Origin of the sequence: Escherichia sp. MOD1-EC6475, from assembly GCF_003046645.1 — a bacterium.
GTDB lineage: Bacteria > Pseudomonadota > Gammaproteobacteria > Enterobacterales > Enterobacteriaceae > Escherichia > Escherichia ruysiae.
The window spans coordinates 1-53,694 of record NZ_PZKQ01000054.1 but is presented as its reverse complement, the minus strand read 5'-3'; the positions used below and the strand labels follow the sequence as shown (position 1 = coordinate 53,694).

Annotated in this window: 46 protein-coding genes, 1 tRNA gene and 2 pseudogenes; 31 read left to right on the top strand and 18 right to left on the bottom strand. The window is 50.8% G+C overall.

Annotated features, from left to right (window positions below; all coding sequences use genetic code 11):
- A pseudogene (locus A7589_RS17935) lies at window positions 1–173 on the top strand (electron transporter); the annotation flags it as partial.
- A gap of 150 nt (window positions 174–323) precedes the next feature.
- On the opposite strand, the gene avtA reads toward A7589_RS17935, so the two are convergent.
- Window positions 324–1,577 carry a valine--pyruvate transaminase gene (gene avtA / locus A7589_RS17930; RefSeq protein ID WP_000144334.1) on the bottom strand — a complete coding sequence of 418 codons (1,254 nt, stop codon included), beginning with the start codon at window positions 1,575–1,577 and terminating at the stop codon, window positions 324–326.
- A 176-nt stretch (window positions 1,578–1,753) separates the two neighbouring features.
- Window positions 1,754–3,784 carry an alpha-amylase gene (gene malS / locus A7589_RS17925; RefSeq protein ID WP_000761195.1) on the bottom strand — a complete coding sequence of 677 codons (2,031 nt, stop codon included), beginning with the start codon at window positions 3,782–3,784 and terminating at the stop codon, window positions 1,754–1,756.
- A gap of 320 nt (window positions 3,785–4,104) precedes the next feature.
- Between malS and A7589_RS17915 the strand changes: the two genes are divergently transcribed.
- Window positions 4,105–4,929 (top strand): protein bax, encoded by an 825-nt coding sequence (locus A7589_RS17915; RefSeq protein ID WP_032337158.1) that lies wholly within the window; start codon window positions 4,105–4,107, stop codon window positions 4,927–4,929.
- Window positions 4,930–5,046: 117 nt separating this feature from the next.
- Here A7589_RS17915 and xylR read toward each other — a convergent pair whose 3' ends face one another.
- From xylR to xylF, 4 genes are all read right to left on the bottom strand, one after another.
- Window positions 5,047–6,225, bottom strand: coding sequence for a D-xylose utilization transcriptional activator XylR (gene xylR / locus A7589_RS17910; protein WP_000494492.1), 1,179 nt, complete (start codon window positions 6,223–6,225; stop codon window positions 5,047–5,049).
- A gap of 77 nt (window positions 6,226–6,302) precedes the next feature.
- Window positions 6,303–7,484, bottom strand: coding sequence for a xylose ABC transporter permease XylH (xylH, locus tag A7589_RS17905; protein ID WP_000045978.1), 1,182 nt, complete (start codon window positions 7,482–7,484; stop codon window positions 6,303–6,305).
- A complete protein-coding gene (xylG, locus tag A7589_RS17900; protein ID WP_108188943.1) occupies window positions 7,462–9,003 on the bottom strand; it encodes a D-xylose ABC transporter ATP-binding protein in 1,542 nt (513 codons plus the stop codon). The genes xylH and xylG overlap by 23 nt, the downstream gene beginning before the upstream one ends.
- Before the next feature lie 76 nt (window positions 9,004–9,079).
- Entirely contained in the window at window positions 9,080–10,072 is a 993-nt protein-coding gene (xylF, locus tag A7589_RS17895; RefSeq protein WP_000694881.1) for a D-xylose ABC transporter substrate-binding protein, read from the bottom strand.
- Window positions 10,073–10,439: 367 nt separating this feature from the next.
- On the opposite strand from xylF, the gene xylA reads away from it, so the two are divergent.
- The 4 genes from xylA to yiaA all read left to right on the top strand — a co-directional run bounded on the left by xylA (window position 10,440) and on the right by yiaA (window position 14,276).
- Window positions 10,440–11,762 (top strand): xylose isomerase, encoded by a 1,323-nt coding sequence (gene xylA, locus A7589_RS17890; RefSeq protein ID WP_001149551.1) that lies wholly within the window; start codon window positions 10,440–10,442, stop codon window positions 11,760–11,762.
- A 71-nt stretch (window positions 11,763–11,833) separates the two neighbouring features.
- Window positions 11,834–13,288: a xylulokinase gene (gene xylB / locus A7589_RS17885; RefSeq protein WP_000275355.1), complete on the top strand. Its 1,455-nt coding sequence runs from the start codon at window positions 11,834–11,836 to the stop codon at window positions 13,286–13,288.
- Between the two features lie 163 nt (window positions 13,289–13,451).
- Window positions 13,452–13,793, top strand: a complete 342-nt coding sequence (gene yiaB, locus A7589_RS17880; protein ID WP_010355159.1) for an inner membrane protein YiaB — start codon at window positions 13,452–13,454, stop codon at window positions 13,791–13,793.
- Window positions 13,794–13,838: 45 nt separating this feature from the next.
- Complete coding sequence (yiaA, locus tag A7589_RS17875; protein ID WP_010349690.1) at window positions 13,839–14,276, top strand: inner membrane protein YiaA; 438 nt, start codon at window positions 13,839–13,841, stop codon at window positions 14,274–14,276.
- 41 nt (window positions 14,277–14,317) lie between these two features.
- On the opposite strand, the gene A7589_RS17870 is transcribed toward yiaA, so the two are convergent.
- Window positions 14,318–15,313: an acyltransferase gene (locus A7589_RS17870; RefSeq protein ID WP_001182629.1), complete on the bottom strand. Its 996-nt coding sequence runs from the start codon at window positions 15,311–15,313 to the stop codon at window positions 14,318–14,320.
- Window positions 15,314–15,486: 173 nt separating this feature from the next.
- On the opposite strand from A7589_RS17870, the gene A7589_RS17865 reads away from it, so the two are divergent.
- From A7589_RS17865 to hokA, 4 genes are all read left to right on the top strand, one after another.
- Window positions 15,487–15,786 (top strand): YsaB family lipoprotein, encoded by a 300-nt coding sequence (locus A7589_RS17865; RefSeq protein WP_000980219.1) that lies wholly within the window; start codon window positions 15,487–15,489, stop codon window positions 15,784–15,786.
- Window positions 15,787–15,880: 94 nt separating this feature from the next.
- Window positions 15,881–16,792, top strand: coding sequence for a glycine--tRNA ligase subunit alpha (glyQ, locus tag A7589_RS17860; protein ID WP_001168544.1), 912 nt, complete (start codon window positions 15,881–15,883; stop codon window positions 16,790–16,792).
- Window positions 16,793–16,801: 9 nt separating this feature from the next.
- A complete protein-coding gene (glyS, locus tag A7589_RS17855; RefSeq protein ID WP_001291757.1) occupies window positions 16,802–18,871 on the top strand; it encodes a glycine--tRNA ligase subunit beta in 2,070 nt (689 codons plus the stop codon).
- Window positions 18,872–19,193: 322 nt separating this feature from the next.
- Window positions 19,194–19,346 carry a type I toxin-antitoxin system toxin HokA gene (gene hokA / locus A7589_RS17850; protein WP_001135745.1) on the top strand — a complete coding sequence of 51 codons (153 nt, stop codon included), beginning with the start codon at window positions 19,194–19,196 and terminating at the stop codon, window positions 19,344–19,346.
- Here hokA and A7589_RS23345 read toward each other — a convergent pair.
- Window positions 19,323–19,394: a hypothetical protein gene (locus tag A7589_RS23345; RefSeq protein WP_212735822.1), complete on the bottom strand. Its 72-nt coding sequence runs from the start codon at window positions 19,392–19,394 to the stop codon at window positions 19,323–19,325. The genes hokA and A7589_RS23345 overlap by 24 nt on opposite strands.
- A 112-nt stretch (window positions 19,395–19,506) precedes the next feature.
- Here A7589_RS23345 and yidD point away from each other — a divergent pair, with 112 nt between their 5' ends.
- Window positions 19,507–19,899, top strand: a complete 393-nt coding sequence (yidD, locus tag A7589_RS17845; RefSeq protein WP_016160038.1) for a membrane protein insertion efficiency factor YidD — start codon at window positions 19,507–19,509, stop codon at window positions 19,897–19,899.
- Between the two features lie 53 nt (window positions 19,900–19,952).
- On the opposite strand, the gene cspE is transcribed toward yidD, so the two are convergent.
- Both cspE and A7589_RS17835 read right to left on the bottom strand, forming a co-directional pair.
- A complete protein-coding gene (gene cspE / locus A7589_RS17840) occupies window positions 19,953–20,165 on the bottom strand; it encodes a transcription antiterminator/RNA stability regulator CspE (protein ID WP_000014594.1) in 213 nt (70 codons plus the stop codon).
- A 280-nt stretch (window positions 20,166–20,445) separates the two neighbouring features.
- On the bottom strand, window positions 20,446–20,736 hold the full coding sequence (locus A7589_RS17835; protein WP_010344962.1) for an HTH-type transcriptional regulator: 291 nt from the start codon (window positions 20,734–20,736) through the stop codon (window positions 20,446–20,448).
- A 432-nt stretch (window positions 20,737–21,168) separates the two neighbouring features.
- Between A7589_RS17835 and A7589_RS17830 the strand changes: the two genes are divergently transcribed.
- The gene (locus A7589_RS17830) at window positions 21,169–21,879 is read left to right on the top strand and encodes a DUF3053 domain-containing protein (RefSeq protein ID WP_000190517.1); all 711 of its coding nucleotides are present in this window, start codon (window positions 21,169–21,171) and stop codon (window positions 21,877–21,879) included.
- A gap of 49 nt (window positions 21,880–21,928) precedes the next feature.
- Here A7589_RS17830 and ghrB read toward each other — a convergent pair whose 3' ends face one another.
- Both ghrB and A7589_RS17820 read right to left on the bottom strand, forming a co-directional pair.
- The gene (gene ghrB, locus A7589_RS17825; RefSeq protein ID WP_000805000.1) at window positions 21,929–22,903 is read right to left on the bottom strand and encodes a glyoxylate/hydroxypyruvate reductase GhrB; all 975 of its coding nucleotides are present in this window, start codon (window positions 22,901–22,903) and stop codon (window positions 21,929–21,931) included.
- Window positions 22,904–23,006: 103 nt separating this feature from the next.
- Window positions 23,007–23,666, bottom strand: coding sequence for an OmpA family lipoprotein (locus A7589_RS17820; protein WP_000747625.1), 660 nt, complete (start codon window positions 23,664–23,666; stop codon window positions 23,007–23,009).
- A 152-nt stretch (window positions 23,667–23,818) separates the two neighbouring features.
- On the opposite strand from A7589_RS17820, the gene bisC reads away from it, so the two are divergent.
- Window positions 23,819–26,152, top strand: coding sequence for a biotin sulfoxide reductase (gene bisC, locus A7589_RS17815; RefSeq protein WP_010355970.1), 2,334 nt, complete (start codon window positions 23,819–23,821; stop codon window positions 26,150–26,152).
- Here the strand turns inward: bisC and A7589_RS17810 are convergent.
- Both A7589_RS17810 and tag read right to left on the bottom strand, forming a co-directional pair.
- Window positions 26,121–26,561, bottom strand: a complete 441-nt coding sequence (locus A7589_RS17810) for an N-acetyltransferase (protein WP_000617463.1) — start codon at window positions 26,559–26,561, stop codon at window positions 26,121–26,123. The genes bisC and A7589_RS17810 overlap by 32 nt on opposite strands.
- On the bottom strand, window positions 26,558–27,121 hold the full coding sequence (gene tag, locus A7589_RS17805) for a DNA-3-methyladenine glycosylase I (RefSeq protein ID WP_016160034.1): 564 nt from the start codon (window positions 27,119–27,121) through the stop codon (window positions 26,558–26,560). Before tag ends, A7589_RS17810 begins: the two co-directional genes overlap by 4 nt.
- A 157-nt stretch (window positions 27,122–27,278) precedes the next feature.
- Here tag and A7589_RS17800 point away from each other — a divergent pair, with 157 nt between their 5' ends.
- From A7589_RS17800 to dppF, 9 genes are all read left to right on the top strand, one after another.
- The gene (locus A7589_RS17800) at window positions 27,279–27,977 is read left to right on the top strand and encodes an autotransporter outer membrane beta-barrel domain-containing protein (protein ID WP_000584408.1); all 699 of its coding nucleotides are present in this window, start codon (window positions 27,279–27,281) and stop codon (window positions 27,975–27,977) included.
- Between the two features lie 228 nt (window positions 27,978–28,205).
- On the top strand, window positions 28,206–29,408 hold the full coding sequence (locus tag A7589_RS17790) for an L-lactate MFS transporter (RefSeq protein ID WP_000189032.1): 1,203 nt from the start codon (window positions 28,206–28,208) through the stop codon (window positions 29,406–29,408).
- Between the two features lie 341 nt (window positions 29,409–29,749).
- Window positions 29,750–31,441, top strand: a complete 1,692-nt coding sequence (eptB, locus tag A7589_RS17785) for a kdo(2)-lipid A phosphoethanolamine 7''-transferase (RefSeq protein ID WP_001269272.1) — start codon at window positions 29,750–29,752, stop codon at window positions 31,439–31,441.
- 91 nt (window positions 31,442–31,532) lie between these two features.
- A tRNA-Pro gene (locus A7589_RS17780) sits at window positions 31,533–31,609 on the top strand.
- 740 nt (window positions 31,610–32,349) lie between these two features.
- Window positions 32,350–33,957: a dipeptide ABC transporter substrate-binding protein DppA gene (gene dppA, locus A7589_RS17775; protein ID WP_001222867.1), complete on the top strand. Its 1,608-nt coding sequence runs from the start codon at window positions 32,350–32,352 to the stop codon at window positions 33,955–33,957.
- Window positions 33,958–34,107: 150 nt separating this feature from the next.
- Window positions 34,108–35,127, top strand: a complete 1,020-nt coding sequence (gene dppB / locus A7589_RS17765) for a dipeptide ABC transporter permease DppB (RefSeq protein ID WP_000938857.1) — start codon at window positions 34,108–34,110, stop codon at window positions 35,125–35,127.
- Window positions 35,128–35,136: 9 nt separating this feature from the next.
- Window positions 35,137–36,039 (top strand): dipeptide ABC transporter permease DppC, encoded by a 903-nt coding sequence (gene dppC, locus A7589_RS17760; RefSeq protein WP_000084683.1) that lies wholly within the window; start codon window positions 35,137–35,139, stop codon window positions 36,037–36,039.
- A 10-nt stretch (window positions 36,040–36,049) separates the two neighbouring features.
- Window positions 36,050–37,033: a dipeptide ABC transporter ATP-binding protein gene (gene dppD, locus A7589_RS17755; RefSeq protein WP_108188942.1), complete on the top strand. Its 984-nt coding sequence runs from the start codon at window positions 36,050–36,052 to the stop codon at window positions 37,031–37,033.
- On the top strand, window positions 37,030–38,034 hold the full coding sequence (gene dppF, locus A7589_RS17750; RefSeq protein WP_000107034.1) for a dipeptide ABC transporter ATP-binding subunit DppF: 1,005 nt from the start codon (window positions 37,030–37,032) through the stop codon (window positions 38,032–38,034). The genes dppD and dppF overlap by 4 nt, the downstream gene beginning before the upstream one ends.
- A gap of 29 nt (window positions 38,035–38,063) precedes the next feature.
- Here the strand turns inward: dppF and A7589_RS17745 are convergent, their stop codons facing one another.
- Window positions 38,064–39,335, bottom strand: coding sequence for an SLC5/6 family protein (locus tag A7589_RS17745; protein ID WP_001153785.1), 1,272 nt, complete (start codon window positions 39,333–39,335; stop codon window positions 38,064–38,066).
- A 475-nt stretch (window positions 39,336–39,810) separates the two neighbouring features.
- Here A7589_RS17745 and A7589_RS17730 point away from each other — a divergent pair, with 475 nt between their 5' ends.
- The 3 genes from A7589_RS17730 to A7589_RS17715 all read left to right on the top strand — a co-directional run bounded on the left by A7589_RS17730 (window position 39,811) and on the right by A7589_RS17715 (window position 40,881).
- Complete coding sequence (locus A7589_RS17730; RefSeq protein ID WP_001295224.1) at window positions 39,811–39,918, top strand: type I toxin-antitoxin system toxin Ldr family protein; 108 nt, start codon at window positions 39,811–39,813, stop codon at window positions 39,916–39,918.
- Between the two features lie 374 nt (window positions 39,919–40,292).
- Window positions 40,293–40,400 carry a type I toxin-antitoxin system toxin Ldr family protein gene (locus A7589_RS17720; RefSeq protein WP_000170974.1) on the top strand — a complete coding sequence of 36 codons (108 nt, stop codon included), beginning with the start codon at window positions 40,293–40,295 and terminating at the stop codon, window positions 40,398–40,400.
- A gap of 373 nt (window positions 40,401–40,773) precedes the next feature.
- Window positions 40,774–40,881, top strand: coding sequence for a type I toxin-antitoxin system toxin Ldr family protein (locus tag A7589_RS17715; RefSeq protein WP_108188939.1), 108 nt, complete (start codon window positions 40,774–40,776; stop codon window positions 40,879–40,881).
- Between the two features lie 85 nt (window positions 40,882–40,966).
- Here A7589_RS17715 and bcsG read toward each other — a convergent pair whose 3' ends face one another.
- From bcsG to bcsE, 3 genes and pseudogenes are all read right to left on the bottom strand, one after another.
- A complete protein-coding gene (gene bcsG / locus A7589_RS17710) occupies window positions 40,967–42,646 on the bottom strand; it encodes a cellulose biosynthesis protein BcsG (RefSeq protein ID WP_000191631.1) in 1,680 nt (559 codons plus the stop codon).
- Window positions 42,643–42,834, bottom strand: a complete 192-nt coding sequence (gene bcsF / locus A7589_RS17705; protein ID WP_000988317.1) for a cellulose biosynthesis protein BcsF — start codon at window positions 42,832–42,834, stop codon at window positions 42,643–42,645. Before bcsF ends, bcsG begins: the two co-directional genes overlap by 4 nt.
- Window positions 42,831–44,389: pseudogene (gene bcsE, locus A7589_RS17700) on the bottom strand (cellulose biosynthesis c-di-GMP-binding protein BcsE). Before bcsE ends, bcsF begins: the two are co-directional and overlap by 4 nt.
- Window positions 44,390–44,647: 258 nt before the next feature.
- Here bcsE and bcsR point away from each other — a divergent pair.
- The 6 genes from bcsR to bcsC form a co-directional block, all read left to right on the top strand.
- Entirely contained in the window at window positions 44,648–44,836 is a 189-nt protein-coding gene (gene bcsR, locus A7589_RS17695; RefSeq protein WP_001063311.1) for a cellulose biosynthesis protein BcsR, read from the top strand.
- 11 nt (window positions 44,837–44,847) lie between these two features.
- On the top strand, window positions 44,848–45,600 hold the full coding sequence (gene bcsQ / locus A7589_RS17690) for a cellulose biosynthesis protein BcsQ (protein ID WP_000279494.1): 753 nt from the start codon (window positions 44,848–44,850) through the stop codon (window positions 45,598–45,600).
- On the top strand, window positions 45,597–48,215 hold the full coding sequence (bcsA, locus tag A7589_RS17685) for a UDP-forming cellulose synthase catalytic subunit (protein WP_108188938.1): 2,619 nt from the start codon (window positions 45,597–45,599) through the stop codon (window positions 48,213–48,215). Before bcsQ ends, bcsA begins: the two co-directional genes overlap by 4 nt.
- A 10-nt stretch (window positions 48,216–48,225) precedes the next feature.
- The gene (gene bcsB / locus A7589_RS17680; RefSeq protein ID WP_108188937.1) at window positions 48,226–50,565 is read left to right on the top strand and encodes a cellulose biosynthesis cyclic di-GMP-binding regulatory protein BcsB; all 2,340 of its coding nucleotides are present in this window, start codon (window positions 48,226–48,228) and stop codon (window positions 50,563–50,565) included.
- A 6-nt stretch (window positions 50,566–50,571) separates the two neighbouring features.
- The gene (gene bcsZ, locus A7589_RS17675) at window positions 50,572–51,678 is read left to right on the top strand and encodes a cellulose synthase complex periplasmic endoglucanase BcsZ (protein WP_024192198.1); all 1,107 of its coding nucleotides are present in this window, start codon (window positions 50,572–50,574) and stop codon (window positions 51,676–51,678) included.
- Window positions 51,660–53,694: cellulose synthase complex outer membrane protein BcsC (gene bcsC, locus A7589_RS17670; protein ID WP_108188936.1), on the top strand; the 2,035-nt coding region annotated here is incomplete at its 3' end. The genes bcsZ and bcsC, both read left to right, overlap by 19 nt.

The window sequence follows — 53,694 nt, the reverse complement described above, 5'->3', positions numbered from 1 at the left end:
TAAGTTGGCAGCATCACCTTTCTTCGCGCACAAAGGCGAGAGCGATTAAGTGTGACCTGTGCTGGCATCGGGCAACGGGACCAGCCTGTGTTGAAGCCTGCCCGACAAAGGCGTTGCAGTGTATGGATGTCGAGAAAGTGCAGCGGAATCGGCTACTACAGCAACAGGTTTGAGACATTATTCCGGCGGTTCTCAACGCCGGAATAGTGCGTTTTGTTTATGCCGGATGCGGCGTGAACGTCTTATCTGGCCTACAAAATCTTACAAATTCAATGTATTGCGGAAATTATGTGGCCTGATAAGCGCAGCGCATCAGGCAATTTTTAATGACTCTCAGCCCAGGCGCGTTCGATCTCTTCTGCCAGAATCTTCACGCCTGCCTCGATTTTCTCCGGCTCCGGCACATAGTTCATGCGCATACATTGATGCGTATGCGGCCACGGTTTATCCAGCCCCGGGAAGAAGTTGTGTCCTGGCACCATCAGCACGCCGCGCGCTTTCAGGCGCTGGTAAAGCTGCTCGGTGGTAATCGGCAAATCCTTAAACCATAGCCAGAGGAAAATAGCGCCTTCGGGTTTATGAATCAGGCAGCGATCTTCTGGTAAATAGCGGCGAATGATGGCGATAGTTTCCTGAACACGCTGGTAGTAGAACGGCTTGATGACCGTTTCTGACAGGCGCAGCAGATCGTTACGCTTAATCATTTCACACATCATCGCCGGACCAATACCACCAGGTGCCAGGCTGATAATGCCGTTCATATTCGTGATGGCGGTGATGATTTTTTCATTGGCGATGATAATGCCGCAGCGTGAACCAGGCAGCCCCAGTTTGGAAAGGCTCATGCACAGCACGATATTTGGATTCCACAGTGGGCGCGCTTCGCTGAAGATAATGCCCGGGAATGGGACTCCATAAGCGTTATCAATCACCAGCGGAATACCGTGCTGATTTGCCAATGCATCTAGCTTCAGCAACTCTTCGTCAGTAATCACATTGCCTGTTGGGTTCGTCGGTCGGGAGACGCAAATCATCCCGGTCTCTTCGCCAATATGCAGATGTTCAAAATCGACGTGGTATTTAAACTGGCCTTCTGGCAGCAGTTCAATATTTGGACGCGCAGAGACGAAAAGATCTTCTTCCAGTCCGGCGTCAGCGTAGCCAATGTATTCCGGTGCCAGCGGGAACAGCACTTTTTTGACCCGACCATCGGCGCGGCGTCCGGCAAACAGATTAAATAAGTAGAAAAATGCGCTCTGGCTGCCGTTTGTTAGTGCAATATTCTGTGGTTCGATATCCCAACCCAGCTTCTCGCGTAGCATTTCGGCAAGTAGTGTGAGTAGCTCCGTTTTCCCCTGCGGGCCGTCGTAATTACACAGCGCATCAGTGGCTTTGCCGCTTTCCAGCATGTCGGTAAGCAGCGTCTGGAAGTAGTCCTGCATTTCTGGGATCTGCGCCGGATTGCCGCCGCCGAGCATAATCGCGCCGGGCGTGCGTAAGCCGTCGTTCAGATCTTCCATCAGCAGCGTAATGCCGGAGTGGCGGGTAAATTTGTCACCAAAAAGGGAGAATGTCATAGCGGGATATCTGTCGAACTCTGTAGCAAGGAAAGTAACAATAACGCTACATTTGCTGGGGTGCAAATCGGGTTGCTGCAAGAGGATTGGCGTATCATGCTAAGGTTTATGATATGTCTGGTCTTTTATACTGGAATACGGCTTCCCGACATACTGCAAGTGGGAAGCCGGAAAAGTTACTGTTGCCCCGCCCAGACAACCATCACTTTATCGTCGCCATGTTCACGGACAAATCCATAACCTTGTTTCAGTGACAATGTGGTCTGCTTACCCGCGCCAATCGCTGGATGGCGGGCGCGGAACTGACCGAGGCGTTGCCAGTGCGCAACGCTGGCAGCAGATTTACCGCTAACATCCTGCCAGTTCATATCCGAGCGTGTGCCTTGCAGCGGATCAGAACCGGTAGCTCCGAACGGACGCGAGGATTCATCACCATAAAAGATTTGCACCGCACCTGGCGCTAATAGCAATAACTCTGCTGCTTTGTCGCCCCCTTCGCGGAACAGGCGGGTATCATGCGACGAGAGGTAGCTCAACACGTTGAAATTCTGCAATTTATCTGCCATTTGCTGCCAGGTGGTATCCATCTGTGCCAGACAATCGACGGCTTTCGCGGCCTGTTCCTGATAATCGAAATTGATCATCGCATCGAAGCCGTGGCGATAGTAGTCACTTTGCATTATGCCATGACCCCAGGCTTCGCCGGTCATCCAGAAAGGTTTGTCATCTAACGCTTTATCGGGGTTAGCTTTTTTCCATTCGCGAAGTGCGGCGCTGGCTTCGGTTTTCAGTTGCTGCCAGGCGGGCAACTCAACATGTTTGGCGGTATCGACCCGAAAACCATCAATCCCGTAGTCGCGAACCCACTGGCTTAACCAATGCGTTAAATAATCGCGGGGAGTAAAACTATCGATGTCTTTAGCGTGGGTATCCGGTTTGTTTTTATAGAACACTGGCAGACCTGAAGCGGTGGTAGATTCGGTCTTTATATCCGGCAAAAAGGCCAGCGACATGGTGAGATCGTCGAATCCAGGATTGTCGTAATCGCCAATATCCGTTCTGATCCAGTTTTTTCCCCACCATTTATCCCAGCCTGTTTTGTCGCTGAAATTAATGTAATCGTTAAAGCTATGCCAGGTTTGCCCGGCGGCGGGTTTCCAGTCGCTCCAGCGGTCACCCAGTGTTTTTTTCAGCTCATCACCGGAAAGGTATAACGCGCCAAACTGATACTCCTGCATATCCGCCAGCGTGGCATAACCGGTATGGTTCATCACCACATCAAAGAGAATACGAATACCGCGCTGGTGCGCGCTATCAACCAGCGCCTGTAGATCGGCTTCGTTGCCCATATTTGCATCAAGATTCGTCCAGTCCTGTGTGTAATAACCGTGGTAGGCATAGTGCGGGAAATCGCCTTTTGTACCACCGCCCACCCAGCCGTGAATTTGCTCAAACGGGGCGCTGATCCACAGGGCATTGACGCCCAGCTGCTGGAGATAATCCAGTTTGTTGGTCAGGCCGCGTAAATCGCCGCCGTGAAAAGTGCCAATTTCCGCCATACCGTCTTTATGACGACCGTAGCTCTGATCATTGCTGGGATCGCCGTTTTCGAAACGGTCTGTCAGCACAAAGTAAACGGTGGCGTTATGCCAGTCGAAAGAGGCAGAGGTGTCAGTTTCTGCCCGTTCCAGTAGTAGTAAGCCGTTACTGGTGGCGGCAGGTTGTAATGTAATTTGGCCGTTTTTCACTGTCGCGATTTGTTGGCTGTAATAATCACGGACAGGCGCACCTTCCGGGAAGGTGGCACTGACATCAAGCGTAAGTGGGCGACCATCCCATTTCGGGCATTCACGGATTGGGGTTGCTATTGGTTCGGCGGTGTTTGGGATCGATATCATCAACGTCGGCGTGCCGGAGCGGGTGTCGATTTGCAGCGTATATTCACCGTTCCTGAACAATCGCCACTGAGGGGGCGTGCTGTCGCAAGGTTTGAGAGAAAGCATCTGATTGAGTTTTATCGTATCCGCAGGCTGCCAGCATTGTTGGTTAAAATTTAGCGTCAGCGGTCGCGTACCTTTGGTCAGCTGGACATGACTAACAAATGTTCCTGCACTTTGTTCAGCAAAGGTGGGAAATCCCTGAGATGTCCAGTCGGCGGCAATGGCAACACTGGGCAGGAGTATCAGAAAACAGGCGGCAAGTTTCATAACGGATGAGTCCTTGTTGCTGCGAATTTCACCAGTTTGCCAGTGATAATACTGGTAAAACTCCTCCCTGATGAGGATTGCGCCAGGATGAGACGAAAGGGGGAGTATTTCACCTGAGATTTAAGCTTATTTTTTGCGATAAACCCCACATTTTCTGCGATTTAGCGCCAATCTGAACGGTTAACACGTGACATAGTTTCAGATTTGGACTATTCCTTGGGGTGCTCTTGACAGCTATTTTTGATATGATTTGAGATTCAACTCTCAAATTTGTGAAAAATATAAGGTGTTGGAATGATTAAATCCGACCAGGAGAACTGATGATTTTGACTCCCATACGACGATATGGGGCGATGATTCTTATGTTACTCACTCTGATGTTTTCGAGTGAGGTGTTAGCGAAAACGCACACGACAACAGCGAGTCAAAAGTCCCACATAACCAAAGCTAGTAATAAACAGGTAAGCAGTAAACAAGAGTATTCTCGCAATAGTGCAAAGAGCAGTTCACTTCCTGATTTGCGAAAATACCCTTCCGGAACACCAAGGAAAAAAGCGTTTCTCCGGACCGTAATGCCTTACATTACCAGCCAAAATGCTGCCATTACGGCGGAACGTAACTGGCTGATTTCAAAACAGTACCAGGGCCAATGGTCACCTGCAGAGCGTGCGCGTCTGAAAGACATCGCCAAACGCTATAAGGTGAAGTGGTCTGGTAATACACGAAAAATCCCGTGGAATACGCTGCTTGAACGCGTAGACATTATCCCGACCAGTATGGTGGCGACGATGGCTGCGGCAGAAAGTGGTTGGGGGACGTCGAAGCTGGCGCGTAACAACAACAACCTGTTTGGCATGAAGTGCATGAAAGGGCGTTGTACCAATGCGCCGGGTAAAGTGAAGGGCTACTCACAGTTCAGTTCTGTCAAAGAATCGGTGAGCGCCTATGTCACTAACCTGAATACGCATCCGGCTTACGCTTCTTTCCGCAAATCACGCGCACAATTGCGTAAAGCGGATCAGGAAGTTACCGCCACAGCGATGATTCATAAGCTGAAAGGTTATTCCACGAAAGGGCAGAGCTATAACAACTACCTGTTCGCGATGTACCAGGATAACCAGCGGTTAATCGCTGCGCATATGTAATTGCATTCCCTCGAGCCTTATCCGACTTGTTGGTCGGATAAGGCTTTTGCTCGCATCAGGTGGTTGTGCTGCGTTACCTGATGCGACGCTGGCGCGTCTTATCATGCCTGGCGGCTGCTACAGCAGGACCTCGCTGTTTACATCGCGATACTCTTTCGGCGTTGTGTCATATGCTTTTTTAAATACAGAGTAGAAATATTGCAACGATGGATAACCGCACATTTGCGATATTTCGTTGATTGATAAGGTTGTTGAAATTAGCAGGCTGCGCGCTTTCTCCAGCTTCTCGGCATGAATCATTGCGTGTATGGTTTCGCCCACCTCTTCTTTAAAACGCTTCTCAAGATTGGATCGCGATATGCCCACCGCATCCAGAACCTGATCCACTTTAATTCCTTTGCAGGCATGATTGCGGATGTAATGCATGGCCTGAATAACGGCGGGATCGGTCAACGAACGGTAATCAGTAGAACGCCGTTCGATGACACGGACTGGCGGAACCAAAATCCGCTGCAACGGCATTTCTTCTTTATCTAATAAGCGATGCAAAAGTTTTGCCGCCTGATAGCCCATTTGTCGGGCACCCTGCGCAACAGAAGAGAGGGCGACACGCGAAAGATAGCGGGTCAATTCTTCGTTATCTATGCCAATCACGCATAATTTTTCCGGTACGGGGATGTGCAGATGCTCGCATACTTGCAGAATATGCCGCGCCCGGGCGTCAGTGACGGCAATAATCCCTGTTTGCGGTGGCAGTGTTTGCAGCCAGTCTGCCAGCCGATTCTGCGCGTGTTGCCAGTTCTCTGGTGCGGTTTCCAGCCCCTGATAAACCACACCTCGGTACTTCTCTTCAGCCACAAGCTGACGAAAGGCATACTCGCGTTCGGCGGCCCAGCGTTTGCCGCTCGACTCTGGCAGACCATAAAAAGCAAAGCGGTTAACGCCTTTCTCTTTTAAATGCAAAAATGCGCTTTCAACCAGCGCATAGTTATCGGTGGCAATGTAATGTACGGGCGGATAGCTTTCTGCCAGGTGATACGAGCCACCAACCCCAACAATAGGAACGTTGACATCAGCCAATGCTTGCTCGATTTGTTTATCGTCAAAGTCGGCGATGACGCCATCTCCTAACCAGTCCTTGATTTTATCAATGCGGGCGCGGAAATCTTCTTCAATGAAAATATCCCATTCCGATTGCGACGCCTGTAAATATTCCCCTACACCTTCTACTACTTGACGGTCATAGGCTTTATTAGCATTGAACAGCAACGTGATGCGATGACGTTTAGTAAACATGGTTCTTTTCCTGCTGAATCATGCAAAAACTCAAAACCGGTAATACGTTACCGGCTTTGAGAAAATTTTTATCAAAATCAGGAACGGCGTTTGGTTGCGGAGTCCATCCATACTGCCAGCAACAGAATCGCACCTTTGACGATATACTGCCAGAAGGTCGGTACATCCATCATACTCATACCGTTATCCAACGAAGCCATGATGAATGCCCCCATTACTGCACCGGCAACACTCCCCACACCGCCTGCCAGACTAGTACCGCCAATCACACATGCTGCAATCGCGTCCAGCTCGGCGATATTCCCCGCAGAAGGTGAACCAGCGCCAAGTCGAGAACTAAGAATTAACCCGGCGATGGCTACCATCAAACCGTTGATAGCAAACACGGCAAGTTTTGTTCGTTCAACGTTAATCCCGGATAGCCGCGCCGCTTCCAGATTACCGCCAATAGCGTAAATACGTCGCCCAAAGGCTGTCCGTGTTGCCATAAACATTCCACCGAGTAACAGCAACGTCAGCAGCAGAACAGGAGTGGGAACGCCACGGTAATCATTTAGCAGCCAGATTGCGCCTAAAACGATGATAGCCGTTAATGCCTGGCGACCGACCACCGCCGTAGATGCCGGAGACTGCAAACCCAAAGCCTGACGGCGCATTCTTCCGCGCCATTGCCAGCCGACAAAAGCCATTAAACCAAGCGCGCCGATGATGAAACCGGTACTGGCTGGTAGATAGCTTTGCCCAATTTGTGACATCGCGGCGCTGGTGGGGGAAACGGTCGTGCCGTTGGTGATACCAATCAGGATGCCGCGAAATGCCAACATACCTGCCAGGGTGACAATAAATGACGGGACTTTGCGGTACGCGACCCACCACCCATTCCACGCTCCGAGAAGCAGTCCCAGAACCAATGTCACAATGATAGTGAGTGGCAGCGGCCAACCCAACCAAACGTCACAGATAGCGGCGACCCCGCCTAGTAGCCCCATCATGGAGCCGACCGAGAGGTCGATTTCAGCAGAAATGATGACGAACACCATACCTACCGCGAGAATGCCGGTAATTGCGGTCTGGCGCAGCAGGTTGGAAACGTTACGGGCGCTTAAGTAGGCACCATCGGTGGTCCAGGTAAAGAACAGCATAATTGCGATGATCGCTGCAATCATCACGAAGACCTGTAAATTCAGTGATTTCAGCCCAGAAAAGCCACCGGATGTCGGTACGGCTAATTTCACTTCAGACGGATTGCTTTTCGACATGATGTTCGCTCCTCAATGCGGCTTCCATCACCTGCTCCTGAGTCAGGTTATGATTTATCAGGTTGGCTTTTAGTTTTCCTTCATGCATCACCAGCACACGATCGCTAAGGCCGAGTACTTCAGGTAATTCAGAAGAGATGACAATAACGGCAATACCTTGCTGGACGAGTTGGTTAATTAATTTGTAGATCTCGTATTTAGCGCCAATATCAATACCCCTGGTGGGTTCATCAAGAATGAGAATGCGTGGATTTAATAGCAGGCAGCGTGCGAGGATCGCTTTTTGCTGATTGCCACCGCTTAAACGTCCAATAGCAAGGTCGGGGGAGGATGTTTTAACTTTGAGTTGCTGGATGGATTCCAGAATACATTTTTGCTCTGCGGCATCATCAAGCTGGCTGATCCCTCCGGTAAATTTATTGAGTGCGGCGAGAGTAATATTTTTACCAACCGCCATTACCGGAACGATACCATCGCGCTTTCTGTCTTCTGGCACCATCGCAATACCCTGGGCGATCGCTTGCTGGCAGTTGTGAATATCCACCTGTTTGCCGTCAATATAGATTTTCCCTTCCCACTGTCCGGGCCAAACGCCAAACAGGCATTGAATGGTTTCGGTGCGTCCGGCACCGAGCAGTCCGGCAATACCCAGTATTTCACCGCGTTTCAGAGAAAAAGAGACATCGTTGACCCGTTTAATATGACGATTAACCGGATGCCACGCCGTCAAGTGCTCAATACGTAATATTTCATCACCAGTGATATGCGGTTCGTTAGGGTAAAGTGCCGTTAATTCTCGCCCTACCATCATAGTGATAATATCGTCTTCGCTCATTCCGGCTGCATCACGTGTTCCTATATGCTGACCGTCGCGAATAACGCAAATCGTATCGGAAATTGCTTTAACTTCGTTGAGTTTGTGCGAAATATAAATACAGGCGATACCGTGTTGTTGCAGATCGCGAATAATATCCAGTAAAACCGTGGTTTCCAACTCGGTTAATGAGGCTGTCGGTTCATCAAGAATTAATAAACGCACCTGCTTATTTAGCGCCTTGGCAATTTCAACCAGTTGTTGTTGCCCAAGCCCTAAATCGCCAACGCGGGCATCTGGTGAAATGGATAAACTGACCTGCGCTAATAGCTTCTGGCAGCGTAACGTCATCTGGTCATAATCCATAATCCCATTGTGGGTTATTTCGTTACCCAGGAAGATATTTTCCAGCACGGTCAATTCTTTCACCAGGGCCAATTCCTGGTGAATGATGGCGATACCTTTGCGTTCGGTATCGCAGATGTGACTTGCCTGAATCTCTTCGCCAGCAAAAATAATTTCGCCTTCGTAGGAACCATGAGGATAAATTCCACACAGCACTTTCATCAGCGTTGATTTACCAGACCCATTTTCCCCACAGAGTGAGACGATTTCGCCAGCGTTTAGCCGCAAGCTGACGTTATCTATCGCCTTCACGGTGCCGAAGGTTTTGGTAATGTTCTTCATTTCAAGTAGATAAGACATAACGACTCCACCTAAGCCAATCAGTTCATGCGGCATGGAGAGAAATCACGCCCCGGTCAGCGCCGGGGCGTGACGCTTAAAGCTCGCTCTCTTTGTGGAATCCGTCTTTAATTACCGTATCTTTGATGTTGTTTTTATTAACATCGATTGGTGTCAGCAGGCGGGATGGAACATCTTTCAGACCATTATTCAGAGTGGTATCTGCTTTTGGTTCCTGACCATTGCCCAACTCAACGGCAATTTCTGCGGCAGTATTTGCCAACAACGTAATGGGTTTATACACCGTCATAGTTTGCGTACCGGCAGCAATACGTTTTATGCCCGCGAGATCCGCATCCTGACCGGAAATTGCCACTTTGCCTGATAAACCTTGAGCACTTAATGCCTGAATCGCCCCGCCAGCGGTAGCATCGTTTGAGGCAACAACCGCATCAATTTTGTTATTGTTGGCAGTTAGCGCATTTTCCATAATTTTCAGCGCATTTTCTGGTAACCAACCATCAACCCATTGGTCGCCAACGACTTTAATTTTTCCTGAGTCAACATAAGGTTTTAATACTTTCATTTGCCCGGCGCGAAATAGCTTGGCGTTGTTATCGACCGGGGAGCCACCCATCAGGAAATAATTGCCCTGTGGGACGATATCAACCAGGGCTTTTGCTTGCAGTTCGCCGACTTTTTCATTATCGAAAGAAATATAAAAATCTATATCTGCATCATTAATCATGCGGTCGTAAGCTAATACTTTTATACCTTCTTGTTTGGCTTCTTTTACAACGTTACTTAATACCTGACCGTTATATGGAATAATGACAAGAACGTCGACGCCCCGGTTAATCATGTTTTCAATCTGCGACATTTGGGTTTCTTCATTGCCATTCGCAGATTGCACAAATACTTTCGCACCGAGAGATTCTGCTTTTTTAACAAAGATATCCCGATCTTTTTGCCAGCGTTCAAGACGAAGATCGTCAATCGCCATTCCTATTTTTACTTCTTTGGCGTGCGCTGCGACGTTAGTAAGCAGGAGTGAGGTGCAAAGGGTGAGTAAGATGTTCTTTATTTTCATGATTCAGAGGCCTTCTGTTGTTAGAGGTCAGCTTAAAAAAGTAACAATCACCGCGATAAACGTAACCAATTTTTAGCAACTAAACAGGGGAAAACAATTACAGATTTTTATCTTTCGATTACGATTTTTGGTTTATTTCTTGATTTATGACAGAGATCTTACTTTTATTGATTAATTGTACTTGTTGCATTTTTCTATTCGAGAAATCACCCAATTTCATCATTCCATATTATTTTTGCGAGCGAGCGCACACTTGTGAATTATCTCAATAGCAGTGTGAAATAACATAATTGAGCAACTGAAAGGGAGTGCCCAATATTACGACATCATCCATCACACGCGGCATTACCTGATTATGGAGTTCATTATGCAAGCCTATTTTGACCAGCTCGATCGCGTTCGTTATGAAGGTCCGAAATCCTCTAACCCGTTAGCATTCCGTCATTACAATCCCGACGAACTGGTGTTGGGCAAGCGTATGGAAGACCACTTGCGTTTTGCCGCCTGCTACTGGCACACCTTCTGCTGGAACGGGGCGGACATGTTTGGTGTGGGCGCTTTTAATCGTCCGTGGCAGCAGCCTGGCGAAGCTCTGGCGCTGGCGAAGCGTAAAGCCGATGTCGCATTCGAGTTTTTCCACAAATTACATGTGCCGTTTTATTGCTTCCATGACGTGGATGTTTCCCCGGAAGGCACATCGTTAAAAGAGTACATCAATAACTTTGCGCAAATGGTCGATGTGCTGGCTGGCAAGCAAGAAGAGAGCGGCGTGAAACTGTTGTGGGGAACCGCTAACTGCTTTACTAACCCTCGCTATGGCGCGGGCGCGGCGACGAACCCAGATCCCGAGGTCTTTAGCTGGGCAGCTACACAAGTTGTTACCGCGATGGAAGCAACGCATAAACTGGGTGGTGAAAACTATGTGCTGTGGGGCGGTCGTGAAGGTTACGAAACTCTGTTGAATACCGATCTTCGTCAGGAGCGTGAACAGCTTGGTCGCTTTATGCAGATGGTGGTTGAGCATAAACATAAAATCGGTTTCCAGGGCACGCTGCTTATCGAACCGAAACCGCAAGAACCGACCAAACATCAATATGATTACGATGCCGCAACGGTTTACGGTTTCCTGAAACAGTTTGGCCTGGAAAAAGAGATTAAACTGAATATTGAAGCGAACCACGCGACGCTTGCGGGTCACTCTTTCCACCATGAAATTGCCACAGCCATTGCGCTTGGTCTGTTCGGTTCTGTCGATGCTAACCGTGGCGACGCGCAATTGGGCTGGGATACTGACCAGTTCCCGAACAGCGTGGAAGAGAACGCGCTGGTAATGTATGAAATCCTCAAAGCAGGTGGTTTCACGACCGGTGGTCTGAATTTTGATGCCAAAGTACGTCGTCAGAGCACTGATAAATATGATCTGTTCTACGGCCATATTGGGGCGATGGATACGATGGCGCTGTCACTGAAAATTGCAGCACGCATGATTGAAGACGGCGAACTGGATAAACGCGTAGCGCAGCGTTATTCCGGCTGGAATAGCGAACTGGGTCAGCAAATCCTGAAAGGCCAAATGTCATTGGCTGATTTAGCAAAATATGCTCAGGACAACAATCTGGCGCCGGTGCATCAGAGTGGACGCCAGGAGCAACTGGAAAATCTGGTAAATCATTATCTGTTCGACAAATAACGGCTAATTGTGCAGTCCGCAAGCCCGGTTATCGGTAGCGATACCGGGCATTTTTTTAAGGAACAATCGCTATGTATATCGGGATAGATCTTGGCACATCGGGCGTAAAAGTTATTTTGCTCAACGAGCAAGGTGAAGTGGTCGCTTCGCAAACGGAAAAACTAACCGTTTCGCGTCCGCATCCACTCTGGTCGGAGCAAGATCCGGAACAGTGGTGGCTGGCGACTGGTCGCGCGATGAAAACCCTGGGTGAACAGCATTCTCTGCGAGACGTTAAAGCATTGGGTATTGCCGGGCAAATGCATGGTGCAACTTTACTTGATGCTCAGCAGCGGGTGCTACGTCCCGCCATTTTGTGGAACGACGGGCGCTGCGCGGAGGAGTGTGCTTTGCTGGAAGCGCGAGTTCCGCAGTCGCGGGATATTACAGGCAACCTGATGATGCCCGGATTTACCGCGCCTAAATTGCTGTGGATTCAGCGAAATGAGCCAGAGATATTCCTTCAGGTAGACAAAGTATTATTGCCGAAAGATTATTTGCGTCTGCGGATGACGGGAGAATTCGCCAGTGATATGTCTGATGCAGCTGGCACCATGTGGCTGGATGTCGCAAAGCGTGACTGGAGTGATGTTATGCTGGAGGCTTGCCAGTTATCTCGAGATCAGATGCCAGCATTATACGAAGGCAGCGAAATTACCGGCACTTTGCTACCTGAGGTTGCAAAAGCGTGGGGAATGAATGCAGTGCCGGTTGTTGCGGGCGGCGGCGATAATGCGGCTGGCGCGGTTGGTGTGGGTATGGTTGATGCCAACCAGGCAATGTTATCGCTGGGGACTTCAGGCGTTTATTTTGCGGTGAGCGAAGGTTTCCTAAGTAAGCCGGAAAGTGCCGTACATAGCTTTTGTCATGCATTGCCGCAGCGTTGGCATTTAATGTCTGTGATGTTGAGTGCGGCGTCGTGTCTGGACTGGGCGACGAAATTAACCGGTCTGAGTGATGTCCCTGTTTTAATTGCCGCAGCCCAGCAGGCCGATGAGAGCGTCGATCCTGTCTGGTTTTTGCCTTATCTTTCTGGCGAGCGTACGCCGCACAATAATCCACAGGCAAAGGGCGTTTTCTTCGGCCTCACCCATCAACACGGCCCCGCAGAACTGGCACGCGCGGTACTGGAAGGCGTGGGGTATGCGTTGGCGGATGGCATGGATGTCGTACATGCCTGTGGCATTCAACCGCAAAGCATTACACTGATTGGTGGCGGAGCGCGTAGCGAGTACTGGCGTCAGATGCTGGCGGATATTAGCGGTCAGCAACTGGATTACCGCACGGGGGGGGATGTGGGGCCAGCATTAGGCGCAGCAAGGCTGGCACAGATTGCGGTAAATCCAGATAAATCTCTCATTGAGTTGTTGCCGCAACTTCCTTTAGAACAGTCGCATCTGCCGAACGCGCAGCGTTATGCTGCTTATCAGCCACGGCGTGAAACGTTCCGTCGTCTCTATCAGCAACTTCTGCCGCTAATGGCATAATATTTCCCCCTGCCTTATGTGGCGGGGGATAATCTCCATATATATTTAGAATATATTAATTTTTTATATGGATTTATTCTGAAAATCATTTGTTAATGGTGTTTTTCAGTTTTGTCTTTCGTTGGTTACTCGTAATGTATCACCGGTAGATACGGAGATCGTTATGAAAACCTCAAAGACTGTGGCAAAACTATTATTTGTGGTCGGGGCGCTGGTTTATCTGATTGGATTATGGATCTCATGTCCATTGTTAAGTGGCAAAGGCTATTTTCTTGGCGTGTTAATGACGGGGACTTTTGGCAACTATGCCTATCTGCGCGCAGAGAAACTCGGGCAACTGGATGATTTCTTTATTCGCATTTGCCAGTTAGTTGCGTTAATCACTATCGGCCTTTTGTTTATCGGCGTTTTAAACGCACCCATTAACGCTTATGAAATGGTGATCTACCCGATTGCCTTTTTTGTTTGCTTGTTTGGTCAAATGCGCTTGTTTCGCTCGGCATGATCGCCATAAAGCTCTTAATAGTTCAGGAATGAAAGGAAATCTGTGATGGAAAACAAAATATCAACCTATTCTCCGGCATTCAGTATTGTGTCATGGGTAGCTCTTGCTGGTGGTATCGTTACCTATCTGTTGGGGCTATGGAATGCAGAGATGCAGTTAAATGAAAAGGGATATTATTTTGCCGTATTGGTGTTAGGGCTGTTTTCGGCAGCTTCCTATCAAAAGACCGTTCGGGATAAGTATGAAGGTATTCCTACCACATCTATTTATTATATGACCTGCCTGGTGGTATTTATCATCTCTGTCGCGTTACTGATGGTAGGTCTGTGGAATGCAACGTTATTACTCAGTGAAAAAGGCTTTTATGGTCTGGCCTTCTTTTTAAGCTTGTTTGGTGCAGTAGCGGTGCAGAAAAATATCCGTGATGCCGGAATCAACGCCCCAAAAGAAACGATGGCTGCGCAGGAAGAATATAGCGAATAATCCAGGTAAGCCCGGTCAGCCCAGTGTGACCGGGTTTTTACTTAACTCACTAATCTGTTTTTATCGATTCGTTGCACCAGCACAGAAAGTAACAAGCTTGCTGCCAGCGTCGCGCAAAAGATCCAAATAATATCCAGTATTGGCCAGCTTTTAAGCTCAATACCACTGGTGCGCAGCGCATGGATAATCAACGCGTGAAACCCGTATATACCCAGAGAATGACGGGATATCAGTCCAAGCCCGCTAACAGTACGCGTATCCAGTGTATTTTTTACCAGAGTCAGTAACGCAATTGCGCAGATAAAAACCATCGGCCCACAGTAAAGATACCAGGTATCGGCAAAATTTCCGCGCCACCGTAATTCATATAATGTCCCACGAGAGATAATAAATACCCCGGCTATAAACAGTGCGGCGCTCATCCACGACAGTGGCTTATGTTGCGTGTCCATCATCCCAATGGCGCGGCCCAACATGCCATACAGGATGTAGTAAAAGGTATCGCCATTGATATATAAGTTAATTGGTAGCCATTCAAAACCGTCGATCTTCTGTGGCACTGTGTTTGGGTTGGCGATGATGCCAATCACCACCATTAGCACCAACAACATTTTACCGCCGACGTGCTTTACCTGAATCAGCGGCGAAACCAGATAAATCACCGCAATCGCGAAGAAAAACCATAAGTGATAAAACACCGGCTTTTGCAGCAGATTTTTCAGCGATAACTCCACATTGATGGAAGTAAACAGTGCAATGTAGAGCAGTGCGACAGTGCTATAAAACAGCAGGCATAAGCCGATACGTAAGAAATGACGCAGCTGGGCGCTACGTTCGCCAAAAAAGAGATAGCCGGAAATCATGAAAAATAGCGGTACGCTGACACGAGAGGCAGAATTTAGAATATTCGCGATATCCCAAGTGATGGGGTTAACACTATGGGCATTGGTCACATACCAGGTAGTGGTGTGAATCATCACCACCATTAAACACGCTATCCCTCGCAGGTTATCAATCCAGTAAATTTTGGGCTGCATCTGTGTCTCTGTATCTGGTTAAAAAAGTCTGACCGATAAATCATTCGGTTGGCGCACTGGAATAATCTGAGTTTTATCACTACAGCTTATAGAGGCTTGAGGAAATTCGTAAGATATTAGCCACTATACCGATATAAATAATAAGACTCACCTGCAAACCAGACGGTAATTTAATGATGATGAACTATTTCTTTCCGGCAATGGTGCTTATGGTGTTAGTGGGATGCTCGACACCGCCACCCGTACAGAAAGCACAACGGGTAAAAGTTGATCCTCTGCGTTCGTTGAATATGGAAGCCTTGTGCAAGGATCAGGCAGCAAAACGTTATAACACCGGCGAGCAAAAAATCGACGTCACCGCATTTGAACAGTTCCAGGGGAGTTACGAAATGCGCGGCTATACCTTTCGGAAAGAGCACTTTGTCTGTTCTTTTGACGCAGATGGCCATTTTTTGCATCTTTCCATGCGTTAAGCCCTGCTTTTTCCCGTTTCGTACTGTATATCTTCCATCCAGCGGGTATACTGATCCCTTCCTTTAAATCCACACGTATCCAGCACGAAATAATATGCAAAAGTTTGATACCAGGACCTTCCAGGGCTTGATCCTGACCTTACAGGATTACTGGGCTCGCCAGGGCTGCACCATTGTTCAACCATTGGACATGGAAGTCGGCGCGGGAACCTCTCACCCAATGACCTGTCTGCGCGCGCTGGGGCCAGAACCGATGGCGGCTGCTTATGTCCAGCCTTCTCGTCGCCCGACCGATGGTCGCTACGGCGAAAACCCCAACCGCTTACAGCATTACTATCAGTTCCAGGTGGTGATTAAGCCATCGCCGGACAATATCCAGGAGCTGTACCTCGGTTCTCTGAAAGAGCTGGGCATGGATCCGACTATCCACGATATTCGTTTCGTGGAAGATAACTGGGAAAACCCGACGCTGGGTGCCTGGGGTCTGGGCTGGGAAGTGTGGCTGAACGGCATGGAAGTGACTCAGTTCACTTACTTCCAGCAGGTTGGTGGTCTGGAGTGTAAACCGGTTACCGGCGAGATCACCTATGGTCTGGAACGTCTGGCGATGTACATTCAGGGCGTAGACAGCGTTTACGACCTGGTCTGGAGCGACGGCCCGCTGGGTAAAACCACTTATGGCGACGTGTTCCATCAGAACGAAGTGGAGCAGTCCACTTATAACTTCGAATACGCGGACGTGGACTTCCTGTTCACCTGCTTCGAGCAGTACGAGAAAGAAGCGCAGCAGCTACTGGCACTGGAAAATCCGCTGCCGCTGCCTGCCTACGAGCGTATTCTGAAAGCCGCCCACAGCTTCAACCTGCTGGATGCGCGTAAAGCCATCTCCGTCACCGAGCGTCAGCGTTATATTTTGCGCATTCGCACCCTGACCAAAGCAGTGGCAGAAGCATACTACGCTTCCCGTGAAGCCCTCGGCTTCCCGATGTGCAACAAAGATAAGTAAGAGGCGGCTATGTCTGAGAAAACTTTTCTGGTGGAAATCGGCACTGAAGAGCTGCCACCAAAAGCACTGCGCAGCCTGGCTGAGTCCTTTGCTGCGAACTTTACTGCGGAGCTGGATAACGCTGGCCTCGCTCATGGCACCGTTCAATGGTTTGCTGCTCCGCGTCGTCTGGCGCTGAAAGTAGCTAACCTGGCGGAAGCGCAACCGGATCGTGAAATCGAAAAACGCGGCCCGGCGATTGCCCAGGCTTTCGACGCCGAAGGCAAACCGAGTAAAGCAGCAGAAGGCTGGGCGCGTGGCTGCGGGATCTCCGTTGACCAGGCCGAGCGTCTGACTACTGACAAAGGTGAATGGTTGCTGTATCGCGCTCACGTGAAGGGCGAAAGCACCGAGGTGCTTGTACCGAACATGGTAGCCACTTCGCTGGCGAAACTACCGATCCCGAAACTGATGCGCTGGGGCGCGTCTGACGTGCACTTTGTGCGTCCGGTGCACACCGTAACTTTGCTGCTGGGCGATAAAGTCATTCCGGCAACTATTCTGGGTATTCAGTCCGATCGCGTAATTCGCGGACATCGCTTTATGGGTGAGCCGGAAATTACCATCGACAATGCCGATCAGTATCCGGAAATTCTGCGTGAGCGCGGTAAAGTCATTGCCGATTACGAAGAGCGTAAAGCGAAGATTAAAGCCGATGCTGAAGAAGCGGCGCGTAAGATTGGTGGTAATGCTGACTTAAGCGAAAGCCTGCTGGAAGAAGTGGCTTCGCTGGTTGAATGGCCGGTTGTTCTGACCGCGAAATTCGAAGAAAAATTCCTCGCTGTACCGTCTGAAGCACTGGTTTATACCATGAAAGGTGACCAGAAATACTTCCCGGTGTATGCGAATGACGGCAAACTGCTGCCGAACTTTATCTTCGTTGCCAACATTGAGTCGAAAGATCCGCAGCAGATCATTTCCGGTAACGAGAAAGTCGTTCGTCCGCGTCTGGCGGATGCCGAGTTCTTCTTCAACACCGACCGTAAAAAACGTCTGGAAGATAACCTGCCGCGCCTGCAAACCGTACTGTTCCAGCAACAGTTGGGGACACTGCGCGATAAAACTGACCGCATTCAGGCTCTGGCTGGCTGGATCGCTGAACAGATTGACGCTGACGTTAACCACGCAACTCGTGCGGGGCTGCTGTCCAAGTGTGACCTGATGACCAACATGGTCTTTGAGTTCACCGACACCCAGGGCGTTATGGGTATGCACTACGCGCGTCATGATGGTGAAGCGGAAGATGTCGCGGTGGCGCTGAACGAGCAGTATCAACCGCGCTTTGCTGGTGATTCCCTGCCGTCTAACCCGGTAGCCTGTGCGCTGGCGATTGCTGACAAGATGGATACCCTGGCGGGCATCTTCGGTATTGGTCAGCATCCGAAAGGTGATAAAGACCCGTTTGCGCTGCGTCGTGCGGCGCTGGGCGTGCTGCGTATTATCGTTGAGAAGAACCTCAATCTTGATCTGCAAACGCTGACCGAAGAAGCGGTGCGCTTGTACGGTGATAAGCTGACTAACGCCAATGTGGTTGATGACGTTATCGACTTTATGCTCGGTCGCTTCCGCGCCTGGTATCAGGACGAAGGTTACACCGTCGACACCATCCAGGCGGTACTGGCGCGTCGTCCGACTCGTCCGGCTGATTTCGATGCGCGTATGAAAGCAGTATCGCACTTCCGTACCCTGGAAGCAGCGGCAGCACTGGCGGCGGCGAACAAGCGTGTATCTAACATTCTGGCGAAATCAGACGAAGTGCTGAGCGATCGCGTGAATGCCTCCACCCTGAAAGAGCCGGAAGAAATTAAACTGGCGATGCAGGTGGTCGTATTGCGCGACAAGCTGGAGCCGTACTTCGCTGAAGGTCGTTACCAGGATGCGTTGGTCGAGCTGGCTGAGCTGCGTGAACCGGTTGATGCCTTCTTCGATAAAGTAATGGTTATGGTTGATGATAAAGATCTGCGTATCAACCGCCTGACCATGCTGGAAAAACTGCGCGAATTATTCCTGCGCGTTGCGGATATTTCTTTACTGCAGTAATAACTCCTTTATTAAAAAGTCTGCCAGATGGCAGACTTTTTTTATCACTAAATAATACAGCTACCTGTAATAATCTTCTGCTGAATAAAAATTATCTCATATATTAATTTCATGAGATTTTTTTTCGGAATTTATTAAGGAGAGGAAAAGAGTTATTACGCTAAAATAAGTCTGGGTGCTTGAGACTGTTTGTCTCAGGTATTCACCAAAAGGCAGACAGAGAAAAGCCCCACCTGACTATAAATCAAAGTGAGGCCCCTCTATGCATAGACACCATAAGGTTAGCCTCTTACTCGTTGGAAATCAACACAGGAGGCTGGGAATGCCGCAGAAATATAGATTACTTTCTTTAATAGTGATTTGTTTCACGCTTTTATTATTCACCTGGATGATAAGAGATTCACTGTGTGAATTGCATATTAAACAGGGGAGTTATGAGCTGGCGGCATTTTTAGCCTGCAATTTGAAAAAGTAAGAGTCTCTGGCGGGAAATTATTCCCGCCTTTCTTACGGCGTTGCGCATTCTCATTGCACCCAAATTTATCTGTTTAATGAATGTTATTTAAAATAAAAGCGAATGGATTTGGCTATTAGATCAGTTTTTACATCGGGAACAGGAATGGCTCGGAGTATTCATGAATAAGCTGCTTTTACTATTGATAATGTTTTATCAACGACATCTTTCTCCTCGTAAAGGATATCGCTGTGCTTACAGTGTGTTGTACCAAACGCAGGGATGTTCTGGTGCCGTCAAAAATATTATTCAACAGAAAGGTGTTCTTGCTGGGTGGAGCGAGATACGTCAGCGTTTTGCAGATTGCCGACTTGCAGCACAGACAATCAGGCAGAAACAACGCCTGGGTGAGAGTATACGTAAAAAGAAGAATAATGATTGTGATTGTACCGGCTGTGATGGTGCGGTCTGTCGTGATTGCCACATGCCGGACTTTTGTCCGAATATTCCTGTGCCAGATCTGGATTGCTCCTGCGACTGCTCTTCTCTACATTTAAAGCGTTTTTTCAAATAAAAAAATCCCCGCCAATTGGCAGGGATCTTAGATTCTGTGCTTTTAAGCAGAGATTACAGGCTGGTTACGTTACCAGCTGCCGGGCCTTTAGCGCCGCTTTCGATGGTGAAGGACACTTTCTGACCTTCGTCCAGAGATTTGTAACCATCGTTCTGGATAGCAGAGAAGTGTACGAACACGTCTTTAGAGCCATCGTCAGGAGTGATGAAGCCGAAGCCTTTGTCAGCGTTGAACCATTTTACGATACCAGTCATTTTACCGGACATAGTGTATTACCTTTAATAATTAAGTGTGCCTTTCGGCGATATGGCGTGCTTTACAGATTTTGAAGCGTTAAAGGAATGTGCACTACGAGGGGTATCAACGATAACTCTTGAAGGGACTTGCCTTACTACACTGCTTTAATGGTCTGTACGTCAAACCGTTGATGTGTATTAAGCCACGCATTGAATGGTGATGCAACAATTATTTTCCATATTTATGATTAATTGGTCGGAAAACGGTCCTGTCATCAGGACCGTAAACATCAATACAGTGGATAAAAGTCTATTCCATCAACTGTTTACTTAATGCTGGGTTGGCCTGGATCAGGCGCATCAATTTTAGTTCGGCACTGGAAGGCTTTACGCGTCTGGACTCCCATTCTTTCACCATGGCTACTGATACGCCCAAAACTCGGGCGAAATCATCAATTTTTAACCCTGTCCCTTTACGTAATTGCTCAATTTCGGTACAAGGCGTTGTTCTGTGCGTCAGGGTAATCTTTTGCGTTTCATCTTTAAAAACAATTTGTTCCAGGCTACTCAACAGCTCATGCATTGGATCTTTATATTCCATTGAAAACTCCTCAAATCACACTGCGGGATCGTGAATTTCATCGAAGCTCATTAAGAATAGTCGGGAAAAGCAGACACAGCGGGGAGAAACCCGTGAGTGATTTAAGTATGATTCGATTCAGCTGCTAAGTTGCCGTGACTTATAGTCACCTAACAATATGATTAATGCCGATATATTTCGTTGCGTCCTGGGATTGTAAAGATTCCGAAAATCTGGCCTACCAAGAGGAGGGAGAGGCTGGCCACAAAAACGCAATAATAATGCCTGTTTTTAACAATAAAACAACAAATTAACTCTTCTTCATTTTCTACATCATTTTCCCAGGAAGATTATGCATAAAGGGTATCCTGTAAGCCTGTCCTGGACTATCCTTGTCAGCGTCAGACACGCGTGTGTCGTTGTGCGCTTTTTTTGGGTGAAAGGAGTAAGAAAATGGCGACAGGAAAGTCCTGCTCTCGCTGGTTTGCGCCTCTTGCGGCGTTATTAATGGTAGTTAGCCTGAGTGGGTGTTTTGATAAAGAAGGCGATCAGCGTAAAGCGTTTATCGACTTCCTGCAGAATACAGTGATGCGTAGCGGTGAACGTCTACCAACCCTGACTGCCGATCAGAAAAAACAGTTTGGTCCTTTTGTCTCTGATTACGCGATCCTGTATGGCTATTCCCAACAGGTTAATCAGGCGATGGATTCCGGTCTGCGTCCGGTTGTAGACAGCGTTAACGCGATTCGCGTACCACAGGATTACGTCACGCAAAGTGGTCCACTGCGTGAAATGAACGGATCTCTGGGCGTACTGGCGCAACAATTGCAAAATGCGAAGTTGCAGGCCGATGCCGCACACTCTGCGCTAAAACAGACCGATGACCTGAAACCGGTCTTTGATCAGGCATTCACTAAAGTAGTGACGACCCCAGCTGATGCGTTGCAACCGCTGATTCCGGCGGCTCAAACGTTCACGCAGCAACTGGTGATGGTGGGGGACTACATCGCTCAACAAGGTACTCAGGTGAGCTTTGTCGCGAATGGCATCCAGTTCCCGACTTCACAGCAGGCGAGTGAATATAACAAACTGATTGCGCCATTACCGGCACAGCATCAGGCGTTTAATCAGGCCTGGACTACGGCAGTTACTGCAACCCAATAAAGAGTAAAAGCCCGAGCGGTTATCGGGCTTTTCTCCACGCAGTCGCGGCTTAGTCCGCGACGTGCGGATTCACACAGTTCTTCTCAACCTTCCCCTGCAACGCATTAATCAAATTATCCACAGCACAGGCAGCCATGCCATAACGCGTCTCATAAGTGGCTGAACCAATATGCGGTACTGCAACGACATTTGCCATTGAGAGCAACGGCGAATCTACTGGCAATGGCTCTTGTTCGAAGACATCCAGACCAGCGGCGTGAATTTCCCCTTTCTGCAACGCTGCAATCAGCGCATTTTCGTCAACTACCGGCCCACGCCCTGCATTAATGAAAATAGCGGAGGATTTCATTTTGGCGAATTGTTCCGCGCCAAACAGGTGATAAGTTTCTTCAGTTAGCGGCAGGATCAGGCAAACGAAATCTGATTCTTGTAACAGCGTATCCAGATCGCAGTAGCGGGCGTTAAAGCGTTCTTCTGCTTCTTTATGGTGGCGGCGAGCGTTATAGAGAATTGGCATGTTGAAGCCAAAATGCGCGCGCTGTGCCAGCGCCATGCCGATCCGTCCCATCCCGACAATGCCCAGTGTTTTATGGTGAACATCAATGCCGTACCAGTCCGGGCCGATATTGGCGGTCCATTCGCCTGCTTTTACGCGTTCTGCTACCTCCACAACCCGGCGAGCGGTAGATAATACCAGCGCCATCAGCGTATCGGCGACGGTTTCCGTTAATACGGTTGGCGTATGCATCAGCAGGATTTTTCGAGCGTTAAGCGCATCGACATCGAAATTGTCATAGCCGACGGAGATAGTTGATGTGGCACGCAGTTTTGGCATCTTTTCCAGCAATGCGGCATCAACATTCTCGTTTGAACCCAGTAAACCTTCAGCTTCGGCAAAAATCGCCGCGTTTTGTTCGATGGTTTGTGGATTGAGGTCTGCTACCTGGTGAACGGTGAAATGCTCTTGCAGGCGTTGCAGTAGATCATCAGGTAAGGCTTTGTAGAGGATAACGGACGGCTTCATTCTTCTCTCCATTCACTGATAAGGCAATCACCTTAGCCTGAAATATGATGAAGGAAAACTGAAGAATGCCAGGTGATTTCTGCATCACCCGGCATGAAAGGGATTAGAGCGGGCTTAAAGTGATTTCTACACGGCGGTTTTGCGCCTTACCTTCTGCGGTGCTGTTGCTGGCGATCGGATTAGCCGGGCCAAGACCCTGAGTACGGATGCGGCTGGCGTCCACGCCCTGGGTGATCAACGCGCTGGCAACGGAATCCGCACGCTGCTGGGAGAGACGCATGTTCAGGTCGTGACCACCCGTGCTGTCGGTGTAACCAATCACGTTAACCGCTGTTTTCGGATACTCTTTCAGCACCATTGCCACGCCAGTCAGCGTGTTAGCACCAGCCGGTTTCAGAGTTGCGCTGCTGCTGTCAAAGGTCACATTGTTCGGCATGTTAAGGATAATGTTGTCCCCGCTGCGGGTTACGCTAACGCCGGTGCCGCGCATTTTGTCACGCAGCTTCGCTTCCTGCACATCCATGTAATAACCAACGCCGCCGCCCAGTGCCGCGCCAGCGGCTGCGCCAATAAGCGCACCTTTACCGCGATCTTTCTTCGAAGAAGAGAGTGCGCCAATACCCGCGCCAACGAGAGAGCCCAGACCTGCACCGATAGCAGATTTACCTGCTTCACGTTCGCCGGTGTAAGGGTTAGTTGTACAGCCAGATACCGCCAGAGCGCCGCTCACGACGGCAGCAATAAGATAAACACGTTTCTTCATTGTTAATCCTTAATAACCTTTTTATTCTTGTTCACGGGTGCCGTGGCGGGAGATTATGCCGTGTGAACATGAAGATTATTCCTGGGAATACTCGGAAATTTGTAAGTAATATTTAACTGCTCAATACATCTAACCTTTCAGGAGCCTTCGGTTTGGCCAATTCATCCTCACGTTATTCCGTTCTTACTGCCGCCCACTGGGGACCCATGCTGGTTGAAACCGACGGCGAAACCGTGTTTAGCTCGCGTGGCGTGTTAGCAACAGAGCTGGAAAACTCCTTGCAGAGCGCGGTTCGCGACCAGGTTCACAGCAATACGCGGGTGCGATTTCCAATGGTGCGCAAAGGCTTTCTCGCGTCTCCAGAAACCCCGCAAGGCATTCGTGGGCAGGATGAATTTGTTCGCGTGAGTTGGGATGAGGCACTGGAGCTCATCCACCATCAACATAAACGTATTCGTGATGCTTATGGACCGGCGTCGATTTTTGCTGGTTCCTACGGCTGGCGTTCAAACGGTGTATTGCATAAAGCGTCAACTTTATTACAACGCTATATGGCGCTGGCAGGTGGTTATACCGGGCATTTGGGGGATTATTCGACCGGCGCGGCACAGGCGATCATGCCGTATGTCGTGGGGGGTAGCGAAGTCTATCAGCAGCAGACCAGCTGGCCGCTGGTGCTGCAACATAGCGATGTGGTGGTGCTGTGGAGTGCTAACCCTCTAAATACGCTGAAAATTGCGTGGAATGCGTCTGATGAGCAGGGACTTTCTTATTTTTCCGCATTGCGTGATAGCGGGAAAAAGCTGATCTGCATTGATCCAATGCGATCGGAAACCGTCGATTTCTTTGGCGATAAAATGGAGTGGATAGCGCCACATATGGGCACCGATGTGGCGCTAATGCTGGGGATCGCCCATACGCTGGTGGAAAATGGTTGGCACGACGAGGCGTTTCTGGCGCGTTGCACCACGGGTTATGACATCTTCGCTTCTTATTTGCTGGGTGAGAACGACGGAATAGCGAAAACCGCCGAATGGGCGGCGGAGATTTGCGGCATTTCAGCGGAGAAAATTCGCGAGCTGGCGGCTATTTTCCACCAAAACACTACGATGCTGATGGCGGGATGGGGAATGCAGCGCCAGCAGTTTGGTGAGCAAAAACACTGGATGATCGTCACGCTGGCGGCAATGTTGGGGCAAATCGGCACACCCGGTGGCGGTTTTGGCCTTTCTTACCATTTTGCTAATGGCGGCAATCCGACCCGCCGCGCTGCGGTGCTCTCTTCCATGCAGAGTAGTTTGCCTGGCGGCACCGATGCAGTAGATAAAATCCCCGTTGCCCGTATCGTTGAAGCATTAGAAAACCCCGGTGGCGCATATCAACACAACGGCATGAACCGACATTTTCCGGATATTCGTTTTATCTGGTGGGCGGGTGGTGCCAACTTTACTCATCATCAGGATACTAACCGCTTGATCCGCGCCTGGCAAAAACCAGAGCTGGTGGTGATATCTGAATGCTTCTGGACGGCGGCGGCGAAACACGCCGATATTGTCCTCCCTGCAACCACCTCGTTTGAGCGTAATGATCTCACTATGACCGGAGATTACAGCAATCAGCATCTGGTGCCGATGAAACAAGTGGTGCCACCGCGTGATGAAGCACGTAATGATTTTGATGTTTTTGCTGAATTAAGCGAACGGTGGGAAAAGGGCGGTTATGCGCGATTTACGGAAGGAAAAAGTGAGCTGCAATGGCTGGAAACGTTTTATAACGTCGCCCGGCAGCGTGGGGCAAGTCAGCAGGTACAATTGCCGCCATTTGATGAATTTTGGGAAGCCAACCAATTAATTGAGATGCCGGAAAACTCAGACAGTGAGCGGTTTATTCGCTTCGCTGATTTCTGCCGCGATCCGCAGGCTCATCCGTTAAAAACCGCCAGCGGTAAGATTGAAATATTCTCGCAGCGCATTGCGGATTATGGTTACCGGGATTGTCCGGGACATCCAACGTGGCTGGAGCCGGATGAGTGGCAGGGCAATGCCGAACCGGAACAGTTGCAGGTGCTTTCTGCTCACCCGGCACATCGTCTGCACAGTCAGCTGAATTACAGTTCTCTACGCGAATTGTATGCGGTGGCAAATCGTGAACCTGTCACCATTCACCCAGAGGATGCGCGGGCGCGCGGCATACAAGATGGCGATACAGTTCGGGTGTGGAACTCGCGCGGGCAAATCCTTGCCGGAGCAGTCATTAGCGAAGGTATTAAGCCAGGCGTGATTTGTATTCACGAAGGTGCATGGCCAGATCTGGATTTATCTGCTGGCGGCATTTGTAAAAATGGTGCGGTTAACGTGCTAACTAAAGACCTTCCCAGCTCGCGGCTGGGGAATGGCTGTGCGGGTAACACGGCGCTGGCGTGGCTAGAAAAATATAATGGCCCGAAGCTGTCGCTTACGGCGTTTGATCCGCCTGCCAATCCATAATCCAGGTAGGGAGTTGGGTTTCCTCCTGCCATGCGCAGTCGACAATATGAAACCCCTGCGCATGGTAAAAATCTAGCGCCGGTTGGTTTTTTTGATAAACCTCCAGCAACAAATGGGGATGGCGCTGCTGTACATATTGCATCAGCGCCTTACCGATACCGCGCCTGATGGCCTTCGGTGCAACGAACATTGCTGCCAGAAATCGTCCCTCCATAATGCTGACAAAACCGAGAAATTCACCATCGTCTTCCCACACCCAGTTTTGCGCGTTGGCAAGATATGCATCACGTACCAGCGGAATGCAGTCACGCCAATAGCTTGTTTCTATAAAGGGATGTCCCCAGCTTGTGCTTTCCAGCCATAACTCCAGAATCGCGGGCAGTTCCGAACGTTGCGCTTCCCGAATCATGTTTTGTTCTCCGGATGGCAACAGCAGCTAACCACATGATCATTCACCAGCCCACATGCCTGCATAAAGGAGTAACAAATCGTCGAGCCAACAAACTTAAAGCCGCGTTTTTTCAGAGCCTTGGAGAGCGCGTCGGAGGCGGGCGTTGAAGTAGGGATTTCGCTCAATGTTCTGGCTTGTGTCACTTGTGGCTGGTGGTTTACGAACGACCAGACAAAGTCGGCAAACGGTTCGCCGTTTTGCTCCATTTGCAGGTAAGCGCGCGCATTGCCGATAATGGCCTGGATTTTTCCACGATGGCGAATAATCCCGGCATCCTGTACCAGTCTTTCGATATCGTCTTCCTCCATTGCCGCAACCTTGACGGGATCAAACTGATGAAAACAAGCGCGATAATTTTCACGTTTTTTGAGGACGGTAATCCAGGATAACCCAGCCTGTTGTCCTTCAAGGCAGATCATTTCGAACAGTTTTTTACTGTCGGTTTCAGGCACGCCCCACTCATTATCGTGGTAGGCAATATAAAGTGGATCCTGACTCACCCAGCCGCAACGTTCCATACTTTCCCTCGTTATATACCCGGTCGTAAAAATTTCACCTGCTTTTCTTGACGCATCGGTGAAAAAGTCAATATTTAATACAGGGCTAATATGCCCGATATCCTTCATACAATGACAATAATATCGCCGAATTCGGCTCTTTCCTGGAGTCGTGTTAATGATCATAAAAAAATGCGGTGGCCACTGGACGTTAAGTTTGCTGGCGAGCGTTGTAACCAGTTCTCTTTTTCTCAACACAGCTTATGCCTGGCAACAAGAATATATCGTTGATACGCAGCCTGGACATACTACGGAGCGTTATACCTGGGATAGCGATCACCAACCTGATTACAATGATATTTTGTCGCAACGTATTCAAAGTAGCCAAAGGGCGCTGGGACTGGAAGTCAATCTGGCGGAGGATACGCCTGTGGATGTGACCAGCAGTATGAGTATGGGCTGGAATTTCCATTTATATGAACATGTTACAACAGGCCCAGTCGCCGCATTGCATTATGATGGTACGACTAATTCGATGTATAACGAGTTTGGCGACAGCACTGCAACGTTGACCGATCCGTTATGGCATGCCAGCGTCAGCACATTAGGCTGGCGTGTTGATTCCCGGCTTGGCGATTTTCGTCCCTGGGCGCAAATCAGCTATAACCAGCAATTTGGCGAGAATATCTGGAAGGCTCAATCAGGCCTGAGCCGCATGACGGCGACAAATCAGAACGGCAACTGGCTTGATGTGACGGTGGGAGCCGATATGTTGCTTAACCCACATATTGCCGCTTATGCCGCGTTATCTCAGGCAGAAAACAGCAACAATAATAATGATTATTTGTATAGCATGGGCGTTAGCGCCAGATTTTAACTTGTCATTTACAATTCAAGGCCGCGTATAACAATCATTGTGCTGATAGTGGGTACTAACTGACATAATTATTATTGCGGTGAATATTTGTCACGTCATTCATTCCTGAACTAAGGCATTTCATTCCGTTCTGATGGCATTTCATGCCGTTTTTCCCCTGGCATAAAGTGCACTTCGATATGGTTGTCGGCAGAGACCTTTCCTTTTTATTAATGCAGGAACACTGCCATGACACCTTCCAACTATCAACGTACGCGCTGGCTGACGCTTATCGGTACTATTATTACCCAGTTTGCCCTGGGGTCGGTTTATACCTGGAGCCTGTTTAACGGTGCACTTTCCGCCAAACTGGATGCACCGGTAAGCCAGGTGGCATTTTCTTTTGGCCTGTTGAGTCTGGGGCTGGCAATTTCTTCTTCTGTCGCGGGAAAGTTACAGGAACGTTTTGGCGTTAAACGCGTCACTATGGCTTCCGGTATTTTGCTGGGATTAGGCTTCTTCCTGACCGCGCATTCCAACAACCTGATGATGCTGTGGCTGAGTGCCGGTGTGCTGGTCGGTCTGGCAGATGGAGCGGGTTACTTGCTGACGCTCTCTAACTGCGTGAAGTGGTTCCCGGAACGTAAAGGTTTGATCTCCGCATTCGCCATTGGTTCCTATGGCCTGGGTAGCCTGGGGTTCAAATTTATCGACACGCAACTGCTGGAAACGGTCGGTCTGGAAAAAACCTTTATAATTTGGGGTGCGATTGCGCTGGTGATGATTGTTTTTGGTGCGACCTTAATGAAAGATGCGCCGAAACAGGAAGTCAAAACCCATAATGGTGTGGTGGAAAATGATTTCACTCTGGCAGAGTCGATGCGAAAACCACAATACTGGATGCTGGCGGTAATGTTCCTGACTGCCTGCATGAGCGGTCTGTATGTAATTGGGGTGGCGAAAGATATCGCCCAGAGTCTGGCGCATCTTGATGCAATTTCTGCAGCCAACGCAGTGACAGTTATTTCTATTGCTAACCTTTCTGGTCGTCTGGTGTTGGGTATTCTGTCTGACAAAATTGCCCGTATTCGGGTCATCACCATTGGACAGGTAGTTTCGCTGGTGGGCATGGCGGCACTGCTGTTCGCTCCACTCAATGCGTTAACGTTCTTCGCAGCGATTGCCTGCGTGGCCTTTAACTTCGGCGGTACAATCACGGTGTTCCCGTCACTGGTCAGTGAGTTCTTCGGCCTCAATAACCTGGCGAAAAACTACGGTGTGATTTATCTCGGTTTCGGTATTGGTAGTATTTGCGGCTCGATTATTGCCTCACTGTTTGGTGGTTTCTATGTGACCTTCTACGTGATTTTCGCCCTGCTGATTCTGTCTCTGGCACTTTCTACGACCATTCGCCAACCAGGACTCAGAGCGTTTCGTGAGGTGCATGGTTAAGTTTGGCGACTGGTTTCAGTCTCGTCCTGAGATAGAGTGGCACATTTTTCACCGTGAATGAGCCAATGTATCAAAACAATTCAGGATGAGTCATTGATAAAGTCGGGGCCAGTTAGCTGGCCCTTTTAAGTGTTCAATTAATGAAAGTCTCCTTTCATACTTGTATTTTTGTAAATTTGTGCTTCACGCACACTCTTTCCCCACACTTTTTCCCTTTGCTGTGGTCTACTTATCAGCGTGTGCAGATTTTCCTTATCTGACGACCTTCGCACTTTTCCCTTGCCTGGCTTGAAAGGCCATTATGCAGGGTGTTATCACCTGTTTTTCCAGGGTTTGTTTGCATGAGATATATCAAAACGATAACGCAGCAAAAGCTAAGCTTTTTGCTCGCTGTCTATATTGGTTTGTTTATGAATTGCGCAGTCTATTTCCGTCGGTTTGATGGTTACGCGCATAACTTCACTTTTCTTAATGGTGTCTCGGCGGTTATCGAACTGGCAGGGACGGTTCTGGCAACCTTCTTCTTTTTACGCTTAATTTCACTCTTTGGCAGAACAGCCTGGAAAGTGCTGGCTTCATTGCTGGTGCTGATTTCTGCCGGAGCCAGTTACTACATGACATTTATGAACGTCATGATTGGCTACGGGATTGTCGCTTCGGTGATGACCACCGACATCGACCTGTCGAAAGAAGTGGTTGGCTGGACACTTATCGCATGGGTTGTACTGGTGAGTATTATCCCGTTGCTCTTTATCTGGATGAACCGCTCACAAGACACCTTCTGGCGTCAGCTCTGTACCCCGAAAACACGCTGGCGTAGCGCGCTTACTGTGCTGTTAGCAGGCTTGCTGGTATGGGGCCCAATCCGTCTTATGGATGTAGCACAAAAGCGTGCAGACCGCATGGCTGGGGTGGATATGCCAAGTTATGGCGGGGTGCTGGCGAACTCTTATTTACCCTCGAACTGGCTTTCTGCGCTGGGGCTGTATGCCTGGGCGCAAGTGGATGAATCTTCAGACAATCGTTCGTTGATGAATCCGGCGAAAAAATTCACCTATACCCCGACGCAAAATCTCGACGACACCTATGTGATTTTCATTATTGGTGAAACCACGCGTTGGGATCATATGGGGATGCTGGGTTACGAGCGTGATACCACGCCGAAGCTGGCGAAAGAGAAAAATCTGGTGATGTACCGTGGTTATTCTTGCGATACCGCGACTAAATTATCACTACGCTGTATGTTTGTTCGTGAGGGCGGAACGGAAGATAACCCTCAACGTACGCTCAAAGAGCAGAACGTATTTGCGGTTCTCAAGCAGTTGGGTTTTAGCTCTGATTTGTACGCCATGCAGAGCGAGATGTGGTTCTACAGCAATACCATGGCTGACAACATTGCCTACCGTGAGCAAATCGCGGCTGAGCCACGTAACCGTGGGAAAGCGGTAGATGACATGTTGCTGGTTAATGAAATTGAACGTTCTCTGGAGAAAAAACCAGAAGGTAAGCATCTGATTGTGCTGCATACCAAAGGGTCGCACTACAACTATACTCAGCGTTATCCACGTGAGTTTGCCCAGTGGAAGCCAGAGTGTTATGCAATTGATCGCAAATGTCCAAGAGCGCCGATGATTAACTCATACGATAACTCCATTACCTACGTAGATCATTTTATCGACTCGGTGATCGACAGATTCCGCGATAAGAAAGCGATTGTGTTCTACGCGGCGGATCACGGTGAGTCGATTAACGAGCGTGAGCACTTGCATGGTACACCACGCGAATATGCACCACCGGAGCAGTTCCGCGTACCGATGATGGTCTGGATGTCAGATAAATATCTGGAAAATCCGGCCAATGCGCAGGCATTCGCGCAGTTGAAAAAAGAAGCCGATATGAAAGTACCGCGCCGTCACGTAGAGCTGTACGACACCATCATGGGCTGTCTCGGCTATACTTCACCGGATGGTGGAATTAACGAAAACAACAACTGGTGTCACATCCCGCAAGCGAAGACCGTTGTGGCTAACTAAACGGCCTGCTGACTTTCTCGCCGATCAAAAGGCATTTTGCTATTAAGGGATTGACGAGGGCGTATCTGCGCAGTAAGATGCGCCCCGCATTCGGTGATTGGCGCAGCCTGGTAGCGCACTTCGTTCGGGACGAAGGGGTCGGAGGTTCGAATCCTCTATCACCGACCAATTTAGAAAAACCAGCCTACGGGCTGGTTTTTTGCTTTCTGCGGTCTGAAGAGGATGAGAACCTCCGGGGGCAGGGAGGTTCGACTCGACGTAGGCCTGATAAGACGCGCCAGCGTCGCATCAGGCAAATGTGCCGGCCCATTGTCGGATGCGGCGTGAAGGCCTTATCCCCCCACATCACACATTTCCCTGCCAAATTTGCGCCCCATATCTCACTATCCATTAACGGATTTGTGACAGAAACCATTGTCTTTTTTTATATTTGCTTAAATCTATTATTGCGTTACTTATGGCTGGCGCTGGCATTTTCCGCTGTGCGTTTTAGCGTTCATGGTATTAATCGCTCAGATATCCACCTTTTCCTCAGATTTTTTTCATTAAATGCATAAAACTTAATCACCAATTGTTGCTAAATATTAAGGTTATTGTTCTGGTTATGTTGGAGTAGCACAAATTTCTCTGCTGCAAATAGCGGTTTGAAGTTTTTTTAATCTTTGTTTGTGGATTCTCACCGTTGGTGTAAATCCCGGTTGGCTGTATTGACGTTTTCACATTCTGTTGACAGATTGTAGGTCACGAGGGGCATTTTATGGAGGATCCGCACTGTTACACTGATGTTAATTAGTACGGCATCCCCACCTCATAACGTTGACCCGACCGGGCAAAAAACAAAAAAGGTCAGGCAGCGACAACCCACTGCAAAGGGTTAAAACAACAAACATCACAATTGGAGCAGAATAATGCGTATTTCCTTGAAAAAGTCAGGGATGCTGAAGCTTGGTCTCAGCCTGGTGGCTATGACCGTCGCAGCAAGTGTTCAGGCTAAAACTCTGGTTTATTGCTCAGAAGGTTCGCCAGAAGGGTTTAACCCGCAGCTGTTTACCTCCGGCACCACCTATGACGCCTCTTCCGTACCGCTTTATAACCGCCTGGTTGAATTTAAAATCGGCACCACCGAAGTGATCCCGGGCCTCGCTGAAAAGTGGGAAATCAGCGAAGACGGTAAAACCTATACCTTCCATCTGCGTAAAGGTGTGAAGTGGCATGACAATAAAGAATTCAAACCGACGCGCGAACTGAACGCCGATGACGTGGTGTTCTCGTTTGATCGTCAGAAAAACGCGCAAAACCCATACCATAAAGTCTCTGGTGGCAGCTACGAATACTTCGAAGGCATGGGCTTGCCGGAGTTGATCAGCGAAGTGAAAAAGGTGGACGATAACACCGTTCAGTTCGTGCTGACTCGCCCGGAAGCGCCGTTCCTCGCTGACCTGGCAATGGACTTCGCCTCTATTCTGTCAAAAGAATATGCTGACGCGATGATGAAAGCCGGTACGCCGGAAAAACTGGACCTCAACCCGATCGGCACCGGCCCGTTCCAGTTACAGCAGTATCAAAAAGATTCCCGTATTCGCTACAAAGCGTTTGATGGCTACTGGGGCACTAAACCGCAGATCGACACGCTGGTCTTCTCTATTACTCCTGACGCTTCCGTGCGTTACGCGAAATTGCAGAAAAATGAATGCCAGGTGATGCCGTACCCGAACCCGGCAGATATTGCCCGCATGAAGCAGGATAAATCCATCAACCTGATGGAAATGCCGGGGCTGAACGTCGGTTATCTCTCGTATAACGTGCAGAAAAAACCACTGGATGATGTGAAAGTTCGCCAGGCTCTGACCTACGCGGTGAACAAAGACGCGATCATCAAAGCGGTTTATCAGGGCGCGGGTGTAGCAGCGAAAAACCTGATCCCGCCAACCATGTGGGGCTATAACGACGACGTTCAGGATTACACCTATGATCCTGAAAAAGCGAAAGCCTTGCTGAAAGAAGCCGGTCTGGAAAAAGGTTTCTCCATCGACCTGTGGGCGATGCCGGTACAACGTCCATATAACCCGAATGCTCGCCGCATGGCGGAGATGATTCAGGCGGACTGGGCGAAAGTCGGCGTGCAGGCCAAAATCGTCACCTACGAATGGGGTGAGTACCTCAAGCGCGCGAAAGATGGCGAGCATCAGACGGTAATGATGGGCTGGACTGGCGACAACGGGGATCCGGATAACTTCTTCGCCACCCTGTTCAGCTGTGCCGCCTCTGAACAAGGCTCCAACTACTCAAAATGGTGCTACAAACCGTTTGAAGATCTGATTCAACCGGCGCGTGCCACCGACGACCACAACAAGCGCGTTGAACTGTACAAACAAGCACAGGTGGTGATGCACGATCAGGCTCCGGCTCTGATCATCGCACACTCCACCGTGTTTGAACCGGTACGCAAAGAAGTTAAAGGCTATGTGGTTGATCCATTAGGCAAACATCACTTCGAAAACGTCTCTATTGAATAATTAAAAGCCATACCCGGTGGTGCTGTGCCTCTGCGTGCAGCGCCATCCGGCAGCAATACTTCATTCCCTGTCAGACAAGGGCAGGAATTGATTTGTGAGCAATACAGACACGCAGTTCCAGGCTGTGGGTCACTATAGAGAATCCGGGTTATGTTGCAGTTTATTCTCCGACGTTTGGGACTCGTCATCCCCACGTTTATCGGTATTACCCTTCTCACTTTTGCCTTTGTCCACATGATCCCCGGCGATCCGGTGATGATCATGGCGGGCGAACGTGGGATCTCCCCAGAGCGTCACGCACAGCTGCTGGCTGAACTCGGTTTAGATAAACCGATGTGGCAGCAGTACCTCCACTATATTTGGGGCGTTATGCACGGTGATTTAGGCATTTCGATGAAAAGCCGCATCCCGGTTTGGGAAGAGTTCGTGCCGCGCTTCCAGGCCACGCTGGAACTTGGCGTCTGCGCGATGATTTTTGCTACGGCAGTCGGCATTCCGGTTGGTGTGCTGGCTGCGGTTAAACGTGGTTCCATTTTCGATCACACGGCGGTTGGTCTGGCACTGACCGGTTACTCAATGCCAATCTTCTGGTGGGGCATGATGCTGATCATGCTGGTTTCGGTGCACTGGAACCTGACGCCGGTCTCCGGTCGCGTGAGCGACATGGTGTTCCTTGATGATTCCAATCCGTTAACCGGTTTTATGTTGATCGACACCGCCATCTGGGGTGAAGACGGCAACTTTATCGACGCCGTCGCGCATATGATCTTACCTGCGATGGTGCTGGGCACAATTCCGCTGGCGGTTATCGTTCGTATGACGCGCTCCTCGATGCTGGAAGTGCTGGGCGAGGATTACATCCGCACCGCGCGTGCCAAGGGATTGACCCGGATGCGGGTGATTATCGTCCATGCGCTGCGTAACGCCATGCTGCCGGTGGTAACCGTTATTGGCCTACAGGTCGGGACGCTGCTGGCGGGGGCGATTCTGACCGAAACCATCTTCTCGTGGCCCGGTCTGGGGCGCTGGTTGATTGACGCACTGCAACGCCGCGATTATCCAGTGGTGCAGGGCGGCGTATTGCTGGTGGCGACGATGATTATCCTCGTCAACCTGCTGGTCGATCTGCTGTACGGCGTGGTGAACCCGCGTATTCGTCATAAGAAGTAAGGGAACATCATGTCACAGGTTACTGAAAATAAAGTGATTACTGCACCGGTGCCGATGACCCCTTTACAGGAGTTCTGGCACTATTTTAAACGTAACAAAGGCGCGGTCGTCGGACTGGTTTATGTCGTCATCGTGCTGTTTATCGCGATCTTTGCCAACTGGATTGCACCCTATAACCCGGCGGAACAGTTCCGCGATGCGCTGCTCGCCCCGCCAGCCTGGCAGGAAGGCGGCAGCATGGCGCACTTGCTGGGCACTGATGACGTCGGTCGCGATGTGATGTCGCGCCTGATGTACGGCGCACGCTTGTCGCTGCTGGTTGGCTGTCTGGTGGTGGTGTTATCGCTGATTATGGGCGTTATTCTCGGCCTGATCGCCGGCTACTTCGGCGGCCTGGTCGATAACATCATCATGCGCGTGGTCGATATCATGCTGGCGCTGCCAAGCCTGCTGCTGGCGCTGGTGCTGGTGGCTATCTTCGGCCCGTCGATTGGTAACGCCGCGCTGGCGCTGACCTTCGTTGCCCTGCCGCACTATGTCCGCTTAACTCGCGCCGCCGTGCTGGTGGAAGTGAACCGCGACTACGTGACCGCTTCCCGCGTGGCGGGAGCCGGGGCGCTGCGGCAGATGTTTATCAATATTCTTCCCAACTGCCTTGCGCCGCTGATTGTCCAGGCGTCGCTCGGTTTCTCTAACGCCATTCTCGATATGGCTGCTCTTGGTTTCCTCGGCATGGGGGCGCAACCGCCAACGCCGGAGTGGGGCACCATGCTCTCCGACGTGTTGCAGTTTGCGCAAAGCGCCTGGTGGGTCGTGACCTTCCCTGGTCTGGCGATCCTGCTGACGGTGCTGGCATTTAACCTGATGGGTGACGGTCTGCGTGACGCGCTCGATCCCAAACTGAAGCAGTAAGAGGTTCGAGATGGCGTTATTAAATATAGATAAATTATCGGTGCATTTCGGTGACGAAAGCGCACCATTCCGCGCTGTAGACCGCATCAGCTACAGCGTGAAACAGGGCGAAGTGGTCGGGATTGTGGGTGAATCCGGTTCGGGTAAATCGGTCAGTTCACTGGCGATTATGGGGCTGATTGATTATCCGGGCCGCGTGATGGCGGAAAAGCTGGAATTTAATGGCCAGGATTTGCAGCGTATATCGGAAAAAGAGCGCCGCAATCTGGTGGGTGCCGAAGTAGCGATGATCTTCCAGGACCCGATGACCAGTCTCAACCCGTGCTACACCGTGGGTTTCCAGATTATGGAAGCGATTAAGGTGCATCAGGGCGGTAACAAAAGTACCCGCCGTCAGCGGGCAATTGACTTGCTGAATCAGGTCGGTATTCCCGATCCGGCGTCGCGTCTGGATGTTTACCCGCATCAGCTTTCCGGCGGTATGAGCCAGCGTGTAATGATCGCGATGGCAATTGCCTGTCGGCCAAAACTGCTGATTGCGGATGAACCGACCACCGCGCTGGACGTGACCATTCAGGCGCAAATCATCGAACTGCTGCTGGAGCTACAGCAGAAAGAAAACATGGCGCTGGTGTTGATCACCCATGACCTTGCGCTGGTGGCGGAAGCGGCACATAAAATCATCGTGATGTATGCAGGTCAGGTGGTGGAAACGGGCGATGCTCACGCCATCTTCCGTGCGCCGCGTCATCCGTATACTCAGGTATTGCTGCGTGCGCTGCCGGAATTTGCTCAGGACAAAGAACGTCTGGCGTCGTTGCCTGGCGTGGTTCCCGGCAAGTACGACCGCCCGAACGGCTGCCTGCTTAATCCGCGCTGCCCCTACGCGACTGACAAATGCCGCGCCGAAGAACCGGCGCTGAATATGCTCGCTGACGGGCGTCAGTCCAAATGCCATTACCCACTTGATGATGCCGGGAGGCCCACACTATGAGTACGCAAGAGGCCACCTCGCAACAACCATTGTTGCAGGCAATTGACCTGAAAAAACATTACCCGGTGAAGAAAGGTATGTTCGCACCGGAACGTCTGGTGAAGGCGCTGGATGGTGTTTCGTTTAACCTTGAACGTGGCAAAACGCTGGCAGTAGTGGGCGAATCTGGCTGCGGTAAATCGACCCTCGGTCGGTTGCTGACAATGATTGAAACGCCCACCGGCGGCGAGCTGTATTACCAGGGGCAGGATCTGCTTAAGCACGATCCGCAGGCGCAGAAGCTGCGTCGGCAGAAAATCCAGATTGTCTTTCAGAACCCTTACGGTTCGCTGAATCCGCGTAAAAAAGTTGGGCAAATTCTCGAAGAGCCGCTGCTTATTAACACCAGCTTAAGCAAAGAGCAGCGTCGGGAAAAAGCCCTGTCGATGATGGCGAAAGTCGGCCTGAAAACAGAGCATTACGACCGCTATCCGCACATGTTTTCCGGCGGTCAACGTCAGCGTATCGCCATCGCCCGAGGTCTGATGCTCGACCCGGACGTGGTGATTGCCGATGAGCCGGTTTCCGCGCTGGATGTCTCGGTGCGTGCGCAGGTGCTCAACCTGATGATGGATTTGCAGCAGGAGTTGGGGCTTTCTTATGTCTTCATCTCGCACGACCTGTCGGTGGTGGAGCACATCGCTGATGACGTGATGGTGATGTACTTGGGGCGCTGCGTGGAGAAGGGGACGAAGGACCAAATCTTCAATAACCCGCGTCATCCGTACACTCAGGCGCTGCTCTCCGCGACGCCGCGCCTGAACCCGGACGATCGTCGCGAACGCATCAAACTCACCGGTGAACTGCCAAGCCCGCTGAATCCACCGCCGGGTTGCGCCTTCAACGCCCGCTGTCGTCGACGCTTCGGCCCCTGCACCCAGTTGCAGCCGCAGCTAAAAGGCTACGGCGGTCAACTGGTAGCTTGTTTTGCTGTTGATCAGGATGAAAATCCGCAGCGTTAACTCACAAAACCGGGGCCATGCGCTCCGGTTTACTCAATCAACTTCAACAGTGGCGACAAGCACAGCAAAATGCCGTAAAAGAGAATCAGCCAGGCTTTAAACCCGCGAAGTTTTTCCAGTTGTGCGACTTTAGAGATCAGGAAAAACGGAATGAGGCACGACACAATGCCATACAACGGACTTCCCATCTGAAAGAACACCAGCACCGATACGCGAAATGAAACCCAAATCGTCAACGTAATGACGATAAAAGCGCAAATTGCCAGAGTCAGCATGTGCGAGTTAATTTTCTGGGTATCAATAATTCGGCTTAACAGATTGAGAATAATGCCTTTAATGGCCTCGTGGAAACCGAGGTAAATGCCAAAGAATGCGGTCAGTACGGCAAAGATATTCAGCACCGTAGAGGTGATATGAATGATATGCCCAGGGATCACCTGCGCCGCCAGTGCCAGTGCCGAGATATTTTGTTCAAAGGCAGAAACGGCTTCTTCGTGGCTAATTGAGAAGGTAAACGAAAAGGCAAAAAACAGGATCACCGCGATGAGCGTGATATAACTAATCCGGTGGGTACGCAGCGCGAGCCGAGTTGCCAGTACTTTATCCGCTTCCCGTTTACGATAGGCAATATTCATCGGGTTAAGCACCTGAATAAATACCGCAGAAAAGAAGCAAAAAGGAATAGTAAGCAGAACGTCGCGGAAGAAGACGGAGGCTTGCGGGAACGCGGTTATATTGGCGAAATTCCAGTGCGGGATCATCGCAAAACCGAACACCACAATAATGCCCACTTTGACCACCACCATCGGGCCGGAAATTTTAAACAATAACCTTTCTCCACCTGACGCGATAGCTACCAGTACGGTGAAAATAGCCACTTTATAAAGTAGGGATTGTGAAAGATCGGCATCGGTCAAACCGAAGGTTTTCAGGTACGAGGCGCTGTCGAAAACCACGGAGAGGGAATAGATAAAAATTCCGTGGATAATCATCAAAAAGTAGATAACACCAAGAAATATTCCCCAGTTCTTCCCAAGGTAATGACTGATAATATCGGTGTAGTCATTACAGGAGTCACTTTCAGATAGTGTCTTTAAATAAATATCCTGCACTACCCAGGTTGCCGGATAAGCAATAATGGCGGCGGTAATAAATACCCAAATTCCCTTTAGCCCAATTTGTACTGGCATCAGCACCGTTCCGGCACCAATTGCCATTCCTATGCATAATAAAACCCAGCCGAAGTCATATCGCGTAAATGGTAATTTTTGATCGCGTAGTTGTAATGTGTTGTCCTGCATAAAGTCCTGTCCAGAAAGAAGTCAGCCCCGCAAAGATGGTTATCCCCCGTTTCTCTTGTGCAACAGGCGGAGAAGTCGAATACGCAGTGTGCTAAGAATGAGGCAACGGATTCACCGGGGAGAATCGCGAGGAGCGCAATTCTACAAAATTGCGCATTTCACTACCAGTCTGGAGTCAGCTCGGATATGAACTGCAACTATTGCAAATAAAGAAATTAAGCTGGAAGGCATCACACAATGAGGAAGATTGCCGGGTGCTGACAGTAAAAAGCAATCGTAGAATCAGCGGCAAGCCGGAAGGGTTCCGGTGAGGCGCAATGTTGCGGGGGCTTTATCCCTGGTGGCATTGGTTGCTGGAGAGAGAAAACCCCCGCACGTTGCAGGTATGCACCTGACAACATCACGGGGGCCATTCTTGAACCTGAACAACTCAAGAATAGCCGCGAAACGTTGTCATTACAACACAGGCGGCTATATGACGCTCGCAGAACTGGGCATGGCCTTCTGGCATGATTTAGCGGCTCCGGTCATTGCTGGAATTCTTGCCAGTATGATCGTGAACTGGCTGAATAAGCGGAAGTAACGTGTCATGCGGGCGTCAGGCTGCCGTAATGGCAATTTGCGCCCGGACCAGGCCGCAGGGGTGAAACTCTGCGGCCTTTTTCGTAAGAAAAATGCAACGGTTGCAAGGCGGTAATATTCTGCGGAACGCGCAGCACAGAGTGAAGAAGTGATGGATTTCGAAGCAGAAAAACAGACGTAGAATCAGCGGCAAGCCGGAACATTCCGGTGAGGCGCAATGTTGCGGGGGCTTTATCCCTGGTGGCATTGGTTGCTGGAAAGAGAAAACCCCCGCACGTTGCAGGTATGCACCTGACAACATCACGGGGGCCATTCTTGACTCTAGACCATTCAAGAATAGCCGCGAAACGTTATCATTACAACACAGGCGGCTATATGACGCTCGCGCAGTTAGGCATGGCCTTCTGGCACGATTTAGCGGCTCCGGTCATTGCTGGCATTCTCGCCAGCCTGATCGTGAGCTGGCTGAATAAGCGGAAGTAACGTGCCATGCGGGCGTCAGGCTGCCGTAATGGCAATTTGCGCCCGGACCAGGCCGCAGGGGTAAACTCTGCGGCCTTTTTCGTAAGAAAAATGCAACGGCTGCAAGCCGGTAATATTGTGCGGAATGCACAGCACAGAGTGAAGAAGTGATGGATTTCGAAGCAGAAAAACAGTCGTAGAATCAGCCTCAAGCCGGAAGAGTCCGGTGAGGCGCAATGTTGCGGGGGCTTTATCCCTGGTGGCATTGGTTGCTGGAGAGAGAAAACCCCCGCACGTTGCAGGTATATACCTGACAACATCACGGGGGCCATTCTTGAAGCTAGACAACTCAAGAATAGCCGCGAAACGTTGTCATTACAACACAGGCGGCTATATGACGTTCGCGCAGTTAGGCATGGTCTTCTGGCACGATTTAGCGGCTCCGGTCATTGCTGGCATTCTCGCCAGCCTGATCGTGAGCTGGCTGAATAAGCGGAAGTAACGTGCCATGTGGGCGTCGGCTGCCGTAATGGCAATTTGCGCCCGGACCAGGCCGCAGGGGTGAAACTCTGCGGCCTTTTTCGTGTTTACTGCGGGTATGGCACCCAATCGCCGCCGTTCAGGCGAACGTACGGTTTATCCTGATATTGAATCACCACCGCGTTTGAGTTCTCGGATACCGGTGCTGTTTGTGGCAATCCGCTGGTGAGTTTTTTCCAGTCAACATTGTCTTCGGTGAAAATTTTACCGTCGAGAACGCGAACAACCAGATCAGAAATTGCCAGGAAACTGCTTGGTTGGTCGATGACAATCGGAGCCCCCTGATGTGGTGCCTTCATGCCGAAGAATTTCACGCCAACGGGGACATCAGTAATTGATGGACTAGGGATATCACGTAGGCCAGATACCTGCATTCTGTCGCCTTTCAGCGCGCCGCCGTGTTCTGGCACGACCACCACCATTACTTTACGGTCAGATTTCTCCAGCTCGGTAAAGAATGCATCCAGTTCATCAAAGAACTTCTGCGCCCGCGCTTTATAGTCCGCTGTTTTACTGACGCCAGGATAATGGTTGCCATCATGCAGAGGGAGCGTGTTGTAGAACGTGGCGCTACGGGAGTTTTTATCTTTTTCAGTAACTTCCAGCCAGCGGTTAAGTACGGCGGTATCGTCATAAACTGGCGAACCATCAAAGCCCAGCAAAATAACCGGTAGATTCGTTTGATCCATCAATTCTGTCTGCATACCGCCATTTTCGCGCACTTCTTTCAGGAAGCCGCCGAATTGACCGTTATGCCCCATCATCAGATGCTGGGTAAAGCCCAGTTTTGACAAGTTATCGAACAGATAGCAGTCATTATTGGCTGGTTGATACAGATTGGTGTGCGAAGTTTGCCCACAACTGGCGCGCAGCAGACGAATCGCCGCCGGGCCGCTGTATGAGGTCGCAGAGTTGAATTTCTTGAACTCAATATCGAAATGCGACCATAACGGATGCGACATTAACCCGGCAGCCTCAATGTCCGACCAGGAGAGTGAGCAGATGTTGATGACCAGCAATTCAAATGGCTGTGCATCTGCCGGAAGCGCGGATGGGAAGGTCGATTTACGTTTCGCTTCGGCGTTATAGAAATTATTCAGCCATGCATTAAGATTCGCCGTTGTCGGCGGCGCGGTTTGCGCAGGCATATCACCCACCACCGGCGTACCTCCTGCGGCTGCGACCGTTGCCGCTGCATTACCGCCCGTCGTTGTCACCGTCGTGGTCGGTTGACCGGCTGGCCACAGGGAGAAACTTGGTCCAGCCAACGTAAGTACGTTCAACCATACCAGAATAGCGACGACAAATATGGTGATACGAATCCATTGTGACAGGAACAACCACGCCACTAACAATACAAAAATGGCTCCGATCATCTGCCAGTTAATAAAGCGAGTAACGAGGTCGATTAAATAATCGCTACTGAAACCAGCCACTTGCGAACCCTGACTCATGATACTTTCCGGGCCTGGCAGCCAGGTGTCGTGCCAGAACAATGCAAAACCGATTGGCAGGGCTATCCAGTGGCGTAGACGGTGCAGGCTATAGCGCGGAATAGGCATTAGCAGGAACGCGGCAAACACCAGATTAAGCAGCGGATGGAAGTTAAGATATCCCGCCCATAACAGGCCAAACTTGACCAGAAAATAGAAGTTCCAGCCAGAAAGGCCGCGCCAGTATTGCCAGAGGGAAGAAGACATAGCGGTGTTTTGGGTAAATTGAGTCATTTTTTGATTGCCCTGGCTTTTTCCGCACGGCGTAATGTACCGGCCGGTTTTACATAACGAGGTTTAGCAAATAACAAACGCAAAGTGTCACGAATACGCCGCAGAGAATGTCGCGCCAGATAGCCCAGCGGGAAAAATATCAGTGCGCAAACGATAATAATTTCAACGATATCGCTGATGGTCATCATGATGAACGCTCCACAGCATCATCCAATAATCGCAGTGGTTCAGGTATGCGTCGCCAGTTGCGACCATCGTGTTCGGCATTGATGACTGGCGTGGAACCCTGCGTTAAAGGCAGCGGCATCCCCCATTGTTCCGGGGCGAGACCAGCTCGGCGCTGATTTGGTCATCTTCAAACCAGACCATGCGGTTAGAGAAAATGTCGCCAGTAGGTAGTGGGAAAATATGATTCAATGCGGTATCCAGATCGTTAATCCGGCAGAAAGAGAGGAACAGCACCAGTCGATTGCCGCCAATCGTCATAATATCGCCGGTACGATTAGGGCGACACAGCGTCAGAGCTTGTTCAACGCGAATGCCAGGCACCGGGCGCAAAGCCACCAGAACGCCTTTCCCGTGAGCGGGTAACAGGGTGTTATTCATCATATTATTGACCGCGTCACAGAATACATCCCACTTCTGGAACCCCCGCAGTTTAATCGGCTGAGTCATCGACAACAGCGTGGTGATATCTTCCGGTACATAGCGGCTGAACTTCTGTCCCTGTACGCTTTCAATCATTGTCAGACAGCGAGAGAGCGGGGCGTTCCATGGAATAACCATATTTGCGCCGCAGGCCAACAGTAAACGTTCGTCGGTGGCGCGCAGGCTGGCAATATTTTCCCGCACGAGGATTTTTAACGCGCTACCACGCTGGCGACGCAATGTATGAATACTGCGGGCCAGCGGTTCAATTTGCCCATTTTGCTGCAAAGAGAACACGACCGTCGCGGCCTGAGAGGTACGCGCTTCATTGAACAGCGTTTCGTTATTGTCGAATAGCTTCCAGTGTTCCGATAGCGGTGGCGCGCCTTCCAGTACAGCAATATTACTGAGAATACGTTTTTCATCGCTGCGTGGTTGGATCTCCGCCTCTTCGCGCTGAACTAACGCCCAGACGCCATTTTGATGCTGGACGGTCAGTTGCTGACGGGCGCTGACGCCTTTTTCGTTACACCAAAAAGCGATATCCAGCAGATGCTGATCGCCCTGAAAACGCAAACTGGCAAGTCCAAAAAGCGAACGGTACTCCTCCAGTAACAATGAAAATTGTTTATCGTTATTATTTCCGGGATTAATTACCAGCAGTGAACAATGGTTTAGCCTGCACCATTTATTCATTTTTTCCAGCCATAGGCGAAGGCGCTCGGCAGGAATGTTTTGCCATGCGTTATTTGCGCAAACAAGAATGAACAGGTAATTATTGGGAACAACTGAACATTGTAAATCACGGGGCAAATAGTATAGACCTTTTTCATGATTTAGCATTGAAAATAATTTTATTTTTTCTGGTCCTTGAGAATCATCTAATTTGAAAATTTTCTCGGGATCGCTATCCATGCTAATGACCGCGACTTGCGCGGTTTCAGCTTGAGAAGCCATCGTTTGATTCACCAGGCTAATAGCATCTTCTTGACGATCGACGTTAAACCACCAGACGCCGCCTGCTGGCATATGTCGCAGCTCATCCCATAAGGATGAGATACCGATAGAGAATACGGGGTCCACAGTGTCCCTCAAGTCGCCATTTTGTCTGATTATCAGTTTACTAGCGAAAGCTAAGAAATAAACCTACCATTGAAATTAAAACTTATCAGATTTAGCATGTGAATCAATTTAACAGGCCAGAAACCTTGTGATATCAGCCTTTTCGTTTTTTAGTTTTTCTGTTGCGTAACGGAAAGTCAAAAAATGAGCGGATTTCTGTGCTGCCGTTAGCAATAAAGCGGCGAAATTGTCTTGCTGTGTAATATGTTTATTTTATAGGGATCAACCATAATGAATAACAACGAACCCGATATTCTGCCTGATCCCGCGATAGGCTATATCTTCCAGAATGATATTTTGGCGTTAAAACAGGCTTTTTCACTGCCTGATATTGATTATGCCGATATTTCCCAACGAGAGCAGTTGGCTGCGGCATTAAAACGTTGGCCGTTGCTGGCTGAGTTTGCGCAAAAAAAGTAGGGGTGTGGTGAATGGCCGTTCTGGGATTGCAGGGGATGCGGGGTGGCGTGGGAACGACAACGATCACTGCCGCGTTAGGCTGGTCATTGCAAATGTTGGGAGAAAATGTCCTGCTGGTGGATGCCTGCCCGGACAATTTGCTGCGCCTGTCATTCAACGTTGATTTTTCTCACCGCCAGGGCTGGGCAAGAGCCATGCTGGATGGCCAGGACTGGCGTGATGCCGGGCTACGCTATACCTCGCAGCTCGATCTGCTGCCCTTTGGTCAACTGACTCTCGAAGAACACGAAAATCCCCAGCACTGGCAAACACGGCTGGGCGAGATTTGTAGCGGTATTCAGCAACTAAAGACCAGCGGGCGTTATCAATGGATTTTGATCGATTTACCACGCGACGCCTCGCAGATAACGCATCAAATCATGAGCCTGTGCGATCACAGCCTGGCAATCGTCAACGTGGATGCCAACTGTCATATTCGGCTGCATCAGCAGGCACTGCCCGCTGGCGCGCATATTTTGATTAATGATTTTCGTGTAGGCAGCCAGGTTCAGGACGATATTTATCAGCTATGGTTGCAAAGCCAGCGGCGCTTGTTGCCAATGTTGATCCATCGTGATGAAGCGATGGCTGAATGTCTGGCGGCGAAACAACCGTTGGGCGAATACCGTAGCGATGCGTTGGCGGCAGAAGAAATTCTGACGCTGGCGAACTGGTGTCTGTTGAACTATTCCGGGCTGAAAACGCCAGTCGGGAGCGCATCATGAGTATCCTGACCCGGTGGTTGCTTATCCCGCCGGTTAACGCACGTCTTATTGGGCGTTATCGGGAATATCGTCGTCATGGCGCGTCGCCTTTCAGCGCGACGCTCGGCTGTTTCTGGCTGATCCTTGCCTGGATTTTTATTCCGCTGGAGCACCCGCGCTGGCAGCGTATTCGTGCGCAACATAAAATCCTGTTCCCTCATATCAACGCCTCGCGCCCGCGTCCGTTGGATCCTGTGCGCTATGTCATCCAGACCTGCTGGTTGCTGATCAGTGCTTCGCGCAGAGAAACGCCGAAACCGCGCTGGCGGTCGTTTTCACGCTTGCAGAATATTCGTGGGCGTTATCATCAATGGATGGATGAATTGCCGGCTCGCTTCAGCCATAACACGCAACATCTTGATGAGAAAAAAGAGCTGGGACATCTGAGCGCCGGAGCGCGGCGTTTTATTCTTGGCATCATTGTGACATTCTCGCTGATTCTGGCGCTGATTTGCGTCACCCAGCCGTTTAACCCGCTGTCGCAGTTTATCTTCCTGATGTTGCTGTGGGGCGTGGCTCTGATGGTACGGCGAATGCCGGGACGCTTCTCTGCACTGATGCTGATTGTGCTGTCGCTCACTGTCTCGTGCCGTTATATCTGGTGGCGCTACACCTCCACGCTGAACTGGGATGATCCGGTCAGTCTGGTGTGCGGTTTAATTCTGCTGTTCGCTGAAACTTACGCATGGATTGTGCTGGTGCTCGGCTACTTCCAGGTCGTATGGCCGTTGAATCGTCAGCCAGTGCCGTTGCCGAAAGATATGTCGCTGTGGCCGTCGGTGGATATTTTTGTGCCGACGTACAACGAAGATCTCAGCGTGGTGAAAAACACTATCTATGCCTCGCTGGGTATCGACTGGCCGAAAGATAAGCTAAATATCTGGATCCTCGATGACGGTGGCAGGGAGGAGTTTCGCCAGTTTGCACAAAACGTAGGGGTGAAATATATCGCCCGTACCACTCATGAACATGCGAAAGCGGGCAATATCAACAATGCGCTTAAATATGCCAAAGGCGAGTTTGTGTCGATTTTCGACTGCGACCACGTGCCAACGCGCTCGTTCCTGCAAATGACCATGGGTTGGTTCCTGAAAGAAAAACAACTGGCGATGATGCAGACGCCGCACCACTTCTTCTCGCCGGACCCGTTTGAACGCAACCTGGGGCGTTTTCGTAAAACGCCGAACGAAGGCACGCTGTTCTACGGTCTGGTGCAGGATGGCAACGATATGTGGGATGCCACTTTCTTCTGCGGTTCTTGTGCGGTGATCCGCCGTAAACCGCTGGATGAGATTGGCGGTATTGCCGTCGAAACGGTAACTGAAGATGCGCACACTTCTTTGCGTTTGCACCGTCGTGGCTACACCTCCGCGTATATGCGCATTCCGCAGGCGGCGGGGCTGGCGACCGAAAGTCTGTCGGCGCATATCGGTCAGCGTATTCGCTGGGCGCGCGGGATGGTGCAAATCTTCCGCCTTGATAACCCGCTCACCGGTAAAGGGCTGAAGTTCGCGCAACGGCTGTGCTACGTCAACGCCATGTTCCATTTCTTGTCGGGCATTCCACGGCTGATCTTCCTGACTGCGCCGCTGGCGTTCCTGCTGCTTCATGCCTATATCATCTACGCACCTGCGTTGATGATCGCACTGTTTGTGCTGCCGCACATGATCCACGCCAGCCTGACTAACTCGAAGATTCAGGGCAAATATCGCCACTCATTCTGGAGTGAAATCTACGAAACAGTGCTGGCATGGTATATCGCACCACCGACGCTGGTGGCGCTGATTAACCCGCACAAAGGCAAATTTAACGTCACCGCCAAAGGGGGCCTGGTAGAGGAAGAGTATGTCGATTGGGTGATCTCGAGACCGTACATCTTCCTCGTGCTGCTCAACCTGGTTGGTGTCGCTGTTGGCATCTGGCGTTACTTCTATGGTCCGCCAACCGAAATGCTTACCGTTGTCGTCAGTATGGTGTGGGTGTTCTACAACCTGATTATTCTCGGCGGCGCGGTAGCGGTATCGGTTGAAAGTAAACAGGTTCGTCGTTCGCATCGTGTTGAGATGACGATGCCAGCGGCAATTGCCCGCGAAGATGGTCACCTTTTCTCCTGCACGGTTCAGGACTTCTCCGACGGTGGGCTGGGGATCAAAATCCACGGTCAGGCGCAGATCCTCGAAGGGCAGAAAGTGAATCTGCTGCTCAAACGCGGTCAACAGGAATACGTCTTCCCGACCCAGGTGGCACGCGTGATGGGTAACGAAGTCGGGCTGCAATTGATGCCGCTCACCACCCAGCAACATATCGATTTTGTGCAGTGTACGTTTGCCCGTGCGGATACATGGGCGCTCTGGCAGGACAGCTACCCGGAAGATAAGCCGCTGGAAAGTCTGCTGGATATTCTGAAGCTCGGCTTCCGTGGCTACCGCCATCTGGCGGAATTTGCACCTTCTTCAGTGAAGGGTATTTTCCGTGCGCTGACTTCTCTGGTTTCCTGGGTTGTTTCGTTCATTCCGCGCCGCCCGGAGCGGAGCGCAACGGTACAACCATCGGATCAGGCTTTGGCTCAACAATGATGATAACGCGATGAAAAGAAAACTATTCTGGATTTGTGCAGTGGCAATGGGGATGAGCGCATTCCCCTCTTTTATGACGCAGGCGACGCCAGCAACGCAACCACTGATCAATGCTGAGCCAGTTGTTCCTGCCCAGACGGAACAAAATCCGCAGATGGGGCAGGTGATGCCGGGTGTGCAGGGAGCGGATGCGCCAGTCGTCGCGCAGAACGGCTCTTCGCGTGATGTGAAGCTGACCTTTGCGCAAATCGCGCCGCCGCCGGGCAGCATGGTGCTGCGTGGTATCAACCCGAACGGCAGCATTGAGTTTGGTATGCGCAGCGACGAAGTGGTGACGAAGGCGATGCTCAATCTCGAATACACGCCATCGCCGTCATTGCTGCCAGTTCAGTCGCAGTTAAAGGTTTATCTCAATGATGAACTGATGGGCGTGCTACCAGTGACTAAAGAGCAGTTGGGCAAAAAGACGCTGGCGCAAATGCCGATTAACCCGCTGTTTATTACCGACTTCAACCGCGTGCGGCTGGAGTTTGTCGGTCATTATCAGGATGTGTGCGAAAACCCGGCCAGCACCACACTTTGGCTGGATGTCGGGCGCAGTAGTGGACTGGATCTGACGTATCAATCACTGAATGTGAAGAATGACCTGTCGCACTTCCCGATTCCGTTCTTTGACCCACGCGATAACCGTGCTAACACCTTACCGATGGTCTTTGCGGGCGCGCCGGATGTTGCTCTGCAACAGGCTTCCGCCATTGTTGCCTCGTGGTTTGGTTCCCGTTCCGGCTGGCGTGGGCAGAACTTCCCGGTACTCTATAACCAGCTTCCCGATCGCAATGCGATTGTTTTTGCGACTAACGACAAACGCCCGGACTTCCTGCGCGATCATCCGGCGGTAAAAGCCCCGGTGATTGAGATGATCAACCACCCGGAAAATCCTTACGTCAAACTGCTGGTCGTGTTTGGTCGTGACGACAAAGACCTGTTGCAGGCAGCGAAAGGTATCGCCCAGGGCAATATTTTGTTCCGTGGCGATAGCGTAGTGGTGAATGAAGTCAAACCGCTGCTGCCGCGTAAGCCATACGATGCGCCGAACTGGGTGCGTACCGATCGTCCTGTCACCTTTGGCGAACTAAAAACCTATGAAGAGCAGTTACAGTCCAGCGGTCTGGAACCAGCAGCGATTAACGTTTCGCTAAATCTGCCGCCAGATCTCTACCTGATGCGCAGTACCGGTATTGATATGGATATCAACTATCGCTACACCATGCCGCCGGTGAAAGACAGCTCGCGGATGGATATCAGCCTGAACAACCAGTTCCTGCAATCATTTAACCTGAGTAGCAAACAGGAGGCGAACCGCCTGCTGCTGCGTATTCCGGTATTACAAGGTTTGCTGGACGGCAAAACGGATGTCTCTATTCCGGCGTTGAGGCTGGGGGCGACCAACCAGCTGCGCTTCGACTTTGAGTACATGAACCCGATGCCGGGCGGATCGGTGGATAACTGTATTACCTTCCAGCCGGTGCAGAACCATGTGGTGATTGGCGACGACTCTACCATCGACTTCTCGAAGTATTACCACTTCATTCCGATGCCGGATCTGCGAGCGTTTGCCAATGCGGGTTTCCCGTTCAGCCGGATGGCGGATCTGTCGCAAACCATCACCGTAATGCCGAAAGCGCCCAACGAAGCACAGATGGAAACGCTGCTAAATACCGTTGGTTTTATCGGCGCGCAGACGGGCTTCCCGGCGATTAACCTGACCGTGACCGATGATGGCAGCACCATTCAGGGTAAAGATGCCGACATCATGATCGTCGGTGGTATCCCGGACAAATTAAAAGACGACAAGCAGATTGACATGCTGGTACAGGCCACCGAAAGCTGGGTGAAAACGCCAATGCGCCAGACGCCATTCCCCGGCATTGTGCCGGACGAAAACGACCGTGCGGCAGAAACTCAGTCAACGCTGACCTCTTCCGGCGCGATGGCAGCGGTGATTGGCTTCCAGTCACCGTATAACGACCAGCGCAGCGTGATTGCTCTCCTGGCTGACAGTCCGCGCGGTTACGAAATGCTTAACGATGCGGTGAACGATAGCGGCAAACGCGCCACCATGTTCGGCTCGGTAGCCGTGATCCGTGAATCTGGCGTTAACAGTTTGCGTGTCGGCGACATCTATTACGTTGGACATCTGCCGTGGTTCGAACGTTTGTGGTATGCACTGGCTAATCACCCGATTCTGTTGGCGGTGCTGGCGGCAATCAGCGTGGTGTTGCTGGCCTGGGTACTGTGGCGTCTGCTGCGTATCATCAGCCGTCGTCGTCTTAACCCGGATAATGAGTAATTGATGATGAATGTTTTGCGTAGTGGAATCGTGACGATGCTGCTGCTGGCTGCCTTTAGTGTTCAGGCAGCCTGTACCTGGCCTGCCTGGGAGCAGTTTAAAAAGGATTACATCAGTCAGGAGGGGCGCGTCATTGACCCCAGTGATGCGCGCAAAATTACCACCTCCGAAGGGCAAAGTTACGGCATGTTCTTTGCTCTGGCGGCTAACGACCGTGCTGCTTTCGATAACCTTCTCGACTGGACACAGAACAATCTTGCCCAGGGCTCGTTAAAAGAGCATTTGCCCGCCTGGCTATGGGGCAAGAAAGAGAATGCGAAGTGGGAAGTGCTGGACAGCAACTCAGCCTCTGACGGTGATATCTGGATGGCCTGGTCACTGCTGGAGGCCGGTCGATTGTGGAAAGAGCAACGTTATACTGACATTGGCAGCGCGTTGTTAAAACGCATTGCGCAAGAGGAAGTGGTGACAGTGCCGGGGCTGGGTTCCATGCTGTTACCGGGCAAAGTGGGCTTTGCCGAGAATAACACCTGGCGTTTTAACCCGAGTTATCTGCCTCCGACGCTGGCGCAGTATTTCACCCGCTTTGGCGCACCGTGGACCACGTTGCGCGAAACCAATCAACGTTTATTGCTGGAAACCGCCCCGAAAGGCTTTTCGCCAGACTGGGTACGTTATGAGAAAGACAAAGGCTGGCAGTTAAAGCCAGAGAAAACGCTGATCAGCAGTTACGACGCTATTCGCGTCTATATGTGGGTTGGCATGATGCCCGACAGCGATCCGCAAAAAGCGCGGATGCTCAACCGTTTTAAACCGATGGCGACATTCACCGAGAAAAACGGCTATCCGCCGGAGAAAGTCGATGTCGCTACGGGTAAAGCGCAGGGTAAAGGGCCAGTCGGCTTTTCTGCGGCTATGTTGCCATTTCTTCAGGATCGTGATGCCCAGGCCGTACAGCGTCAGCGTATTGCAGATAACTTTCCTGGTAGCGATGCCTATTACAACTATGTGTTGACCCTGTTTGGACAAGGCTGGGATCAACACCGTTTCCGCTTCTCGACAAAAGGTGAGTTATTACCTGACTGGGGCCTGGAATGCGCAAATTCACACTAAATATTCTTACGCTTTCCCTCGGTCTGGCCGTGATGCCGATGGTCGAGGCGGCACCAACCGCCCAGCAACAGTTGCTGGAACAGGTTCGTGTGGGCGAAGCGACCCACCGCGAAGACCTGGTGCAGCAGTCGCTGTATCGTCTGGAACTTATTGATCCGAATAACCCGGATGTCGTTGCCGCCCGTTTCCGTTCTCTGTTACGTCAGGGCGATGTTGATGGTGCGCAAAAACAACTCGAACGATTGTCGCAATTAGCGCCGAGTTCAAATGCGTATAAATCATCGCGTACCACAATGCTACTTTCCACGCCGGATGGTCGTCAGGCACTGCAACAGGCACGATTGCAGGCCACCACCGGTCATGCGGAAGAAGCCGTGGCGGGTTACAACAAACTATTCAACGGAGCGCCGCCAGCAGGTGACATTGCCGTCGAGTACTGGAGTACGGTAGCGAAAATTCCGGCTCGCCGTGGCGAAGCGATTAATCAGCTAAAACGCATCAATGCGGATACGCCGGGCAATACAGGTTTGCAAAACAATCTGGCGCTATTGCTGTTTAGCAGCGATCGCCGTGACGAAGGTTTTGCCGTACTGGAACAGATGGCGAAATCTAACGCCGGGCGCGAGGGGGCTTCTAAAATCTGGTACGGGCAGATAAAAGATATGCCCGTCAGCGACGCCAGCGTGTCGGCGCTGAAAAAATATCTCTCTGTTTTTAGCGATGGCGATAATGTGGTGGCTGCGCAATCGCAACTGGCAGAACAACAAAAGCAACTGGCCGATCCTAATTTCCGCGCCCGTGCGCAAGGTTTAGCCGCTGTGGACTCAGGCATGGCAGGTAAAGCCATTCCCGAACTGCAACAGGCGGTGCGCGCTAACCCGAAAGACAGTGAAGCCCTTGGGGCGCTGGGGCAGGCGTATTCCCAGAATGGCGATCGCGCTAATGCGGTGGCGAATCTGGAAAAAGCCCTCGCGCTGGATCCGAACAGCAGCAACAACGACAAATGGAACAGTCTGCTGAAGGTGAACCGCTATTGGCTGGCGATCCAGCAGGGCGATGCTGCGCTGAAAGCCAATAATCCCGACCGGGCAGAACGCCTGTTCCAGCAGGCGCGCAATGTCGATAACGCCGACAGCTATGCGGTACTGGGGCTGGGTGATGTGGCGATGGCACGTAAAGATTACCCCGCTGCCGAACGCTATTATCAGCAGACTTTGCGTATGGACAGCGGCAACACCAACGCCGTGCGCGGGCTGGCGAATCTTTATCGCCAGCAGTCGCCGGAAAAAGCCGAAGCGTTTATTGCCTCGCTTTCTGCCAGCCAGCGGCGCAGCGTTGATGACATCGAACGCAGCCTGCAAAACGACCGCTTATCACAGCAGGCGGAGGCACTGGAAAATCAGGGTAAATGGGCACAGGCGGCAGCACTTCAGCGTCAGCGGCTGGCGCTCGATCCCGGCAGTGTGTGGATTACTTACCGGCTTTCGCAGGATCTCTGGCAGGTCGGGCAACGCAGCCAGGCCGATACGTTAATGCGCAATCTGGCGCAACAGAAGCCGAACGACCCGGAGCAGGTTTACGCTTACGGACTGTATCTTTCTGGTCACGACCAGGACAGAGCCGCGCTGGCGCATATCAACAGCCTGCCGCGCGCGCAGTGGAACAGCAATATTCAGGAACTGGCAAACCGCCTGCAAAGCGATCAGGTACTGGAAACCGCCAGCCGCCTGCGTGAAAGCGGTAAAGAGGCAGAAGCGGAAGCGATGCTGCGCCAGCAGCCACCGTCCACGCGCATTGACCTCACCCTGGCAGACTGGGCACAGCAGCGACGTGATGACACCGCTGCCCGCGCGGCGTATCAGAATGTCCTGACGCGGGAGCCAGCTAACGTTGATGCCATTCTGGGGCTGACGGAAGTGGATATCGCCGCCGGTGACAAAGCGGCGGCACGCAGCCAGCTGGCGAAACTGCCCGCCACCGACAATACCTCACTGAATACACAGCGGCGCGTGGCGC

Bases quoted from the DNA above. Each gene is read 5' to 3' on its own strand.
- malS (WP_000761195.1), bottom strand. From the start codon at position 3,784: ATGAAACTTGCCGCCTGTTTTCTGATACTCCTGCCCAGTGTTGCCATT.
- avtA (WP_000144334.1), bottom strand. From the start codon at position 1,577: ATGACATTCTCCCTTTTTGGTGACAAATTTACCCGCCACTCCGGCATT.
- yiaB (WP_010355159.1), top strand. From the start codon at position 13,452: ATGAAAACCTCAAAGACTGTGGCAAAACTATTATTTGTGGTCGGGGCG.
- bcsQ (WP_000279494.1), top strand. From the start codon at position 44,848: ATGGCCGTTCTGGGATTGCAGGGGATGCGGGGTGGCGTGGGAACGACA.
- A7589_RS17820 (WP_000747625.1), bottom strand. From the start codon at position 23,666: ATGAAGAAACGTGTTTATCTTATTGCTGCCGTCGTGAGCGGCGCTCTG.
- bcsG (WP_000191631.1), bottom strand. From the start codon at position 42,646: ATGACTCAATTTACCCAAAACACCGCTATGTCTTCTTCCCTCTGGCAA.
- xylR (WP_000494492.1), bottom strand. From the start codon at position 6,225: ATGTTTACTAAACGTCATCGCATCACGTTGCTGTTCAATGCTAATAAA.
- A7589_RS17745 (WP_001153785.1), bottom strand. From the start codon at position 39,335: ATGCAGGACAACACATTACAACTACGCGATCAAAAATTACCATTTACG.
- A7589_RS17830 (WP_000190517.1), top strand. From the start codon at position 21,169: ATGGCGACAGGAAAGTCCTGCTCTCGCTGGTTTGCGCCTCTTGCGGCG.
- dppB (WP_000938857.1), top strand. From the start codon at position 34,108: ATGTTGCAGTTTATTCTCCGACGTTTGGGACTCGTCATCCCCACGTTT.
- A7589_RS17715 (WP_108188939.1), top strand. From the start codon at position 40,774: ATGACGTTCGCGCAGTTAGGCATGGTCTTCTGGCACGATTTAGCGGCT.
- xylG (WP_108188943.1), bottom strand. From the start codon at position 9,003: ATGTCTTATCTACTTGAAATGAAGAACATTACCAAAACCTTCGGCACC.
- tag (WP_016160034.1), bottom strand. From the start codon at position 27,121: ATGGAACGTTGCGGCTGGGTGAGTCAGGATCCACTTTATATTGCCTAC.
- dppD (WP_108188942.1), top strand. From the start codon at position 36,050: ATGGCGTTATTAAATATAGATAAATTATCGGTGCATTTCGGTGACGAA.
- A7589_RS17835 (WP_010344962.1), bottom strand. From the start codon at position 20,736: ATGGAATATAAAGATCCAATGCATGAGCTGTTGAGTAGCCTGGAACAA.
- A7589_RS17730 (WP_001295224.1), top strand. From the start codon at position 39,811: ATGACGCTCGCAGAACTGGGCATGGCCTTCTGGCATGATTTAGCGGCT.
- dppC (WP_000084683.1), top strand. From the start codon at position 35,137: ATGTCACAGGTTACTGAAAATAAAGTGATTACTGCACCGGTGCCGATG.
- A7589_RS17870 (WP_001182629.1), bottom strand. From the start codon at position 15,313: ATGCAGCCCAAAATTTACTGGATTGATAACCTGCGAGGGATAGCGTGT.
- A7589_RS17720 (WP_000170974.1), top strand. From the start codon at position 40,293: ATGACGCTCGCGCAGTTAGGCATGGCCTTCTGGCACGATTTAGCGGCT.
- A7589_RS17915 (WP_032337158.1), top strand. From the start codon at position 4,105: ATGATTTTGACTCCCATACGACGATATGGGGCGATGATTCTTATGTTA.
- A7589_RS17790 (WP_000189032.1), top strand. From the start codon at position 28,206: ATGACACCTTCCAACTATCAACGTACGCGCTGGCTGACGCTTATCGGT.
- bcsF (WP_000988317.1), bottom strand. From the start codon at position 42,834: ATGATGACCATCAGCGATATCGTTGAAATTATTATCGTTTGCGCACTG.
- bcsZ (WP_024192198.1), top strand. From the start codon at position 50,572: ATGAATGTTTTGCGTAGTGGAATCGTGACGATGCTGCTGCTGGCTGCC.
- glyQ (WP_001168544.1), top strand. From the start codon at position 15,881: ATGCAAAAGTTTGATACCAGGACCTTCCAGGGCTTGATCCTGACCTTA.
- A7589_RS17865 (WP_000980219.1), top strand. From the start codon at position 15,487: ATGATGATGAACTATTTCTTTCCGGCAATGGTGCTTATGGTGTTAGTG.
- cspE (WP_000014594.1), bottom strand. From the start codon at position 20,165: ATGTCCGGTAAAATGACTGGTATCGTAAAATGGTTCAACGCTGACAAA.
- hokA (WP_001135745.1), top strand. From the start codon at position 19,194: ATGCCGCAGAAATATAGATTACTTTCTTTAATAGTGATTTGTTTCACG.
- ghrB (WP_000805000.1), bottom strand. From the start codon at position 22,903: ATGAAGCCGTCCGTTATCCTCTACAAAGCCTTACCTGATGATCTACTG.
- dppF (WP_000107034.1), top strand. From the start codon at position 37,030: ATGAGTACGCAAGAGGCCACCTCGCAACAACCATTGTTGCAGGCAATT.
- xylF (WP_000694881.1), bottom strand. From the start codon at position 10,072: ATGAAAATAAAGAACATCTTACTCACCCTTTGCACCTCACTCCTGCTT.
- bcsB (WP_108188937.1), top strand. From the start codon at position 48,226: ATGAAAAGAAAACTATTCTGGATTTGTGCAGTGGCAATGGGGATGAGC.
- eptB (WP_001269272.1), top strand. From the start codon at position 29,750: ATGAGATATATCAAAACGATAACGCAGCAAAAGCTAAGCTTTTTGCTC.
- xylA (WP_001149551.1), top strand. From the start codon at position 10,440: ATGCAAGCCTATTTTGACCAGCTCGATCGCGTTCGTTATGAAGGTCCG.
- xylB (WP_000275355.1), top strand. From the start codon at position 11,834: ATGTATATCGGGATAGATCTTGGCACATCGGGCGTAAAAGTTATTTTG.
- xylH (WP_000045978.1), bottom strand. From the start codon at position 7,484: ATGTCGAAAAGCAATCCGTCTGAAGTGAAATTAGCCGTACCGACATCC.
- yiaA (WP_010349690.1), top strand. From the start codon at position 13,839: ATGGAAAACAAAATATCAACCTATTCTCCGGCATTCAGTATTGTGTCA.
- dppA (WP_001222867.1), top strand. From the start codon at position 32,350: ATGCGTATTTCCTTGAAAAAGTCAGGGATGCTGAAGCTTGGTCTCAGC.
- A7589_RS17810 (WP_000617463.1), bottom strand. From the start codon at position 26,561: ATGATTCGGGAAGCGCAACGTTCGGAACTGCCCGCGATTCTGGAGTTA.
- A7589_RS17800 (WP_000584408.1), top strand. From the start codon at position 27,279: ATGATCATAAAAAAATGCGGTGGCCACTGGACGTTAAGTTTGCTGGCG.
- bcsA (WP_108188938.1), top strand. From the start codon at position 45,597: ATGAGTATCCTGACCCGGTGGTTGCTTATCCCGCCGGTTAACGCACGT.
- glyS (WP_001291757.1), top strand. From the start codon at position 16,802: ATGTCTGAGAAAACTTTTCTGGTGGAAATCGGCACTGAAGAGCTGCCA.
- yidD (WP_016160038.1), top strand. From the start codon at position 19,507: ATGAATAAGCTGCTTTTACTATTGATAATGTTTTATCAACGACATCTT.
- bcsR (WP_001063311.1), top strand. From the start codon at position 44,648: ATGAATAACAACGAACCCGATATTCTGCCTGATCCCGCGATAGGCTAT.